The following is a 57,671-nucleotide window of genomic DNA, read 5'->3' as shown; positions in this document are numbered from 1 at the left end:
TTTAGTCTATTAGAACAAAAAGGATTTTTGAAGCGTAGTTGGAATAAGATAAATTTACCTTGTACATATGTTAGTTTATCAATTGAACGAATATCGAAATTCGATTTCTTACCTATTTTTTCAAAAATAAAAGGAAAAGAAATTTTATATAAATTATATGGGAGTACAGAGTGGCAAACGATTGATTACGTATTATTAAATATAAATAAACATAATGCATTTTTACCACAACCATCAAAGAGAAATGATATGGGGGCTCTTTTTAAACAATATGTTTTCGAAACATTAATGGAAATTGTACAATATGCAAAAGAACAAAATGAACAAGTTTACTTCATTGTAGATGCAAATTTGAGAAAATATTGGATAAAAGAGTTACAAAATAAAGAAATTAATATAGATATTTTACCTGATATTGTTCCAGAGGTCTTAAAGGTTCCAAATTTAAATATTATTAGAATAAATACAGGTTTTGATGTACCAAGTTACGGTGTAATAGAGCGGGATGATGCTCTAGATAGCATTGGCTTATATGCAGATCAAAAAGGGATGTATTATAGCACTGGTGAATATTCACTTAATTGTAGTGGGATTTTTCAGCGATATATACTTGAAATTTTACCATTGGGTGTAAAACCTGTAGAAAGGGATTATATCGCTAAAATGATACATTACATGTGCTGTAATTCTAGTATGCTTTCGAAAAAGAATGTACACATGACATATTCCGTACATATGGAAAAAGTAATGAAGACTTATATTACTGACATAGATGCAAGAGAGTTTAAAGAATTTGATGATGAATTGGATGTAGATGTAGTAAAGGTAGAAAAGAAAGATTCAATTACTCTACTTTAAATACTAGTAAACAAATCCTGCTCGTTATATCGATCAGGATTTGTCATTTTTTTATGTAAATAAGGATATCCTTTGTCAAGTATCTTTTCGTTTACATATTTACTTTATGTGCAGACAGGATTAATATGTTTTTTAGAAATACAAAAACTATATCATATGGAAAAAGATTTTTATTAATTGAAAAAATTTGAAAGGAATGGGGAATTGTGAAGAAATTAGATGTGCTCTTAATGCTATTGAGCGGCCTCTTTCCAATTGCAGGACTTACAAAGCAAATCCCTCTAGAACAATCTATATATATTGGAGGGCTTTTATTTTTTACTAGTTTCGGTAGTTATTTTGCTAAAAAGATGTATTCACGTATATGCAGCTGGATAGCGTATGCGCCATTTATAACATTACTGTTAGTTATTTGGCATCAGGATATTTCAACAAGTTCAATCATAACAAATGCAAAAATTGCTGCATGTGTCGCGTTAATTCCATGTTTATTCCGTTTTCGTACATATGGACTTACTTTGGGCTTATTCTCATTATGGGCCGCTTTACTATGGGATATAAAAGAAGTACAGTCGTTAGTCATACTTGAACGCATAACGAGTTTAATGACAAGCCATTATGTATATATATTACTATTAATTGGAGGACTTGTATTAGGAGGATTACTTGCGATGTTCATTCACCGCAAAGAGAAAGATAATAATAAAGAAAATATAAATCTACTTGGACCAAAAAAGAAACGCAAAAGATTATCAATTAAGATTAGACTTCCAAGATTGCCGAAATTAAAGATGAAACTATTTAAGTTTGGTGGGAAAGAATCTAAAAGTAAAATGGCAGAAAAGAACCATGAGTATAAGTACGAAGAACCAGTTGCAACATATGAAATGACAGAGCAAATAGATCCATACAAAGAAAATGCAGTTCAAGGTCAAACAAGGATGGAACGCCGAAGAAATAGGTATAATGCATAATGAAGTTTAATAACCCCGTAATGACTTATCTTAATATTGATAAATCATTACGGTTTTTTTATGTAATGAAATGAAGGTTGCTATTGCGGAGGGGAACAGCATATTTTATAGGTAGGAACCAAAATGAAATAAGGGGAGGATAAAATGCTTATCATTACATATATATCTGCTTGTATATTATTCTTAGTTAGCTTTTTACATGTATATTGGGCTTTCGGAGGTAATTGGGGGACAAATAGTGTTATTCCAACTAAATCAGGGGAAAAGGCGTTTACACCTCGCGCCGGAATGACATTGTTCATTGCATTATTATTAAGTATGGCAGCAATAATTTTGTTGCAACAAGCAAATATTGTTCATTTTGCAGTTCCTAATGTTATTATTCAAGTCGGTTCCTGGATTTGTATGATCGTCTTTTCTATTAGAGTAATTGGTGAATTTAACTATTTTGGTATCTTTAAACGCCAAAAAGATACGCACTTTGCAAGAATGGATACCGGTTTATATATTCCACTTTGTGCATTTTTATCTTTATCTTTTTTATTAGCAATAATTTTGTGAGTGAATAATAGTAGTTTCCGTTCTCAAAATATATGTAAACGTGAGAAATCTAAGAGTAAATAAAAAGGATGTAAGCGCCTTCTTGTCGAAAGGTAAATTATTATGAAAGGCGGTGACACTATGAAGTATGTAAAAGTTAGTATGAATGGTGGAAGTGAACATAAATTCTCAATGACTTTAGATCGGTTTGAAGAACTTATTACTACAGAGAATGGGATATTAGAAAATAAATTAGTATGTATTGAAAATGTAATGATTAATCCTACTAATATATCTTCTGTAGTTGAAAAAATTGGTGTACCGGCTAAGTTTATGGAAGCTTAAAATCGTTAGATAAAAAACATCCATTGAGGATGTTTTTTAATTTATAAATATGAAATTGTACAGTGAATATTTGAGTAGATTTTTTAGCAATGACTATGCATATATTAAGTACCTGAACATGGTGCTTAATACATGCACGAAATAATAAGTACAAGCATATATTATGTAGTAGGACAAGATCTTCGTGTCCTACTTAATACTCAGAAAAAACCTCTAATCACATAAGAGCAGCCAATTGCAGGGTGCTCTTATTTTTTATGAAAATCTACTATGAGCCTTATTTTATAGTAGGATGCAATAATAAAGGGCTATTTTGAAATAGTGTTTTTTAGCCTTTAATTTTAAATTTATCTTTAACGTTAATAAATATTAAAAATAATATGATAGCAGAAATTAAGTTAGATAAGTAGAAATTTTGATGAAACAGTAGTTCAAAGATGACATCGAAAGTAACGAATAAGGCAATAGCAGGTAGTATGCAAATAAATATAAATCTCCAATTTTTTAAGTAATGTTTATAATTTGTAAGTACTTTATCCATAAATATAGCTCCTATATTTTTGTTTTTATATAATTATACATTTAGATACAAGGATTTTCAAAGTAAAAATATTTAGCAATTCAAAAATATAAGGAGAGCTTTTGTTGAAAATCCAGATTGCTGTAGTAATCTGAATTTGACTTTAAAGAACTATACTAAAATGATACACTATAATCTACGTTATTTTTGAAATGAATAGAGGGATTTGTGTGATAGATAAAATTAAAAATGCTGTAGAGGATATGTACGAAGATGAGGCTAAAGGTTTACTTCAAAGTATTCTCATACAGTTAAACTTATTAAAAGAAAACTATAATGAAGATACAATTAAAAATTTGATGGATATTCCGAAACAATTAACAAGTAATCCTACTTATAAAAGGAATGTAAAAGAAAGTACGCACGTACATATTGCTTTTGATGATTCAACGGCTGGTTGCTTGAAATATATGTTAAGTCAAGAAGAATTATTTGAAGAGAGTGTTGTTGCTTTTTCGGAATTCTTTTCAATTGGACCGATATATAAGTTGCATACGAATGAGGGGCAACTAGCAAGACAGAAGTGGTTAATAAATAACTTAACTGCATATGATAGTTATTTTGAAGAAGAATATTTATTAAGATTTATAGCAACTATAGAAGAACTACATACTATTCCTGTTGAAACGCCTATTACAATTTGGAGGGCTGATAATGCACATGAACATGTAGGTCTAAGTTTTGTAATAGCACAATTAAAGGATAAGAAAAACATTCGAATAATTAATACGTCTGAAGCAAGCAGAGAAATATTAAAACAAGAGTATGATATTCGTGGAACGGGAGAATTACCACCTGAAAGTTTAGCTCTATTCCAAAAAAGTTTTATAAAGTTACCTTATTTAACTGAAGAGAAGCGCATGAAGTTTGAACATGAGTGGAATAGATTATCGGAAAGCATAGAATGTTTAAGAGTGTGGAAAGAAAATGAAGTGCATTCTGTACAGGAAGATTATTTTGATCAATTTATAATTGAATGCGCGAAAAGTGTGGGTGCTGATCGAGAGTTCCTCAAAGCTCCTAGAGTAATTGGTGAAGCACTTGGTCTTGTTGAACAATTGGTTGGAGATACTTTCTTAGAATATCGCTTGAAACAATTAATTAAACAAGAAGTATTTGAATTTGAAGGTTCGTTAGATGAAATGCGTTTTTATAGTGTGAAGTTAAGGAGATGATAAAAATATTCTATTTTTAAAAAACTCGTATTTTTAATAATACGAGTTTTTTAAGTTGAATTTGGGCTATACATAAGCTTCCCAGAGAGGGCATATCACATATGAATGATAAAGGTAATGAATGAAAAGAAGGTGATTTGTTAATATGTATAACCAACAAAATTATCCATATGATCAAGCGATGTATTATAATCCACATGACTACGGGTATGAACCTACAAATGAAGTGAGAGATATTGAACAAGAAGATTACAGACCAGATGATGCGGAGGATGCTCCAACGTCACCACCACCGTCACAAGCGCCATCGTTACCGTCTACATTTGCTTCTCCAGCACAACCAGGCAATATGAAATCATGGATGTGTAACTGTTTAGGAAGATGGGGCTATTTACGTTTACATCGTCCTGGACCTTTTGGAAGGGATTTATGGTTCTTTCCGACTGAAGTGAGAAGAAACGGAGTATCAGGTTACACTTGGCAAGGTGGTCGTCGTCGTAAAGTAAGTTATCGCTATCAACAAATTAGTAATTTTATGTGCTTCGCATAAAGAGAGGTGGGAGAGTAAAACGATTGTACTCTCTCACTTTTTTATTTTTCAATATACGAAGTAAGATTTTGATTAAAAATTTACAATTTTCACGTTTTTATTAGAGTATAATGCATATGTTGGTTGGTTTTCAAAAACAAATGAGAGTGAGGGAATACAATGTCAATGAAAAACAAAGTTGGGTTAAGCATAGAGGATGGCATTAATTTAGCTTCAGCTCAGTTTAAAGAAGATGCGTATGAAATTTATAAAGAATCGCGAAAAAAACAACCTATATTATTTGTAAACCAAGTTGAAATCGGTAAAGAATGGCTCATTACTAGATATGAAGATGCTCTGCCACTTTTAAAAGATAATCGTTTAAAAAAAGATTGGACAAATGTGTTTTCTCAAGATATAAAGAACATGTATCTTTCCGTTGATAATAGTGACCACTTAACAACACATATGCTAAATTCAGATCCACCTAACCACAGTCGTTTACGATCTTTAGTTCAAAAAGCTTTTACACCGAAGATGATTGCACAATTAGACGGAAGAATTCAGAGAATAGCAGATGATTTGATAAGTAATATAGAGCGAAAAGGTACATTAAATCTTGTGGATGATTATTCGTTTCCGTTACCAATTATTGTAATAAGTGAGATGCTCGGTATTCCAAAAGAAGATCAAGCGAAATTTAGAATTTGGTCTCATGCTGTTATTGCATCACCAGAAACACCTGAAGAAATAAAAGAGACCGAAAAACAACTATCTGAGTTTATTACATATCTTCAATATTTAGTTGATATTAAAAGAAAAGAGCCAAAAGAAGACTTGGTGAGTGCTTTAATACTTGCAGAGAGTGAAGGGCATAAACTTAGCGCTCGGGAACTATATTCAATGATAATGCTATTAATTGTCGCAGGACATGAGACGACAGTGAATTTAATTACAAATACGGTATTAGCACTTCTTGAAAATCCAAATCAATTACAGTTATTAAAAGATAATCCAAAACTAATTGATTCGGCTATTGAGGAAGGATTGCGTTATTATTCTCCAGTTGAGGTTACAACTGCAAGATGGGCAGCGGAACCTTTTCAAATTCACCATCAAACAATACAGAAAGGAGATATGGTTATTATTGCATTGGCTTCAGCGAACCGTGATGAAACAGTATTTGAAAATCCAGAAATATTTGATATTACACGGGAGAACAACCGTCACATTGCCTTTGGTCATGGTAGTCATTTCTGCTTAGGAGCTCCACTTGCGAGGTTAGAAGCAAAGATTGCTATTACTACTTTGTTTAATCGAATGCCTGAACTACAAATAAAAGGGAATCGTGAAGAAATTAAATGGCAAGGTAACTATTTAATGCGTTCTTTAGAGGAATTACCTTTAACTTTCTAGAATAGTTAAAAGGAGACATGCATACATCGAAAATGATTTACATAGAGTATGTATGTGTTATTTAAATTCGAAACGGAAGGGTGAAAACATCCCAATGATCAACTAATTCTATTTGTAAGAGATCTTCGTTAAAAAACGAAATATTCTTCTGAATAGGGTTAGTCTGTACATTTATAGAAAAGGGATGTATTTCGCTCTGCGAATATATAGTCTTTTTATATGATTTGTGCTGCCTCCTGTTCAGAACATGAAATAGGAGGCTTTTTTATGTCGACAAATGTAGTAACGAAACAAAACAATGGGGTATCACAAGTATTAAAAAATCGGTTTGTTCAAGGGATTTTAGCATCAGCATTATTTTTACAAATAGGAATATGGGTTCGAAACTTTGCGGTATTACTATATGTAATGGAAATGACAAAAGGTGATGCTTTTGCTATTTCGATGATTTCAGTTGCTGAATTCGCTCCAATTTTTATTTTTTCATTTATTGGCGGTACTTTTGCTGATAGGTGGAAGCCAAAGAAGACAATGATATGGTGTGAAACGTTAAGTTCCATTTCAGTATTCGCTGTATTAATTACGCTTATGTTTGGAACGTGGAAAATTGTGTTTTTTGTGACACTCATCTCTGCAATCCTTTCACAGTTTTCACAACCATCTGGAATGAAATTGTTTAAACAACATTTATCAACGGAACAAATTCAATTAGCAATGTCTATATATCAAACGATATTTGCAATATTTATGGTATTAGGACCAATACTAGGGACATTTATCTTTCATAGTTTTGGAATTTATATTTCAATCATCATAACAGGTATCTCGTTTTTACTTGCGGCAGTTGTATTGTTATTTCTTCCGAAAGATCTTGAAAACGACGTAGAAAAGAAGGATATCACTCTGTTGCAAGAGATGAAGGATGGTATTAAGTATGTCAAAAAGAAAAAAGCATTAACTTTGCTAGGGCTTTGTTTTATGGCTGCAGGACTAGGTATAGGATTAATTCAGCCATTAGGTATATTTATTGTGACTGAGCAGTTAGGATTATCAAAAGAGAGTTTACAGTGGCTACTAACAGTAAATGGTGCGGGAATGATTGTTGGCGGAGCATTAGCAATGGTATTTGCGAAAAATGTTGCTCCGCAAAAGATGTTAATTATCGGTATGCTTGGTCAAGCAATTGGTATTGGCATTATAGGATATTCTACAAATTTATGGGTGACACTTACAGCGCAGCTTTTTAGTGGTTTAGCTCTTCCTTGTATCCAAATTGGTATAAATACACTTATTATTCAAAATAGCGATACCGATTTTATAGGTCGTGTAAATGGTATTTTAAGTCCGCTTTTTACCGGTTCAATGGTAGTAACGATGAGTATAGCTGGCTCATTAAAAGAGATGTTTTCATTAAGTATGATGTATGAAGGAACGGCTTTACTTTTTATAATTGGATTATTGTTTATTTTACCTATATACAATTTAAAGCCAGTAATAGCGGTAGAAAGTGAAATAAGTGGTAAAGGAAGTGCCGTACAAAATGAATCCTAATCCAAATGTTAAATACCCTATTGAAGGAAATCAAAACGTTCAATTTATAAAAAATATAATAACAAAACCTAATATACTTGTTGGTGACTATTCTTATTATGATGCGAAAGATGGAGAAACATTTGAAGATCGAGTATTACATCATTATGAATTTCTTGGAGATCGCCTTATTATTGGAAAGTTTTGTTGTATTGCATCTGGAGTTAACTTTATTATGAACGGAGCCAATCATCGGATGGATGGATTTTCGGCATATCCATTTAATATATTTGGAAATGGGTGGGAGAAGTATACACCTAGTTTGTCTGATTTACCTTATAAAGGTGATACAGTTATAGGAAATGACGTTTGGATTGGTATGGATACAACAATTATGCCCGGAATAAAAATAGGGGATGGTGCAATCATTGCAGCTAAATCTGTTGTGACTAGAGACGTCGCACCATATACAATTGTTGGTGGAAACCCTACAAATAAAATAAAAGAGAGATTTTCAAATGAAATAATTCAAGAATTATTGCAAATTCAATGGTGGCATTTTGATATTGAAAAAATAACTGGAAATATTGATGCTATTGTACGCGGAGATATTGAACCATTAAGAAAGCTAAAAAGGGAATGAAAAATGGATGACAAATAGTATCATACCTCCGAATTTTGTTAATGATAATAGAACAAGGAGGTGTGATACTATGGCACAAGACGTTTTATGTGAAGTAAACAACTGTAAATTTTGGGCGAACGGTAATAAATGTAGTGCAGAGGCAATTTACGTAGTAAGTCATAAAGGTAAACATGCATCTACAACGGAAGAAACAGATTGCAAAACATTCGATCCAGAAGTGTAAATTTTTTAAGGGTAGCCAAATCGTGGTTGCCCTTTTATTAATGATAGTATTGATAATAAATATCATTTTCATTCATTGTTTTTAACTTTTCTTGTTATTTTTTCATATTTTCTTCATAAGTGATGTAATCCAACTCAATTCATGTTCAATTCGTGATTTACTAAATTCAATGACTTCAGTAATAAAGGGTGAGGTAACCTCTAGAGACTGAATAGCGGTAAGTTGATTATGTAGTACGTTTTGACGTACAGTCAAAATCTCTTTTCTAGCTTCATATTCAAGTTTTTCAAATAGCGCGATACGAACAAGAAATTCTGCATTATTTGTCGCAAGTTTTTCGGGAAACTCTCGTAACATTTCAGAAAAAATTTCTTCTCCTGTTTCTGTTATATCGTACATATTTCGGTTTGGTTTTCCAACTTGTTTATGTATTTTTTTCGTTATAGCACCCATATTTTCAAAGCGCCGAAGGGCAGGATAAAGCATGTTGTGATTTAACTCAAAATTCTCACCTAAACGATTTTGAACATTTTTTTTGATTTCATATCCATGTTTTGGTCCTGTCGTTAATTCTGCTAGCAGTAAAATGTCAACGTACATAAAAATCCCCCTTATATATTTCTCAAGTTCTCTAATGAAAAATCTCCTTTTGTATATGTTAAAATAACATATGATAGTTTATACAACTTTGAACTGCCGACCTATCACTTTTATTGTAAAAGAAAAGGGAGGAAAGAACTATGGCTTCACCTGAAAATGTTATTTTAGTTCATGAAATTTCAAAGCTGAAAACAAAAGAAGAATTATGGAATCCATATGAATGGTATCGTTTGATGAGGGATAATCACCCAGTTCATTATGATGAAGAGCAGGATGTATGGAATGTTTTTTTATATGATGATGTAAATCGTGTTTTATCAGATTATCGCTTATTTTCAAGTAGAAGGGAGCGCAGACAATTCTCAATCCCTCCTTTAGAAACTAGAATAAATATAAACTCTACAGATCCACCAGAACATCGCAATGTACGTTCCATTGTTTCTAAGGCATTTACTCCAAGAAGTTTAGAACAGTGGAAACCTCGAATACAGGCTATCGCAGATGAACTTGTACAACATATCGAAAAATGTAGTGAAGTTAATATCGTTGAACAGTTTGCTGCACCTTTACCTGTTACCGTTATTTCTGATTTATTAGGAGTCCCAACAACAGATCGTAAAAAAATTAAAGAATGGTCTGATATTTTATTTATGCCGTATAGTAAAGAAAAGTTTAATGATCTGGATGCCGAGAAAGGGATAGCATTAAATGAATTCAAAGCATACCTTTTACCGATTGTTCAGGAAAAGAGATATCATTTAACCGATGATATCATATCTGATTTAATTCGAGCTGAATATGAAGGCGAAAGATTAACCGATGAGGAAATTGTAACCTTTTCATTAGGTTTACTAGCGGCTGGGAATGAAACCACTACAAATTTAATTATTAATAGCTTTTATTGCTTTTTAGTAGATTCACCTGGAATTTATGAAGAGTTAAGAAAAGAACCTAACTTAATTTCAAAAGCGATTGAGGAAGTATTACGCTATCGCTTTCCTGTTACATTGGCCCGGAGGATTACAGAGGATACAAATATATTTGGTCCTTTAATGAAAAAGGATCAGATGATTGTTGCGTGGGTTAGTGCAGCGAATTTAGACGAGAAAAAATTTTCACAAGCCTCTCAATTTAATGTACATCGAACAGGAAATGAAAAGCATTTAACCTTTGGGAAAGGTCCTCACTTTTGCTTAGGAGCACCACTTGCACGTTTAGAGGCTGAGATTGCATTAACTACCTTTATAAATACTTTTGAAAAAATAGAGCTATCTCCATCTTTCTGTTTAGAAAAATGTATATTGGAAAATGAACAAACATTAAAATACTTACCTATTCGTTTGAAAGCTAAATAAAAATCTTAACAAGGTGCATACATTTGCATCTTGTTTTTTGTTTCTCAATTGTGAGTTTTCGGTAATTACCTTAATATGGAATTGTATAAAACGTAGAGGAGGATTCTTATGTTGACTTGTAATGGAAGTAAATCATTTCAAAAGTTTATTAAAGGTGTTACAGATCTTATGGAAAACGGTTTATTTGAAGAAGAAATAGTGTGTGGCATTGAAAAGTTACTAGAAGAACTTTTAGAAAAGAAAACATGGCTTCCGTTAGATAAACAGAAGGCCAATTTGACTCAATATGCACGACATTTATTGTATGAAGATCCGCTCAAACGTTTTGAAGTACTAGCTCTCGTATGGAAAGATGGACAATCTACACCTTTACATGATCATGACGGCACATGGGGAGTAGAAGGCGTTTTTTCAGGAAGGATTATGGTGCAGAACTTTATACAAACGAAACAACTTGGAAATTCACTTGTTTATTTAACACATACAGGAAATCTTTATTTGGGAGAAGGAGAAACAGATAAAGTAATTCCACCAGCGGATTGTCATATTCTTGAAATTAGCAAAAATGAAAGCGTTATTACGATTCATGTCTATGGAAAACGGTTAGAAAAGTTTAAAGTATATATCCCAACTGAAGAAAAAAATGTGTACATGTGTGAGACGAAATACATTAGTTATAATTCATAGTTTAAAATCCAAAGCTTTTTTAAAAAGAAAAGCTTTGGATTTTATTTTTAATTATTTCTTGACCTGAAACGCTTTTCATAAATTATAAATAAGAAGTACCTCACGAGGATTGTATGAAAACGATACCTAATAATTAATTAGAACTCGTGTATTTATAGAAAGTGGTGAAGAAATAATGAAATTAATTGCAATTGATTTAGATGGAACTCTTCTTTCGGGGAATAAAATGATAAGTAAAGAAAATGCAGAAGCAATTCGAACATGTCAAGAAGCTGGCCATGTTGTAGCAATTTGTACAGGACGTTCTATTGTTGACATTGAGCGATTATTGTTAGAAGTTGATTTAGAGTGTCCAATCATTGCGGAAAATGGTGCTCTTATATATAAAGATAAAAAAATGATGAAGAGATATCCAATTCAAAATATGCAGGCACTTGAAATTGTAGAATATCTTGAAGAGAATGGTTTATATTATCAGCTCTATACTGATAAAGGTGTGTATGTACCGGATTATGGAGTAGAGAGTGTACGTAATGAAATTGAGCATGTGAAGAATTCAAAAGAAAATTTCGACTTGAAAGAGTTAGAAACAATCGCAGCATTATATCTTGAGCATACAGCGTTTCATAGTGCGGAAAGTTGTAAACCAATTGTAGAAACAGATATACATGTGCATAAATTATTACCATTTTCTTATGAAATTGAGAAATTAAAAAAACTCAAAGAAACATTTCTTCATAATACAGATTTAGCAATTACATCTTCATATTGGCACAATTTAGAGATTAATCATCGAGATGCTCAAAAAGGGAATGGATTATATACTTTAGCAGAACATCTTAATATTCCGGTTGAAAACACTGTAGCGATAGGTGATGGGCTAAACGATGTTTCTATGATGGAAAAAGCGAACATATCAATTGCAATGGGGAATGCAGTAGAAGAAATAAAAGCAATGTGTAAATACGAAACGTTATCAAATGAAGAACATGGTGTGGCACATGCTTTATATAAATATGTAATGTAATTAAAAAAGAAAAAAGAATCCAAATGGATTCTTTTTTCTTTTTTATTAGGGGTAAGGTATTCTATGAGATTCATAGAAGCCTTATTACATTTTATTATATAGAATATATTGGAATAAATGTTTATATTTTTCATAAAAATTGTGAATATTTTATGAACTTTATACTTATTGCATGTTTATACCGCTATTAGTAACGTGTATGACTCTCAAGTGAAAATTCAGTGAATGTAAGGAGGAATTCAAGTTACTAGACAATAAGTGAGGAATCAACGAAATATATACTAATTAAAGGTATATTCAGTATATATATTCTTTTCTTATTTTAATTGAAAAATAAAATTTGTTCGAATAATTATTCTACAGCTATATACCTACACTAGCTTTCTTCGTATAATGGAGAAGTATGAATTTTAGATTTGTATTAATTTTACATATTGAGGTGAAAAAGGAATGAATTCGCGGCTAATGGAACTTATTGATGTGAGTACAATAGAAACCATGGCAGAACAATTTTATAAATTAACTAATATATCACATCAACTTCTTGATGCTGAAAAAGAATGTGTTTTTTCATTCGGAATGAATGAGATAAAAAAGAGTAAACTTCCAAAGATTGAAATCCCCATTTTCTTATACAATCAACATTTAGGATCTTTTGTTGTATGGTCCAAAAAAAGTGAAATTTTCAGTTGTCAAAAATACTTTGAAATGCTCTCAAGTTTAATTTTAGATAGCGCAATAAAAGTATTTCAAAGTAAAAATACAACGTTGCTTTCTCAGAAAGAGGAGGAACTACATACGATTTTACAAAACATGCCTGTTATGGTCGATGCGCTTGATTATAATGGAGATTTTGTTTTGTGGAATCGAGAATGCGAAATTGTAACAGGTTATACCGCTGAAGAAATAATTGGAAATCCCAATGCACTGCAATTATTGTATCCTGATCATAATTATCGCCATCAAATACAAAAGAAATTTTTAACTTGTGGAAAAAATTTCAGAGATTGGGAAATGCACTTAACATGTAAAAATGGTGAAATCAAAACAATAATGTGGTCGAATATATCAGAACAGTTTCCTGTAACAGGATATAGTTATTGGGCTGTTGGTGTAGATATTACACATTTAAAAGCGATAGAAGAGCAGTTAAAACAACAAACATCTGAACTGGAATTAATTTTTAAAGCTTTACCAGATTTATGTTTTTTAACAGAAGATGATGGCACAATTATAGATTACAAGGCAGGATCTCCTACAAAGTTTTACGTACCCGCAGAAGCTTTTATGGGAAAAAAGTTTTACGAAGTATTACCATCTTCAGTAGCACAGCAGTTTCAGGAAGCCATTAATCAAGTGAAGGAAAAAGGAACGAATGTAATTGTAGAATATCCACTCACACTTAATGGAAGTATTGATTTCTTTGAGGCTAGGTGCTTACCATTATTACATGATAAAATTATGATTATTGTACGCGACATTACAGAGCGAAAAAAGACAGAAGAATTGCTAAATAAATCAGATACGCTTGCAGCAATTGGTCAATTAGCAGCTGGCGTGGCTCATGAAGTAAGAAATCCTTTAACTGTAATTAAAGGTTTTATACAGTTATTTCAAATTAATAAAGAAGATCAAGAAAAATATTTTGATCTTATGCTCTCTGAAATTGAAAGGATAGAAGCAATCCTGCAAGAATTTCTGGCAATTGCTAAAACAGATGAGATAAATACAGAAAAGAAAAATATTTATCAAATTTTTAAAAATGTCGTATCGTTAATGAATACAAAAGCAATTATGACAAATATTCAAGTTGAACTATTTACGGATGACAAAGATATAGTTATTGAATGCTCAGAAAATCAATTGAAACAAGTATTTATTAATATTTTGCAAAATTCAATCGAAGCTATGCCAAATGGTGGGGGAATTTCAATTCACATAAAAGAAATAAATGATGATGGTGTCATCATTCATGTAATAGATGAAGGAATAGGAATACCTGAAGAAAGAATTAAGAGATTAGGTGAACCTTTTTATAGTACGAAAGAAAAAGGGACTGGTATTGGATTAATGTTAAGTTATAAAATTATTGAAAGTCATCAAGGGACAATTAGTATCATGAGCGAGGTTGGTGTCGGGACAACAGTAACTATTTACTTACCGAAAGTACTAAGTAAACAATCTCTTTCTAATTGTGACGACAAATGTATAGCAATACGCACTAGTAGTAATTCTTAAATCAATTAATACCCAATAACAAAGCGATTAGTGAAAACTAAGCTTTTTGTTATTGGGTATTTTTTATATTTAATTTAGTAAACTTTACCTTTTCTTTACCTTTGTTTTAATTTCTATTAAGTTTTAAACATTATATTGATATTTGTACAAAGCAATGTATAGAAATTGTACATTACTTTTAATATAGAAATGTGATTATTATTTGAAATATTGTAAGGAGGAGATTATGACAAGGTGAAAAAGCAAGAGAAGAAAAGTGGTAGAGTAGTACCTCTCCGGTTAAATATTTTATTCCTTTGTGTATTTTTATTATTTTCTGGCATTATTATTCAGTTAGGGAAAGTGCAAATTTTTGATGGAGAAACATATAAAAATGAAGTAGAGAAGAGAGAAAATGCAACCGTTGGTCTTTCTGTACCACGTGGGAAAATATTTGATCGTGAAGGAAATCCAGTAGTTGATAATAAGTCTTTACGTACGATTACATATACAAAGGTGAAAGGTGTAAAGCAAGAAGAAATATTAAAATCAGCAAGACAACTTGCAGACATTATTGAAATGCCGCAAGAAGATATAGACAAGTTAACGGAGACTGATAAGAAAGACTTTTGGATGCAATTAAATCCAGAACTTACTCAAGACTTAGTATCAAAAAAAGAAATAGATAAGTTCCGAGATAAAGATATTACCGGAAAAGAGCTAGACAAAAAAATAGAAGATTTAAAAAGGAAGCGCGTTACAGAAAAAAATCTTCAAGAACTAACGGCTAAAGATATAGAAGTGTTAGCTATTAAAAGTAAAATGACCTCAGGTTTTCAAATGGCACCTCAAATTATTAAAAAGGACGTTAGTGAACAGGAATATGCGGTGATTAGTGAAAATTTAGCGAACCTTCCAGGGGTAGACGCATCAGTTGATTGGGAGAGAATCTATGTAAATGATGGATTATTCCGTTCTGTCCTTGGTAACGTTTCAAATGCTGATGAAGGATTGCCACGTGAACGATTAGATTATTATTTAGTGCGTGATTATAGCCGAAATGATAGAGTTGGCAAAAGTTATATCGAACAGCAATACGAAGATGTACTTCATGGTACAAAAAAAGAAGTAAGAAGCATTGCTGATAAACAAGGAAATACTATTAGAACGGAAACGGTTTCGGAAGGGAAAAGCGGTAAAAATTTAACTTTAACAATAGATATGGAATTGCAAAAAAAAGTAGAGGAGAGCATAGAAAAAATATTAAAACAATATAAAGGATCAGAATCAATGTTAGACCGTGCTTTCGTAGTAATGATGAATCCGAAAAATGGCCAAGTATTATCGATGGCTGGGAAAAGGCTTGTAGAAAAAGACGGGAAAATGGAAGTTGAAGATTATGCTTTAGGCACGCTGACAAGTTCATATGAGCTTGGATCAACGGTTAAAGGTGCGACAGTGTTAACAGGGTTTGAAACAAATGCAATAACTCCTGGAACACATTTTTATGATGCACCTATGAAATTTAAAGGAACTAAGGAAAAGAAGTCTTGGAAAAATTTTGGTGATATAGACGATCTAAGAGCGTTACAAGTTTCTTCAAACGTTTATATGTTTAATATAGCATTAAAAATTGCTGGCGTGGGTTATGTGAAAAATAGTTCACTAGATATTAAACAAGAATATTTTGATAAAATGAGGTATTATTTCAGGCAATTTGGACTAGGTGTACAAACTGGTATTGATTTACCAAATGAAACTGCAGGGCAAATTGGAAGAAAAGATAATCAGCCTGGTTTCTTATTAGATTATTCTATTGGACAATATGATACGTATACACCACTTCAGCTTGCACAATATATTTCTACTATCGCAAATGGAGGGTATCGAATGAAGCCACAAATTGTTCAAGAGATTAGAGAACAAACCGTTCAAAAAGATGAGGTTGGTAAAGTAGTACAATTAATAGAACCCGTTGTTTTAAATAGAATCGATATGAAACAAGAATATATTAATCAAGTAAAAGAAGGATTTAGAAAAGTATTTCAAGAAGGAGATGGAACGGGAGTAAGAGCGTTCCAAAAAGCACCATATAAACCAGCTGGTAAAACAGGGACCGCACAAACTGTATATGGTGGAGAAAATAAAATTGGGCGAAATGCGAAAGGCGATCGTAGAGAATGTTATAACTTAACATTAGCTGGATATGCGCCATATGATGATCCAGAAGTAGCATTTTCTGTTGTAGTACCGTGGGTTGAAAATGATAAATCGGGCATTAACTCCGATATTGGAAAAGAAGTTTTAGATGCTTATTTTGATTTGAAAAATAAGCGATTAACTGGTGAAGCGCCAAAAACAGATGTCTCTAAAGAGAAGTAAAATGTACGAAACGTCTCTAGCATTCCTGTAAACTAGAGGCGTTTTTATCTGGGAATAGATTAGAAATGAGGTATATATGAAGCTGTTTATTCTAAAATATTGAGGAACATATGTAGCTACATATTCATTATAATAGGGGTTATTTTTATTAATAAGTCCTTTTTATTTTGTATGGTAGAAGGAATTTCGATGCAACCTACTTTGAATGAAAAAGATTATATACTTGTTAATAAGGTAAACGTCTGTTTATCGTCTTTTCATCATGGAGATGTTGTCATTATAAAAAAAGAAGACGAGCCTACTTACTATGTGAAACGAATTATTGGATTATCGGGGGATAACATACAACTAAAAGAGGATGAGGTATTTATTAACGGTAAAAAGCGTGATGAGTCGTATATACATTTAGATATGTCACAAGTATCCAATCGTTTTTCAAATTTTAGAGAAATAAAAGTTCCTACGCATAAATTATTTGTGTTAGGTGATAATCGTAATCATAGTAAAGATAGTAGGAATACACTTGGACTTATTGATGAATCAAATATAATAGGTAAAGTAGAAATGGTATTTTATCCATTTGATCATATAAAATGGATAAAATAATTCTATTAACGATTCACATTTTATAAAATAAATCATATATTGATAGCATAGGACAAGCAAAAACGCTTGTTCTAACCTCACAGAACACTCCTTATCACGGTTAGGCATCTACATAGGTAGATGCTTTTTTTATGTTGATGACTGAAAATTATTTATCAATATAATGTAGCAAGCATATTAGGACTATTAAGGGAAGATTACTTGTACAAATAACAGTATGCTTAATTAAAACAATGAAATGTAAGGAGTGAGGAATAAGTGCTAAATATTTTAGTGGTTAATTTTCCAGCAGAGGGACATGTAAACCCTACATTAAATTTAGTAAAAGCCTTTACTGAACGAGGGGATAACGTACATTATATTACAACGGCAAACTTTAAGGATAGAATTGAAGATTTAGGAGCTACTGTACATACTCATCCGGATCTATTAAAAGAGATTTCTATTGATGCTGAAACCTCATCTGGGTTAAATGCTTTCTTTCATATGCATGTTCAGACTTCTTTATATATATTAGAAATTACGAAACAATTATGTGAAAGTATAAATTTTGATTTCGTAATGTATGATATATTTGGCGCAGGAGAGTTAGTAAAGGAGTATTTACAAGTTCCAGGTGTAGTGTCCTCACCTATATTTTTAATTCCGCCAGAATTTTTGAAGACATTACCTTTTCATCCAAATGCAGATATGCCATTCCAACCAGAGGAAATCTCTGAAAAATTACTAAATCAGATGGAACATAAATTTGGAGTAAAACCAAAGAATAATCTTCAATTTATGAATAATAAAGGTGATGTTTGTCTCGTATACACAAGTCGTTATTTCCAACCTAATAGCGAATCGTTCGGAGAAAATAACATTTTTATTGGACCGAGTATTTCGAAGCGTAAAACAAATATAAAATTTCCACTGGAATCACTTAAAGAAAAGAAAGTTATTTACATTTCAATGGGAACACTGCTTGAAGGACTCGAACCATTCTTTAATACTTGTATTGATACTTTTTCAGATTTTGATGGGATAGTTGTAATGGCAATTGGTGATAGAAATGATATTTCAAAAATAAAGCAAACGCCAGATAATTTTATAATTGCTCCATACGTACCTCAATCAGAAATATTAAATGAAGCAGATGTTTTTATTACACATGGCGGTATGAATAGCGTACACGATGCCATTCATTATAATGTCCCATTTGTAATAATACCGCATGATAAAGATCAGCCTATGATAGCGCAAAGATTAACTGAACTGGAAGCAGCACATAGACTATTGAAAGAACATGTTAATGTGTACACTTTAAAAGAGGCCGTAACAGATGTACTTTCAAATGAAAAGTATAAACATGGTATAAGAAAACTTAATGATAGCTTTTTAGAATGTGGTGGTTCAAAAGAAGCCATTGCAGTTATTGAATCTCTTTTAAATAAAGTAAAACTTTAATTGGTGGGGCTTTACTGCCTGCAAATAGCGGGATAAATAGTCGTAACTGTATACAAGCATAGAGGGTCTCACCTTTATGCTTGTGTATTCTTATCCAGCAAATTGTACAGCAGTATTTGCATGTAAAAAAGCAGTATCAAAAACGGGAACAGTAAGATCATTTTGGGAGATGAGTAAAGGTATTTCAGTGCAGCCTAATAATATACCTTCAGCGCCGTTTTGAATTAATGATTTTGTAATTTGTAATAACCTTTTTTTAGATGTTTCTGAAATGATCCCTCTACTTAATTCATCTAATATGACATGGTGGATAAAAGTTCTTTCCTCGTCATTTGGGATAATTGTCTCAATGTTATATTTCGCTAATCGTGATTTATAGAAATCTTGCTCCATCGTTTGTTTTGTTCCTAATAGTCCGATACGTTTTATATTCTGTTCTACCATTTCTTTAGCACTTACATCACCAATGTGAAGAAGCGGGATAGATATTGCTTGTTCTACCTCCTCGGCAAATAGATGTACAGTATTTGAACACATTAATAAACATTCAGCCCCAGATTTTTCAACTTTCTTTGCAACTGTAACTAGTTCATTTTTCACTTCTTCATATTGATAGTTTTGTAATAAAGTAGTTACTTCACCAAAGTCCATACTATATAAAATTAGCTTCGCATTTTGATCGTATTGAGAGAGTGTAAGTGTATTAATATGTTTATAGTATAATGATGTAGATTCCCAACTTAATCCTCCAATCAAACCAATAACTTTCATAATGCATTCCTCCCGAAACGATTTTGAATTCATTATTTCACAATTCCGATAAGAATACAATGATTTAAATGCGCTATTTAATAAAAAATAAAAATAGTAAGAAAAGTGTTGAAATTTACATTCTTTAGTGCCATAATACGAATTACAAATTAATACTTATCCAGAGAGGTGGAGGGAACGGCCCTAAGAAACCTCAGCAACCCCTATGCAATTTTATAGGAAGGTGCTAATTCCGCAGAGGACACGATGTGTTTTTTGAAAGATAAGAGGATTCTTGAAAGTGAAAGAAAATGACCTCTTATGTAAGAGGTCATTTTTTTGTTGTATAGAAAGGGAGTGTCGATGCATAATTCATTTTTAAATTAAATATAGAGTAATAAAAGTTGACTAATATGAGAGGGGAATTGTCATGAATAAATTATCAACAAAGTTAGTAGTAGCAATCGGTATTGGAGCAGCATTATACGGGATATTAGGACTTTGGGGATTTTCTATTGCACCGAATACATTTATTAAACCAGCATTAGCTATATTAACTGTTTTTGGAGCATTATTTGGTCCAGTGGCAGGACTGTTAATCGGACTTATCGGTCATACCGTAACAGATACGATTGCTGGATGGGGTATTTGGTGGGGATGGGTTATTAGTTCAGGTATTATTGGTTTTTCAATGGGGCTTATTCAAAAAAGAGTTGGTTTTAGTGTGAAAAACGGGTCGTTTAACAAGGGAGATATTTCTTATTTAGCAATTACTGGGCTAGTTGGTATTGTCATTGCTATTATATTTGCTGGGGCATTCGATATTATTGTGATGGGAGAACCATTTGACAAAATTGTTATACAAGTATTAGGAGCAACAATTTCCGATGTCATCGTTTTCTTAGTACTTGGATTGCCACTTACAATTGGTTTGGCGAAATCCAATAAGAAACATACACATTTAAAAATTGAAAAGTAGGGATGTTAACATGCAACCAATTATTTCGTTTGAACAATTCACCTTTCAATATGGGCATGCTGCGCAGCCTACTTTAAGTGATATTACCTTTCATATATACCCTGGGGAAAAAGTGCTAATTGCTGGACGAAGTGGTTCAGGAAAGTCGACATTGGCTCATTGTATAAATGGGCTAATCCCATTTTCTTACGAAGGGAATAGCACAGGTAACGTTTTAATTGCCGGTAAAGACCCAAGGGAAGGAAGTATTTTTGAACAAAGTAAACAGGTAGGAACAATTTTACAAGATCAAGATGCTCAATTTATTGGTCTGACAGTAGAAGAAGATGTAGCTTTTTATTTAGAAAATGAATGTGTAAAGCAAGATAACATGAAAAAGATTGTTTCGGACTCATTAAGAAAGGTGAAGATGCATACGTTTCATAAACAAAGTCCACATGAATTATCAGGAGGTCAAAAGCAAACAGTTTCTCTTGCTGGTTTATTAACAACAAATGCGGATATATTATTGTTCGATGAACCATTAGCGAACTTAGATCCACTAAGCGCCATACATACGATAGAACTTATGAAAGATATACATGAGCAGTATAATAAAACGATTGTTATTATCGAACATAGGATAGAAGAAATTTTAAAACTGGATTTAGACAAAGTTATATTAATTGATGAAGGTAAAGTCATTGCGATGGGAACACCAAAAGAAATCTTAGCGTCAAATATATTACCACGTATTGGCTTAAGAGAGCCTATTTACATCGAAGCATTAAAGAGATTACATTTTGATCGTAATAATGACGTAATATATCCAATGGAAAACCTTCAAAAAGAAAAGGTAAGCAACGTTATAAAAGAGTGGATGGAGAAACAAGTCATATTAGAAAGGAATGCTAAAAACAAGGAATTACTTAAAGTGGAGAATTTATCATTTTCATACCCTAATAAACAAAAAGTATTAGAAAATGTAAACCTTTTAATATATGAAGGAGAAATTGTGGCACTGTTAGGACATAATGGAGCAGGGAAATCAACATTAGCTCATAGTCTTATAGGTATAAACAAAATGAAAAATGGGAAAATTTCGTTAAAAGGTGAAGATATTAGTTCTTGGTCTATTCGTAAACGTGGGGAAATCATATCTTACGTGATGCAAAATCCAAATCATATGATTACACAGTCTACTGTTTTTGAAGAAGTTTCATTTACATTAACATTACATAATTTTTCTAAGGAAGAAATTAAGAATAAAGTAGAAGGGATTTTAAAAATTTGTGGTTTATATCCATTTCGTAATTGGCCAATTCAAGCACTAAGCTATGGGCAAAAAAAGAGACTAACAATCGCATCTGTATTAACAACAAATCCTAAGCTTATCATATTAGATGAACCGACAGCGGGACAAGATTATTATCATTATAAACAATTTATGTCGTTTATTAAAAACCTAGCTAAAAAGGGAATTTCATTTGTTTTTATCACTCACGATATGAATCTCGCGCTAGAATATACAGACCGTGCAGTAGTTCTACATGAAGGGAAAATTATTGCGGATAATACAGTGTTTGATGTATTAGGCAATCAAGAAACGTTACAAAGAGCCAACTTAAGAGAGAGTTCTTTAACCAAGCTTGTTAAATTTAGTGGGATTGCATGTCCAGAAAAATTTATGGAGCTTTATTTAGACAGTAATAGGAGGGAGGAAGGTGCATAGTACATATTTTCATCGTATGGATGGGATAGTGAAATTGTTTTTATTTATTTTTTGTATGACGCTTACTTTTTTGTTTTTTGATTTTCGGGTGTTGCTAATATTATTTATTATTGGGTGTATCGGACTCAGCATTGCTAAAATTCCATTTCGTAAAATTTTAATTGTTTTTAGTGTCATATTTACATTTAGTTTATTAAACTCTGTCATGATTTTATTTATTACACCAACTCATGGATCTGAATTAACTGAATCATATACCGCGTTTTTACATGTTGGATATGCAACGATTACATATGAAACATTATTTTATGCAGCTACACTTTCATTAAAGTATTTTACGTTATTACCATTTACACTTCTTTTTATTTACACGACAGATCCAAGCGAATTTGTAAGTAGCTTAAGTAAACTTGGTATTCATTATAAGATTACATATGCAATAAATATTGCACTACGTTATATTCCTGACATCCAGTCTGAGTATAAAATTATTAAACACGCGCAAGAAGCGAGAGGAGTGGCTTTTGAAAAAGGAGAAGCAAGTTTATGGGTTCGTATGAAGAACCGTGTTTTAATTTTCTGGCCACTAATCATTCATTCTCTAGAAAGAATAGATACAGTTTCAAATGCAATGGATTTAAGAGGATTTGGAAAGAAGGATAAACGTACATGGTTTTATACAAGTAAGGCGAAACGTGAAGATTTCCTTGCTTTATTTGCCGGTATTTTCATATTTATTGTTGCGGTATATTTAAAATTAAACGTATTTCAAAACTTTTGGTATCCATTTTAAAGCACTCTTTAAACGAGTGCTTTTACTTATTTTTATGTAGACATGCTCAAAAAAGGGATATATACATAATGTATAATACGAACCAGTTAAAATGATCAACTACCTATTAGTTTTCAAACCAAAAGGAGGAGAAAATATGAGTTACGGTGGTTCTTGTGGTTTTGGTGGAGGTTTCGCTTTACTAGTTGTGTTATTCATTCTATTAATAATTGTAGGATGCAGCTGCTGGGGCGGAGGATACTAATTTTTAATTAGTCTTCACAAATGTAAACTAAAAAAACATTGAAGATACTTATGTATCGAAACAAATAAAAAAGGAGCAACTATGCTCCTTTTTTATTTGTCTTAATGCGTATTCTTACTATATTTCGGGAACGTAATCGTTAAAGTCGTTCCTTTACTAACGATACTTCGGATTTTTAAACTTCCATGCATCGTCTCAATAATCTTAACAGCAACCATCGTACCTAAACCGGTTCCTTTTGTTTTTGTACTAAAATACGGTTCACCGAATCGATGGATTTGCTCCTGTGACATTCCAACTCCGCTATCTTCAATTCGTATTTCAACTTTACTATTATTGATAGATGAGGAAATATTTAAGGTACCACCATTAGGCATTGCTTCAATACTGTTTTTTATTAAGTTTAAAAAACATTGTTGAAAGTGTTGTTTATTACCAACAATGGTTGCCTCAGAAAAATCCTGTGTAATATGTATCGTATTCATATTACACAATGGCAATATCATATTAATAACTCGATTTAACTCTTGTTTTACTGAAATTTGATCTAATTTTTCTGGAGAAGGTTTGGCAAACGTTAAGTAATCATCGATAATTTCTTGGGCACGATTTAACTCTTCAAGTATATGTTTAATATATTCGTCTCTTGACTCAGGAGTTAAATTTGGTGTTTTTAAAAGCTGTGTAAATCCTTTTACAACCGTTAAGGGATTCCTTACTTCGTGCGATATACTTGCAGCGAGTTGGCTAACAATCTCCATTTTTTCCATTTTAATTAATTTTGAGCGCATTAATACAGCATCTTTTATAACTTCATTTATATAAACAATAAATAACATTAAAGTAGTCGGTAATACCATGAAATAAATAATATACAAATTATTCACTTCAAAATCTGATAAAGTTAATACAATTAAAGTTGTAAATATTGCTAGGAAAAAGGTTAAAAACATGGAAAAAGCTACTTTAAGTTTTCTATTATATGTATTAAATTTTGAAGATGCGAGTGCTGTAACGATGAACATTATTCCGTAAACAACGACTGTTAGCATGTTAAAGCCATAAAATAAAAATCTTGTAATTAATAAAATTGTAAACAATATGATACCGACAGGGAATCCACCATAAAGCGTACCTATTATGACCGGAATTTGTCTTAAATCATGAATACAACTTTCATCCATATAGATAGGGTATCGCATACATAAAATAAGCGGGATACTAGAACAAAGGGTAATCAGTAATATTTTGTATTTTTTCAAATAATGCCTGCTATCATATATGAAATAAAAAACAAATATACTACATAAAATGTATAGAAGATTATTTAATACGTTTTGATTAATATAAACAAAGTCCATAATATTTGCCTCGTTATTCTGAATTTACTTAACATATGTATTATACATAATAACATATGTTAAGGTGAATAAACCTTGTTAATACAAGATTTGTTTGGCTTTTTGTTATAAAATACAAACATTTTGAAAACGTTAGCTATCCAAAGATACTTTTACTAAAATTTTTTACTCCTTCTTCCTGCATGTTCGGTAAAACATGAGAATAAATCCTAAGAGTTAATGAATACACGGAGATTTCAAAGAGTTGTAGACAAGTTTTCCAATTGGGATACAGCTGAAGAATTGTGTAAGGCAGCGAGGGATAAAAAAGAAATAATTCCAGTAAGGGTTTATTTGGGAGGTGGTTTTAAAACTGATGTTGTCGAGTACATGCGGTAGTAAAAGGGAGATGGACATATGAAAAAAGTAGAAATTGATGTTAGTAGCAACAAACTTTTAATAGTTTAGGATGGAAATGTAACAGTAGTCAATCCACCAATGAGCGGATTTGGTGAGCAAGTCGCGGTTTAGATAAACGGTAAGGTTGATCATGTAGATACTAAGTTTACTGAAAAGATAAAATGATTATTTTTAGAAAGATACCCAGACGGATTTAGTCGAGAAGCTAGTCAAAATCGCGTAGATGTGAAGTGAAAATCGTAAAAAAAAGAGTCATGAGCGGAAAGGCTCATAGCTCTTTGTATAAGGGTAATGGTTTTATAGGTAAATATTATTATTAAATTCTAAAAAATTCAATGTTAGTAAATTAATTGGTATGTGATTTGGGTTTTATAGAAAGAGATCAGCTAACAACAGCTAGCTGATCTGCAGGTTCTGTAAGACAAAACAGAAAAGAATATTAACAGAATATAGAGGTTTATCCTGGTTGTTTGAACGTAGTTAAAGAAAGAATATCACATACTATCAATTTTAATAAAAACTATCTGTGGCTTTCACTTCTTTATTTTATTCACAAATAGTTCCAGTAGCTATTCCGGTTGGAGCGACACCTACTGGGACATTAGTGATAACAGTATTCGTAGCAATATCAATAACGGAAACAGTATTACTAGCTTGATTTGTAACATATGCTCGAGTGCCATCAGGTATGATAGTTACTTGATCAGGGGATAAACCAACAGAAATTGTATCGATCACAGTATTTGTCGCCACATTTATTACCGATACATTATTGCTAACTTTATTTACAACGTAAATAAGGTTTCCACCCGGTGTAATATCTATGCCAACAGGTTCAGTACCTACGTTAATTGTATTAATAACTGCATTGGTAGCGGTGTTAATAACAGAAACCGTATTGCTGTTTTGATTCGTGACATACGCACGAGTACCATCTAGTGTAAACACGATTATTCTAGGACGAATACCAACAGGGATGGTAGCAATAACTGTATTGGTAGCAGTATTAATGACAGAAATTGTGTTGCTTAATTCGTTTGCAACATATGCAAGGGCACCATTTGGGGAAACAGTAATCCCTTGTGGAGCGATGCCAACAGGAATGGTATTAATAACTGTGTTTGTTGCCGCATTAATGACAGAAACCGTATTATTACCATGATTTCCAACATAAACAGTTGTGTTATTTGGAGAAACAGCTACACCTATTGGATTAGTTCCAACAGGAATGGTAGCGATAACAGTATTAGTAGCAGTATCAATAACGGAAACAGTATTAGAAAAAATATTAGTAACATAAGCACGAGCTCCATTTGGTGAAACTGTTACTTCAAGTGGTGCATTACCTACAGTAATTGTATCAACTACTATATTTGTTCCGGTGTTAATTACAGATACTGTATCATTTGTAGGGTCATCTATGAGTCCTGCATTTGTAGCATATACTAGGAAATTACATGCAGGTCCGGTTGGCCCAGTAGGTCCGGTCGGTCCAGTAGGTCCCGGTGGTCCTTCCGGCCCTTGGATTCCTTGCACTCCTTGAGGTCCAGTGGCTCCTGGTGGTCCTTCCGGCCCTTGAATACCTGACACACCTTGAGGTCCAGTGGTTCCCGGTGGTCCTTCCGGCCCTTGAATACCTGGCACACCCTGAGGTCCAGTGGATCCTTCCGGCCCTTCCGGTCCTTGAATTCCTTGTACACCTTGAGGTCCAGTGGGTCCCGGTGGTCCGGGAATTCCCATTCCGGTCCCTGAACCAGTAGGTCCCGGTGGTCCCGGTGGCCCTTGAATCCCTTGTACGCCTTGAAGTCCTTGAGGTCCCGGTGGTCCTTCCGGCCCCTGAATACCTGGCACGCCTTGAGGTCCAGTGGATCCTTCCGGCCCTTCCGGTCCCTGAATACCTGGCACACCTTGAGGTCCCGGTGGTCCTTCCGGCCCTTCCGGCCCCTGAATACCTGGCACGCCTTGAGTACCCTGAGCTCCTCTAGGTCCAGGAAATCCTCTAGGTCCAGTGGCTCCAGTCGGCCCGGGTGTTCCGATGTTACTTAATAGCGAACTATTCAAGATTCCTTGTAAAATTAAGTTGAAAGTTTGTTGTAATAAGGGGTCCGATATATTTGAACAACTTATAAGTGAAGACAAGCTTTGGAATAGAAATTGGAATAATGCTGAGATTTGAGTGAGAGATGCGGTAGGTAAAGAATTAATTAATTGGTTTATAGTTCTTATAACTAAATTTCTATTTGGTGTATTTGGTTGTATTGCTATTAATAAATCATTTAATGCCTGTAATGCTGATTGGAGTATTTGTATAGTTGTTGGATTTGGTGTTGTGAAAAAAGAAAGGATGGCTTGATTTAATTGATTTATTATTTGCAATAATTCTTGTTGTTGAGAATTCGAGAAAAAAACAGGTGTACAGCAATTACTTTGATCACAAGGGGATATAGAAATAAAGCAGGGTTGCTGAAATTTATCACACGAATTTTGGGAATTTGATTTTCGATTATATCTCATAAATACCTCCTTTTAAAAAATGAATATTAAGTAATTTTTGATAAATTATTAGCAACTGAGTTTGTAGGTATATGTTTAATGTGAAATGTTTTTTCCTTCAAAGTATATGCCAATAAAATGGAGGTGTTCATATGGGATATATAATCAATACTTGGTTGTTAGGAGGATGTTGTAATCATAGGAAAGGAAATGAAGGTTACAAAGTTTATAGACAAGCGATTGTATTTAAAAAAAGCGTTATTGTAATAAAATTTGAAGTTTATTAAAAAGAAGGAATGAAGGAAGATGTAAAAGATTTTGAAAGATCCATAAAAAAGAATTCGGTAAAACTCTGAATTCTTCTACACGTATTTTTATTTGTTAATCCATTTAGAAATAATAGGATAATGAAAGTCTTTTTCTTGTAGCACATATAAAATTCCTTTTATAGGTCCAAAAATTAACAAGAGAAACAGTATTAGATATAAAGGAGCTACCCCGAAAATAAACAAAGCGTTATTTGAAGCCAAGTCTAAATTAGACCAAAATAGCATTAAGATTCTTATTATGAAAAGATTCCAAATTACTGTGATTATCCAAATGAATAGTTGGTAAAAAACAGCTTCAAGGATATTTTTTCGAATGTTTTGTGATTTGCATACAAAATAGAAAACCAAAGGTATATAAAAAATTGTGACACTAAAGAAAATAAGAATAAAAAAAGATAATAATGTAAGAAAATGCATAATTAATTTTATGTTCTTTTCTTGAGTTAGGATTATTAAGGTCCTCCTATATTTATGAGATTTGTTGTGCCTATTAAAATATGTACTGTTGGTAATTATAACATGAAAATGGATTGTAATAGAATAATACATTAAAAAGAACAAGTAATAAATTAAACAAAAGCTTTATTTTATTATAGATAAATAGGTGACTCAGCAATTGTGCTAGCCGAGTCACCTAGTACTATGGAACCAAATAATGTTCTTTTTCTATATGTAGTTATGTGGAGTTCTTAGAGGCTAGCCCAATAGACAGTTAAGGGATAAATAAAATCATTTTAGAGAGTTTTACATTTTATTATGTTAATGCTACAACAGCAAGAGTTAAGCCCAACGTATTTAATGTATTAGAATATGGTCCTACATTAACAGTAAGGGTACTTGTTATACCTGAAGGTGTAGTGAAAATAGCGGGTGCTGATACAGAAGTGAATCCTGCAGTATATCCCAGAGAAGTACCAGAGCCAATGATTGGATTATTATTAAGATACATAGTGATACCTGCCGAATTACCTCCTGGTTGAATGATAACTTGCACTTCATAGATTGCCAAATAGGTTCTTCCACCTTCAAGTAAAACAGTTGTTGGTGGTGTGAATGAGATTGCCGTACCATTAGAATTTACCACGGTATCTAGTGGAATCGCAGAATTTACAGAGACTATTGATGGGGTAGTTTGAACAACATTTAAACTGTTAGCCGTGGGGGATGGACAAGTGCAAGGTTTGTGAATGTTAGAGTTATTATCATTTTGGTAATTCACAAATAATCAAGCCCCTTTGCGTAAGATAATTTTTTATCCTATATAAAACGTAGCTTTTTTGTATCTAAGTGATTTTTAATAAGTTTTTAAAGATAAGTCGAATATTGTTGGTCAGTTAACTTTTAAAAGTATTTGATACTCTGGAATTTAAAAGTGCATCTGATAAATATATATGAATGTTTTTTAAGGACATTACTGTAAGTTAGGAAACATAATAAAATAGTTATTTTGTTAAATAAAAAAACATGCACAAAAATTGTGCATGTTTAAAAAAGTTATGTCTTGTCTATGTAAATATATACTTAACTAATATATACCGTGTGTATGTTTGAACAAAATGGTTATTTATTAACAAATATAAAGAGCGCTTTTTAAGATGCTCCATGACCAAGATGTGTATCGAGAAGGATACTAAAAGATTAATAATGAGATGATCATGATTATTGTATGTACATTTCTAATGAATGTGAAGTCTTTAAATGCAATCAAAAAGAGCACGCATATAAGCATGCTCTTGGACAAGAAAGGTAGATTTCTATGAGTGGATATCTCCATACAATACTATATGCTTGTCCAGTTAAAAGGTGAAAAGTTTTAATGAAATCTTTATTTTATTAATTTGTAGGTTGATACAGTTCCCCAAACGAAAAGAACCAAGTAAAAAAGTCTTTGTAGTAGACCTGCAGGTAAGGGGAAAAGAAAAACAAGTGAGATAATGATTGTTATTACTATTAAGTTTAGTAAACAGAAATATGTCCATTTTCTAGTTTTTTTAAGATTCTTTGCAAAAATAAATAGTCCTGGAAATATAGTAAGCATACCTATCCAAACTAGAATAGAATGTCCAATTAGGTTTACATCTGCAGGAATTAATCCTGAGACTATAGTGGAAACTCCTATTATAATTATAAAAAATGTTGCTATTTTATTAATTTTTGTTTTTTCTAGATGTTGTGAAATATATAGTACTCCAATACAAAATGTTATTCCATTAAGAATAAAGAGTAAATTCATCCAAAAGTGATTAGGGGAGCATATTTCATAAGGAGCTATTTCGTAGGTGAATTCTCCACAGGTTGTTACACCTAGATCACTCATTGCATGATGCAAATAGTTATAAGATGCTGTAGAAGTGAAAATAAAGAAAGGTTCAATTAAAAAGTATAGGCAAGTTGCAATCCAACTAAATAAGCCAATCCTATTTGATATATACATTAGATGCCTCCTTTGATTTTGTTCATAAAGATGCTTAAAGAAGAAGTAATATTATTTGTACATTGATGGAAAGGATATTTGAACTAAAAAATGTTATAAAAATTTCATTTTGTAGAAATAAAGAAACTAAAAAAGAGCACCATGCATCAGTGCCCTTTCGGATAGGAGGTAACACTTTGAGTTGGATACTTAAAAAGTATATGGCATAGAAGAGAAATACGACCTAAAATTTATTATCAACTCAATACAAAAGAGCAGTTAACGAAGGTTAACCGCTCAGTCCTCAGAGAAAGGAAAAAGAACATTACAGATGTCAATGTGAATTCAAGCTGTATCAGCCCATTTATAGTATCGGACATAATTAAAAATTTTATTCGGATAAACTAAAAAAAGACAGCTAGCAAAAGCTAACTATCCTGATGAATAAGTAGAACGAAATGGTCATTCGTATTCAACCTTGGTGTACTTATATTGTTAACACTTTTTAGAAATTTATTCAATAAAAGAGCAGTTAGCCCAGCCTAACTGCTCCATACAGAGGTAATAATCTAGATGCATAGATATTATATGCCAAATTATTTATTTTATTCGAGACAGATTAAAGAATTTGTCCTTATTAGTGAAATATAGTTAAAGAATCTCTTTAAGAAACAGAAGCAGTAACCAAATAAAAGAGCAGCTAGCAAGAGCTAACTGCTCAACCCTCGACCAAGAGAGCTAGAGTGGGAAGAATTTAAAGCTGACTTTTTACAGTCCTATATAGTATCGGTGAAATATAGAATTTTATTCGTGTGAAACATAAAAAGAGCAGCTAGTAAAAACTAGCTACTCAGCCTTCGGGTATGAAGGGAAATCAGAAACTGTATATACATTATTAACGGAATATTGGGTTTTATTCAGGAGTTAGAGGAAAATGAATAAATTTAGACTGTTCCAACTTGGTTTTGGTCTGCAACATCAGAATCAAATGTGTTTGTTGCACTAACACCGTTAAATGTATTGAGAACAAAAGCAACGTTAGATGAACCTGAACCATTATAAGCTTTTGTATTTTCTTTTGGAGAAACGTTATAAAAATCACCTAAGTTGAAAGAACCGTTACTATTTTGCACAACCATATTTCCGACAATAGATGGCATAGCTTTCACCTTCTTTCCTAGGAAGCATTTAAATTAGTATATGGTGTATGCGTCTAGTAGTTCATTTGAAACTGAGAATTTTGAAATGAAGTTTGATTGAAAACCTAATAAAATAATCCTTTTGAAATTATATAGGTACAATTCACATCTGAGCGGCTTTTTGAATGTAAGAAGGTATTAAATTAATGAGAATGTCTAAAAATGGAAAAACTGTTTCATAAGAAGGAGTGAGAGGATTGGATAATTTATAGAAAAAGAAACTAAAAAAAGCAATTGCTCGTCGGACAAAGGTTATACAAAAATATAAGAAAGACAGAATAGATAAAGCTCGGAGGAATCTTTTTATACAGACAAGTATAATGAAATAAATATAGTCCGGATAGAAAACTAGAGGACACCAATTCATTAAAGCAGCAATTCAAGTTGTTTTAATGAATTGGTGTCCTTTTTATTTTGGAAGGGGGAGATAGGAAAATATGAGGGCACTACAAGACTAATTACGTGAGTGGAAAAAGCAATTGAATCAAACAAGAAAGAAAAAAAGATATAGAGTTCAAGTAGTTGTGAGATAAATTGAAAATAGAAATTGATAAGTAAAAAGATAAATAATTAAACATGCGGATGTATTGAATGCAAATGAAATAAAAATTAAATAGGTATATTTTTAATTTTTAAGTTAAGTATAGAGAAGAAATGAATTATCTAGATATTAAGAAAGGATGGATTTTTACAATGAGTTCAAATGAATCAAATTTCAGTTTTACCAGTAACAAAGATATTGTAAAGTACCTTAATGTAAGAAAAGACCCTGTTGATTTAAGAGACAAAATGTTTCGGAGTTACTTGTTTAGTAATGAGGCGGATTTGCCAACGCAAGTCGATCTTCGTCCTAAAATGTCAGGTATAGTAAATCAATGGAATATAGGTTCTTGTACGGCAAATGCAATTGTTTCAGGGTTACGAGAATATCTATTATTACAATCAGGTCGTCCATTTACTTGCTTATCTCGTTTGTTTTTATATTATCATGAACGAGAAATAGAAGGACATATTCAGGAAGATAGTGGAGCGAATGTTCGTGATGGTATGGGGGTTCTTAAAAATATTGGGGTATGCCCTGAAGAGGATTTTCCTTATACCGAGAATTTTAGAGATAAGCCATCACCAAAGGCTGAATCAGATGCTGCACTTTATAAAATTGGAACCTACCATCGTATTCAAGATTTATCGGGATTAAAGGCTGCACTTGCTCATGGATTAGTTGCTGTACTTGGATTTGCTGTACCAAAATCTTTTATGTCAGAAGAAGTGAAAAAGACTGGTATAGTTCCAGTATCAGGAACAGATGATGTAATTGTTGAAGATGGTCAACCAGCGGGACATGCTGTGTGTGCTGTTGGATATGACGATGATAAGCAAACGGTTATTATTCGCAACAGCTGGGGAGAAGACTGGGGAGATAAAGGATATTGTTATTTCCCATATGAATTATTTAAAAATGGAATTGTGCAAGATATGTGGACAGGTCGTTAATTAGAAAAGCGATGGAAGTATGGAAACTACAAAACATGTTATGCATGCAAGTGGTGTAGAGGTATCAATGATTCCAGATGAGCTATTCTGTGCTATTCGTTATTGAGATAACGATGGTTTTGGAGAGCCAATTAGTGGTCTAGAATCAGGTAATCCAATTGAATTAGAGGGAGTCTACATTGATAAAAATCATGTATATCCTTCAATTGGAAATCCTGATGATCCAGTTTTGTATTTTACCCATCATCCAGTAGGTTTTGTTATCTACAACGGAAAAGGGTATGAGTAATATTTTTGTACAAGCTGGAATTTTAAAGTGAACGAAAAACAAATATAGTCCGGCTAGAAAACTAGAGGACACCAGTTCATTAAAGCAGTCATTTAAGCTGTTTTAGGAATAGGTGTCCTTTTTATTTTGAAAAGGGAGATGGGGGGAATAAAGGTGCTAAAGGATTAATTACACGAGTGGAAAAAGCAATCAAAACAAGCAAAGAAGAAAAATAAGAAAAAGGGAAAAGAGAAATTTAGCGCTCGTGAAATTGAAGAGTTAATGGGAGTTCATGGACCACGTTATGAAAGAAGACGTGGAACAATAAGACAAAAATAAATTAAAAATAAAAAGAAGTGATCTTACATGACTAAACAGTTATCTTTTTTAACAAAAATCGATAGAACAGCAACACAATTGGTGAGAGTACGGTTTCCTCCCTTTTCCTTGCTACCGACAATGATGTGTTATGTTAACTTCATATGAATTGGTTATACATCGTTATTCCTTCGTTTCTCGCTCTATTCTATATATTTGCATACCAAGTATGTGTATATCATATATTAATACAAGTAATCATATATACCCAATCTGTATGATATATATAGATCAATACTTTAAGTAGTACAGCACTCTATTATAGTGAGAAAGGAACATCAGATTTATGAATAACCTCAACGTTCTTTGTGAACAATTTGCTAAAATACTTAATGGAAAAAGCAATATAAATCAAGGTGTTTGTTCTGTCTCCTTGCACCGTAATATCAAAGTGTTTGTTCAAGGACGACCAAGCACCTCAGTGATACCGGTCGGGATATCTTTTGAATCGTTAGATCAAAATGGTAACGCATTGAACTTTGGAGAAATTGCTATTTTACAAGAAGAAATTCCTTTATTTATGCAATCAATTGTTCAACAGGGGATTATTGTTAGTGCTTTACATAATCATTGGTTATATATGAAACCATTGATTATGTATATTCATATCCAATCTGTTGAACCACCATTAAGTTTTGCGAAAAAATTGGCAAATTCTTTTTCATTTTTAAGTAGTTATCCAATTACTGATAATGAGAGTTAATGTTAAATAAATCATATTTAGCCACTTCTTATCTTGATAATTATGTAAGTAAGCTGTCCATATGGACAGCTTATTTTATTTTTCCGCATAGCGTAGGTTATTTTACAAAATGTTGGTGGTATCCCATGCCCATCAACCTAAGATTATATAGGTTTAATTTCAAGTGAAATTATTTCATTCTTCTAAAGATCCAGTGTAAGTTCTTTAAAGATTTGCATCTCAAATAAACCAAGAGACCTTATAAATCATAATTATTTTTAACACAAAACAATTCTTTAAAATTATCAATTTTTAAATTTCGAATGGGAATTTTTCATTCTAATACCTCTTTTATTTATATAATTAAACTTTTAACGTTACTCTACAATTTTTAAAAACATGTAAATAATCTAATCCATCTTGTATCAATTACCAAAATCATCAAAAACCTACCGTTCCATCTAAAACCAGTTACAGACCTTTGTCCTACAAAAATCGGATAATACCAAAACTGCTTACCATTATTAAGCCATATATAGGTGTTTCGAAATAAACAGAATGAAATTGCTCCTGGATCAACAGCAAATGGTGAAGCTACTGATTGTTGAAGAATAAATGATGGGGGAGGAGATGTTGGGGCTTGTGAACTTTGACCTGGTCTACCTGGAGAACTAGGGATTTGAAGACCAGGGAATTGACGATCGAAGTATTGATCATAATTTATATAAGGATAATAAATTGAATCATTATATATTAAAAGTCACCTCTTTATTTTATAATTTCCTAAATTATTAATATGTAATAGAAGGCGTATTGCGAAATGAAAGACAATTGCCAAACGGTTATGTAAGAGATGCCGTTGTATATAGTATTATCGCAAGCGAATGGCCGGTTATAAAAGAACAACTATTACAAAAACTAGCAGTATATAAATAAGGAATTATGGTCAAACATATATAACCGAGATACTCTCATTTATTCGATTTGGGGGTATCTCAATTTTGTTAGCTTGATAGCGATGGGGTAGAGCCCCATCGCTATCAAGCTAAGAGAAGACAACTACCCTAAAAATGAAATTTTGTGCTAACTTGAAATAAAAAAGCTCATTTTTCTTTTTGGGTAAATCTGTTTTCTTAACATGTATGGGGACCCATATATGTTGTTATAGAATCTATATTTGTATATTCTGGAAGAAATATAAAGGAAAACGTATTAGTGTTTTTGTATTCAGGGATATATTTCTAATCAAACGAGTTTAGGAATTGGATGTGTCATTTTGTATTATGAATAACTATAGAATAGTATGGTAAAGAGACATGTAATTTCAGATCATTCAATAATTATAATGATAAGGAGCATATTAGTGAAAAAACTTACTTTTAAGGATTTGAATTCACCGGAAACCATGCGTAATCCCATTATGTTCTATAAAAACCTCATCAAGCAACAAGAGCGTTTTTTTCAAATTGATGACTTTTATGGCATGGGAGGGACATGGGTCGCATTACACTATGATGATGTGATTACTATTCTGAAAGATGCTCGTTTTATCAAAGATTTACGGAAATTCACATCACCCCATGATAAGCAACACCCAAATTCGGAAAATACAGCTGCGAGTAAACTGTTTGACTGGTTGATGAATATGCCAAATATGCTTACGGTAGATCCACCTGATCATACTCGCCTACGTCGTCTAGTCTCTAAAGCCTTTACACCACGTATGATAGAGGATCTTCGTCCCCGTATTCAGCAAATTGCCGACGAATTGTTAGTTGCTGTACAGGAAAAAGGAAAGATGGAAATTATTTCAGATTTTGCTTACCCGCTACCCATTATTATTATTTCAGAGATGCTCGGGATTCCCGTCACTGATCGAAACCAGTTCCGTGAATGGACACAAATACTCATGAACGCCTCTGTGAATCCTAGTCAAGGAACTGCAGTTACAACAACACTTGAAAAGTTTATTCAATACATCGAGGTATTGCTTAACGAAAAGCGTCTAAATCCTGATGCTGATTTGATAAGCAAGCTCGTTCAAACAAAAGAGCAAGAAGACAAGTTGAGTAATAACGAGCTTCTCTCGACAATTTGGCTGCTTATTATCGCTGGACATGAAACTACAGTTAATCTAATCAGTAATGGTGTACTGGCATTACTTCAACATCCCGAACAAATGAATTTACTAAGGGAAAATCCTTCCCTGATTTCTTCCACTGTTGACGAACTATTACGCTATTCCGGCCCGGTTATGTTTATTAGCCGTCTTGCTAGTGAAGATATGACAATACATGGAAAAAGGATTCGCAAAGGTGATTTAGTTCTACTCTCTCTAACTGCTGCAAATATTGATCCACAGAAATTTACTTATCCGGAAACATTGAATATTTCACGAGAAGAGAATAATCATTTAGCCTTTGGGGCTGGTATACATCACTGTTTGGGGGCTCCATTAGCACGTTTAGAAGGACAAATTGCATTAGGTACTTTGCTACAGCGGCTTCCTAACCTTCGCCTAGCAATCAAACCGGATCAATTAAATTATAATCATAGTAAAATTCGTTCTCTTGTTAATCTGCCAGTTGTTTTCTGACCTATAATTACAATGGGCTTAAGCTGTTGTTTTTATTGGATAAAATTGTTATTTTAAAATTTTATAGTACTTCCAGAATGAAGTTTTTGCTAACTTGCAATAAAACTTTATTCTAGAGTAATTCTAAATTCTTAAGTTGATGGATGTAGGGTCCCACCACATCGCCATCAAGCTAAGATTAAGTAAAATTCCGTTCAACTAGATTTGTCGGTTTTCTAAAAGATTGATATCAGTTATCTAAAAATCTGCATACAAAATTAACCTTTATAAGGTGAATTTTGTGCAAGTTATTGAAGAATATGTGGAGATAGATATTGCTGTAGTTCTTCAGCGAACAAATGAAACTTATCTTGAATCGATAGATTCATACAAAACGCCATACTTTCTGTATTTTTTACAAAAGAATAATGCTTTCTATAAGTTATAGGTATAAATTCATCAAAGGTTTATAGTAATGTAAATTGACCCCTATAGTGTGTTGCAATTTAATAAGTTCAGATAAGTTTTTTTTAGTTGTGACTGCATTGTATAATGAAAAAGTGTGGCTTTTTGACTTTTGGTGCACGGAGAATTGTTATTATTTTCCGTCGATAAAAGTTTATGTCAGAGCTACCAAGGAGAGATCATACGATGTCCGAGAAGATGCATGCTGACGAATTGAAAATTGAAGAGCGACTTGTGCGTCGTTTGCTTGTCGATCAGTTCCCCCGCTGGGCAGAGTTACCCCTTCGTAAGGTGGAGCCAGTTGGAACGGTAAATGCCGTTTTCCGACTTGGCGACGAATATTCCATTCGGCTAGCGAGAAGGGAAGGACCGACGACACCAGGAGGAAGCGAGTTCTTATGGCTACCCAAAATCGCGCCATTAGTCCCGCTTGAAATCCCTGTACCTATCGCTCAGGGGCGCCCAAATAACGAATACCCATGGTTTTGGGAGATACATTCGTGGCTGAAGGGTGAAACGGTGCCGATAGAGGCGCTTGAAGAGATTCAGGCAGCACGCGATCTCGCAGAGTTTGTCCTAGCGTTGCAACAAGTCGATCCAACGGGAGGGCCGTTAGGACGCGGCATTCCTTTGGCCCAACGGGACAAGGACTTCCGATATTGGCTAGCACGATTTAATGGCGATCCCGCGGTGTCTGCTGTATGGGAGTCGGCTCTTTCTGCCCCTCCATGGAACGGTCCTCCTGTTTGGCATCACGGCGATCTAGATGTACGTAACTGGCTCGTACGTGATAAGCGTATTAGTGGTGTGATTGATTGGGGGACAATGGGAATAGGTGACCCTGCGTGTGATGTAATGGTCGCGTGGAAGTTGCACTCGCCAGAGGCGCGCGATGTGTTCCTTGATGCTACTCGTACGGACGGTGCTACATTGGCAAGGGCCCGCGGATGGGTCGTATCACAGGCAGTTGCAATCCTTGCCTACTACACGCCGCAAAACAATCCAACTTTGTACAATGAGGCGAAATCCTGGCTAGACCTAGTGCTAGCTCAAAAGTAATTCAGTAATTTTAAGAAAGAAACATATCTCAGTTATTCAACGGGCTTATTCAGAAAGCGAGAGAACCATAAAAATCGTTATCCTTTCAAGTATTTTACTGAAAGAATAACGATTTTTTCATTTTGGGGGAATTTTGTCTCCTTAACTTGATGGGCAAGTGGTTCTACCCTATATTGTAACAAAATGATATTAGGAAGTTTATCTAATTAAAAATCCCACTTGTAGTGGATTTTTGATGAGGTTGCTTAAATTTCTTCTAATAGTTGCTCGATTTTTTCAGCATTAATAGACCAGTTTAAATCTTTTTTAATCAAACCATCTTTTTTAAGCTGACTCAGAATAGCACTGGTCGTTTCTCGTGTAGAACCAATCATGTTTGCAATGTCAGCATGTGTCAATTTCATATTGATGGTTTGCCATTCGTTTATTCTTCTGCCAGTTTTTTCACTTAACTTCAATAATAAGTATATTAGACGGTATTTAACATCACTAAGAGCAATTTTCTCGCTTAAGCTATAAACTTCTTTTAAACGGTTTGAAAGTATATTTATAAATTTCAATGCAATTTTGGGGTTCCTTTCAATAAATCCCTCAAAATCATTCCTTGCAATTATACATAAATAAGTATCTGTCATTGCTTCAGCATAAACCTGGTCATTTGTTAAAGATAAGGTAGATGTTTCTCCAAAAATATTACCACTTGTTAAAATATCAACAGTAAACTGTTTTCCATGATGATTCATACGAAATAAGCGTACTTGACCTTTCTTTAAAAAAAATAATGCTTCAATTGGCTTATCTGGAGATAATATAATCGTTCCTTTTTTAACAGGTTTCATCTCACTTAATTCTTCAACGGTCTTAAGATCGTCCATTGGTAATTCTTCTAATAGACTAATTTGTGAAAGAAGTAATAAGTTATCCACTTGAAATCATTCCTTTCACTATTTTTATTTTCATTATACCGTTCTTTGTAATTTTTACTGTAATCTAAATTACTGCATAAAAGTAATTAATTAGTATAGTACCAGGTAGGGGTGGTTTTGTGGAGCCAGTTTTATATACAATGGATGGGTGCTTAAGCTGTTTTAAAGCAAAACAACATCTAATTCAAAGTAATATTTATTTTATAGAAAAAAACTATTTAATGATCTAAATGCTGCATTAGAAATAAGGGGTTTACTAGGAGAAGTTAATGCCAACGTATTTGTAGATGGAACCTTCATTTTAAAGGGACGTGAAATTTTAAGGGTAAAAAAATAGGGATAATCCAAATAAATGAAAAACATACATATTTTTGAGGGATAATTAATTACTATAAAAAATAAATCGAGTTATAGCGAAATTTTCGTTTATATATGGTTTGGCATAATGGGAAAAGAATCGCTAATCGTCCGTTAATTAATCTCACGTTCAACAACAAGCTATCTAATAAGATACTTCAATTTTTATCAACTCTAATTTAAAATATAAACCATGTACTTATAGTACATGGTTTATATTTTAAATTAGCACAGTAATAAGAACTAGCATGTGTATTTTCGTTGCAAAATATTGAATAGTTACCTTTTAAGATGTTTGTTTTTTGAACAGATTTTAAACGCAATTGCAACTATTATAGAGAAAAACAAATGAGTTCCTAAGGTCATTAATTGCTGAAGAGCAAAAGCATTTAAAAGGTTTGTTCCCATCCCCATCATTATAGGCATGATTACAAGAGGACCCACTATCCAAATTCCAACCCCAAAAACAATTGTGAGAAGTGAGAACAAGACGATTTTTAATAACGGATGTTAACAATCCGAATGTAATGCCAAAAATAATACTTATCATCATATGAATAATCCAGCCACTAAGTAAGCTGCTGCTTCCCATTATCCCTGCAATCATGGCTATCTTACCCATCATTTGCATGATTATTCCAAAAATAATCCCACCAATGATGCCACCTATAATTCCAATTTTAATTGTTTTATTAACCGAAATTTGCACGTATATCACTCCTTTTTTGTTTGCATTGTTATCGTAACAGAGTGAAAAAACAATTCTGTAATGCTAATTACAAAAATCAGAATTAGGCAATTTCCTATCCTCTATTGAATTCAAACTAGTTGTTAGTTAAGCTTAAAAATTAACTGGTTATTAAAAAATCATTAAAAAGAGCAAGCATACAGCTTGCTCTTTTCTTATAAATAGATTTATTTAGACTTTAGATTTTTACCTATATATTGAACAATCTTTCTAAGCTCTGTCGATGTTGGACGACCAAATGGACTGGTTTGCCTCTGCTGATATAGTAGTTGTCCATTTTCATCCACAAGAAAGTACGCAGGTTCTCCATGAGTACCGTGGTCTTCATAAGGTGCATCATCACCATGATAGAAAACATCGTAAGCTTTTAAAGCAACCAGGGATTCATCTGATAAAATTGGGAACGATAAGTCGTTCTCCAATGCCATCTTCTTTAAATTTTCTAACTTGTCAGTAGACACAGTAATAAGATGTACATTTTTCCCTTCAAAGAAACCTTTACTCTCTTCAAGATCCTTCAGATCATGGACGCAAACTGGGCACCAAGCTCCTCTAAAAAAAATAATTAATTTCCAACCCTTAGATTCTTTAAGATAGGTTTCTAAAGAAAATTCCTGTCCAGTTATTTCAGGGAGTGTAAAGTTTGGAACCTTTTTACCTAATGTAAAAATAGTCATTTTGTCTCCTCCTTTTCATAAATGAATGATTCCTAAATCTTCTAATGCTAAATTACACACATTATATTATCTTAATTAGCACTTAAAATATGTAAGCATCATTACATTGCTTGAGAATATCAAAAATCACACAAATTCCAGCTGTTCATAATAATTAATGGGGGCAATCCCCCTTCTATAAAGATAACCAGAATTTAGAAATCATATTTCTAGTAGAAAATAGCTATTCTAAGTAGGAAATTCATAATTATAAGGAGGGATTTGATTATGACAGTAATTACTAAGCTTAAGCAAACTATTTCTGGATTAAAAAGTGCTCAAGCATGTTTAGAAGGATTTGCTCTTGATACTGACAATCAGCAAGCAAAACAACTGTATCAAAATGCTGCTCAGCAAGCGCAGACAATTATTGATTCTTTAGAACCACGTGTTCAGGAGGTTCAACAAGATGAGCCTCAATATAAGCAATAAAAAGCTGTCATCTTCAGATTTTTTCCAGAGGTCTTATTATAGTTAGATTTATATATCTGATGGGGTTCGCTGTATGCCCATCAAGTTAAGAAATTTGTTGTTCCTCAAAACGAAAAAATCGATCTAACTCCTCATATATAGCTGTAAAACAATAAAATTTTCGTTTTGGGGGCATTTACTTTTTTTAAGTTGATAACGATGTGGTGCTACCCCATCGCCATCAACTTAAAAAATTGATTTTCCTCCAAAACGAAAAAAATGAGTTGAATTCTCATAAATAACTGTAAAAAGGTAAATTTCTCGTAATGGAGATGTCTCAAAATCTTAGCTTGATAGGTATGTGGTGGTATCCCTATACAGTTACTCATAAATTTCGTACTGTGTAACTCAAAGGAAAAAGTTAAATGAAATTACTGATAGCAAGGGATTCAGTGATAGACTCAGTTACACACAATATAAGATATGGGTAAGTGGTGTGATATAGTAAATGAAAATATATCAATATAAAATGAGTTGCAAGTGATGTGATATAAACTTAAAGAATAGGAAGATCGTTATCAGCAGTACGGGTTTTACAAATAAACCTATTAAACGAAAAGCTTTAAATATAGAGCGCACAACTTTCATGAAGATGCCCCCTAAATCAAATAATATATCAAGTATGTATCGTTATAAGTTACTCTATCACTTTGCATGTTCTTCCATTTTCTTATCAAGTGCTTTAGCATAAGCATCTTTAGTTTCCTGATTTAATTCATAAATTGCCTTATCCCACTGTTCACCTTCTACACCTGACATATGTGGAGTGCTTTTAAGTATAGCTAATTCAATCTCTTTTCCATCTTCTTTATTAGCGTCTAGTATTATCTTTGTTCCTTTTCTTGCATCTGTTACGCCTTCTAACACAAGTTTGTTAATGTCCTTGTACTTATCAGGTACTTTTATATTCTCCATACGGTCTAAAGCTTCATCCATAGCGTCTGCTGTTTTGAATACCTCTTTATATCCTTAACATTGAATTCATTTATAAACAGTATATTAAGAAGGAATGTGTGAATCATCTAAACAAAAAAGTGCTAACAAGTTTGCAAACGAACTTGCTAACACTCATACAAAATAGACATAAATTATCGCTGATATGTCTTCCTTAATAATAGCCATAATCAATTAGAACATACTAATATGAAATGCCCATACAATCATTCTTGATATACATGATAATAGTATAAACTCTATATTTCTTTTAATAATTTAGGGTTATATCTTTTCTGCATTAGACGCTTTTAACCACGCTTCATAGAATTCTATAACTGATGCATACCGTTCTGCTCGATTGGCATTTACAGCGCGATACGCTACCTCATATAATTCCTTACTTGCTTCCCATTTTATAAAAGAACGATCTTTTTCACCGCCTAAAAGTGAGAAAGCCATTGCTCCCATATTAAATACATTTGTTCTTTCATCGATTGTTGCGTTTAGTTCAAATTCCTCTGGTGACATAAAACGGGAGGAACCCCATAGCCGGCCCATTTTATTTATGTAAGGTTTCTTACTGTATAAATCTATATCACAAATTTTTGTCTCGTTTGTATTAAAATTATATAAAATACTACCGTCATAAAAATCTATTGCTACATAGTTTTTCTTTTCTACATAAGTATGGAAAGAAAAAATGGAATGTAAGGAATGAATTCGTTCTATAGCAGATAAATGTCTAAATTTATAAAATGGAGAGTTTGGATTTTTATATTTCTCAGTAGGGGGGAAACTCCAATGCGAATGAAGACATTCACCATCAAACCAATCGAAAATTAATACATATCCAGATTGAACTGGAAAATGATCAATTAGTCTTATGAGCGATTCATGCTTTAAATCTTCATAGATAGTAACTGAATTTTTTAGCCTTTTAATAGCATCACCCGTTGTTCCTTCATATGCAATTGTTTGTGCTCCTGCGTATTTGATAAATTTCTTATGCCCATCTTTTTCTACACCAAAACTTATATTCCCTGAATCTTGCTGGTCAAAAACTGCAAATACGGTCCCTAATTTAATAAGCCAATCAAAATTATGATATTCTCTTAATTGGAATGTTACGTTATTTAACTGAATTTCGACGGAATTATCTTTCATAGATTACCTCACATTTAATATAATTAACTTGTACATTCCACTATTCGACATATTTTATGGAAATCCTATGCTAACAAAATAAAATTTTATAAATATAATGATAAACACTTATAGAGAGGTGAGTATAATGGATCAACAAATTGTTATTAAACCGTATCAAAAAGACTGGGTTGAAGAGTATATAAAAGAAGAAGAGAAATTCTGTTCCTTGTTAGGACAAGAAATAATCGCTGTTGAACATATAGGGAGCACAGCAGTAGAAGGATTAGGAGCTAAACCTCTTATTGATATGATGATTGGCGTAACAGACTTACAAATTACTGAAAACTGGATTGAAGTTCTATCGGAAATTGGATATGAGTTTGTCCCAAAAGAAGCAACGAATTGGCGTTTTTTTAGAAAGGGAAAATGGAGAGCAGGTACTCATCATTTGCATATTTATAATAGTGACGAGTGGAGAAACAATATTTTATTTCGCGACTTTCTAATATGCCATAAATGGGCACGTAAAGAATATAGAGAATTAAAAGAGAGGCTTGCTATTACATATGCTTTTGATCGTGTTTCATATACAAAGGCAAAAGCGCCGTTTATTCAAAACATAATAAAGTTAGCTGAAAAAAATCAATAATAGTTGCCAGTGATATTGAAATTCTCATTTTATTTTAATCTTTCTCTCATTTTATTTTCTTTTTTATTTGATAGACTGCTTGTTACAAAGCCTTTATTAGTAAGGAGATTAAATAAAATGGAGAAGATATTAAGAAATAAATATTTCCATGTGTGTGTTAAAATTATAGGTATTACTATTATTATTTGTAGTGTAGAGATGCTATTTATTAATGTTATGTACGGCAATGTTCTGAATGTAAAATGGTTAAATAAAAAATTAGGCTCTTTTGGTGAATATGGGGCTATTATGGCTGCTTCATTATGGTTTTTACGCCATATATGGGTGTTTTTAAAGAAGAAAAATATACAAGGATTTAAAAAAGTTAAAGAAGTGTATCTATTTGCAAAAAAGTTTCATGTATTAATTGGATACGCTATAATAGCTGTTGCAATTACTCATGGTGTTTACTTTTTTATAAAAGGGAGTCGTCATATTTTACTCATATACAGTGGCATATTTTCTCTATTAGCCTTAATTGTACTAGGGATTGTTGGGTTTTATTTACAACAAATAAATAAGAAAGAAAAATTTATGATGTATAGAAAAGTGCATCAAATCATTGCAATTATATTTGGAATAGGATTATTTATTCATTTAATTGTCTAGGAGGAACTACCGTTGCAACACATTTTAATTATTGAGGATGAGGAAAGTTTAGCAGATTTTCTAGAATTAGAACTAAAATATGAAGGGTATAAAGTAGATATACAACTAGATGGAAGAAAAGGGTTAAGCGCAGCACTTGAAAAGAATTACGATCTCATTTTGCTTGATTTAATGCTGCCTGGATTAAATGGACTAGAGGTATGTCGTCGACTAAGAGCGACTAAAAATACACCTATTATTATGCTGACTGCTCGTGATAGTATTATGGACCGTGTGACAGGTTTAGATAGTGGAGCGGATGATTATCTTCCGAAACCATTTGCAATTGAAGAACTGTTAGCACGTATGAGAGTGATATTTAGAAGAGAAGAACATATTGAAAACAAGCAGGCTTCATTTCTTACATTCAAAGATTTGCAGCTTCAGATTGAATCTCGAACTATAACTAAAGGAAATGAAGAAATTGAACTTACAAATAAAGAATTCGAGTTATTGCTTATGTTTATGAAAAATATTAATCGCGTACTTACTCGTGATGTTTTATTGGACCAAGTATGGGGATATGATGCAATTGTTGAGACAAATATCGTTGATGTATATGTTCGTTATTTGCGAAACAAGTTACATAGTGTAGATAAGGAGGAGTATATCCAAACAGTCCGTGGTGCGGGATATATAATGAAATGATAAAAAATATTATGTTTCGAATTCGAAATCTACCTATAAAGTGGAAACTAACACTTTGGTCCACTACACTAGTATTTATTTTATTCATCTTATATAGTGCTTTGCAGTTTATTGTAATCAATAAGTGGACTATAGATTATGAACAGAAACAAATAAATAGGCAAGTGACGGAAATAGCGGCATATTTCCAAGATAAAAATGATACCCTTTCGAGTAAAACATTTGAAAACAGTAAAGATTTTCTAAACAATATGATTGATAAGCATCAAATGATTCGTATTATTGACATGGATGGGGAGCCGATTATTACTGTTTCACGAGATTTTAATGAAACGTGGATAAAGCCGAAACAGGTTATAAAAGATGAGTCATTTATAAAAAGGCATTTAGAAGATCGAATATTAGTTAAGCGCATACCAATTAAAACGAAAGAGTTTACTGGCACTATTGAACTTACGAAAAACCTAGAGACATTTGATTATTTATTAAAAGTTATTTTAGTGGTAATGCTTATTGCTGGAATATTTGGATTGATATTTAGTTTTTTAGGTGGGATTCTTATAACGAAGAAACTATTATCAAGTGTTCAAAATATAACAGATACGATGAAACGTATTAAAAAGAATGGACTAAATGAACGGGTTCCAGTACGAGAAAATAATGATGAGCTTGCAAAATTATCATTTCTCTTTAACGAGATGATGGATGAAGTAGAAACTTCTTTTGCACAACAGAAACAGTTTGTCGAAGACGCATCTCATGAACTAAGAACACCGTTAACAATTATTCATGGTCACTTAGCGATGTTAAACCGATGGGGGAAAAATGATCCAGCAGTATTAGATAAATCTCTTCAATCTAGTTTAAAGGAAGTAGATCGTTTAAATAAATTAGTTTCAGAATTGCTAGAACTATCAAGGGCTGAATCTGAACAAATGTATCCAATAGCAGCTGAGCCAGTCCATGTAAATAGCGTATTAAAACATGTTACACAAAACTTTATAGTAATTCAAAGTGATTTTCAATTTGATATGAAATTCGGGGATGACGAGGCTTATGTTTCAATGCCATCATCTTACTTAGAACAAATTATTATTATCATAATGGATAATGCAGTTAAGTATACAAAAGAGGTTAATAAATATATTTGCATAGAATCCAGTTTACAATCAGGGAAAGTTACAATTCGTGTAATAGATCATGGAACGGGAATACCTGAATCCGATTTACCATTTGTTCTTAATCGGTTTTACCGAGTTGACAAAGCGAGAAGTCGAAAACAAGGTGGAAACGGACTAGGTTTGTCTATTGCAAAACGACTTGTAGAAAAATATAACGGAGCTATTAAAATAGAGAGTAAAGAAAATGAAGGAACAATTGTTACGATTACATTACCATGTATAATAAAATAAGCCTTCAAAGAAGGGGTGCTTCTTGCATTCCTTCTTTTTTTACGATCAAATCATTTTGTTTATTTCGAAATTTCTAGTACATTAAAATTATTAAGGGGGAATAATAATGAAAGCTATCGTACATCAATATAAAACTGGATTTGACGGTGTAGAATATAAAATATCACCTGAGAGAGCACTTAATGATGGGGAAGTTAAAGTGAAGTTAAAATCAGCAGGCTTAAATCATCGGGATTTATTTATTATGAATAATAGAAAAGAAATGCAATTACCTTTAATCTTAGGATCAGATGGTGCAGGTATTGTTACGGAAATTGGAAACGGTGTTTCTGATAACATATTACATACAGAAGTTATTATTAATCCTAGTATTGGATGGGAACATGCTACTGAAGTACCGGAGTTACCGGAAGTGCTAGGTGGACCGAAAGATGGAACGTTTGCTGAATATGTAATTGTACCAGCAGAAAATGTAGTAGAAAAGCCATCATATCTTACTTGGGAAGAATCAGGTGTTTTATCTTTATCTGCATTAACTGCATATAGGGCGCTTTTTACAAAAGGGAGATTGAAGTGCGGCGAACACGTTTTAATTCCGGGAATAGGCGGTGGTGTTGCTACATTTGCCATGTTATTCGCGAAAGCAATTGGCGCAAAAGTGAGTGTTACTTCAAGGGTAGAGAATAAAAGGGAACTTGCTGCAAAATATGGTGCAGATATTTCTTTTCATAGTGCCGGAAATTGGGAAGAGAGCTTACAAGGTGAAAAAGTAGATTTAATAATAGATAGTATAGGTCCAGCAACTTTTTTGAAATATTTTGATGTATTAAAACCAAATGGAAGAATCGTGAATTTTGGTGCAAGCTCAGGAGATAAAATTGAATTACCATTACGCGCGCTATTTTACAATCAAATTGATATTATGGGAACATCCATGGGTAGCCGTGAGGAATTTAATGAGATGATAAAGTTTATAGAAAAACATCAAATTAAACCAATTATTGATAAAGTTTACTCGTTAGAAGAAGCAATTCGAGCACTAAGCCGTATGGAACATGGAGAACAATTTGGAAATATTGTACTTCAAATGAATTAAAAAATATGATTTTGCAATTAGTATATTTAAATGAACATGTTATGTATTTCAAATATGAAAAAAATACGAACCGCCTTATTATAAAGGCTTACCGGCTTTATACATAAATAGCGTATAAAATTTGTTTAATAATTGTCACATGAGTAATAGTAAAATGAGAATTAGATGAAAAAAGTTTAAGCCTATTTTCATAATGGTATTGTATACTGTGTAAATCAAGAACACTTGTATGTAAGGAGAGAGTTTAATGAATTACACAGTATTTCAGTGGTTTAATAATTTTGCTGATTCATCCAAACTATTAGATACGTTAATGATTGCTATTACAAATAGCGCTGCATACGTAGCCATTTTATTTATGCTTATCTTATGGTTTAATAATGGAAAGAAAGAAAAGGCAATTAGAAAACAATATACAGTTTTATATACGACGCTTTCGGTTATTATTGCATTATTAGTAAATGTTCTTATACACGCGGTATATTACCATCCGCGTCCGTTCGTATCACATGATGTACATCAATTAGTACCACATGCAGCAGATTCATCATTCGTTAGTGATCATTCTGTACTTGTATTTTCAATCGCCTTCGTATTTATTCTTAGAGGAGAAAAACTGAAATATATCGCGCTATTATGGGCAGTACTAGTCGGTATATCACGTATGTACGTAGGTGTTCATTATCCTTTAGATATACTTGGTGCAGCATTCTTAACACTTATTACGAGTGCTTTAGTAATGCAAAGTACACGTATGTTTGAACCAATAGCGAAACTTGTATTCAAAATGTATGCATTAGTAGCGAGACGAATTCCTTTCTTAGCGAAATATAACCATATCGCATAATTTTCCTATAAAAAGTTCCCCTTTGGACATCCAGAGGGGAATTTTTTTATAGGAAATACGAAAAGAGTTTAGAGTGCTCTGTAATCAAGTTGTACTAATTAATATTCTGAAATTTCACGCACCGTATTTTAAATATATAAAATAATAACACAAAATAACAACAGTTAGTTTTGCATTGTTTTAAAGGAATTAAAAAGAAAACTTCGAAACATATAGTATCGTAAACAAAAACTACAAATTTTAAAACGGATCTTCGTACGAACCCATTCCAAAAGAGAGGAGATAAGTATGCAAAAACTCCAAACGAATAAAGGCGCTCGATATATGATGATTGCTTTTATTGTTTTGTTTCTTATTATGATTTTGCGTATATTCTATATTCAGGCAGTAGGAGTCGTGCATAATGTGAATGTAAAGGATCTCGCGAATGAACAACATAATAAAAAAGGTGTTTTAGAAGCGAATCGTGGCACTATCTATGATCAAACCGGAAAGGTGTTAGTACAAGATTCTACAACGTATCGAGTTGTTGTGAATTTAAAAGGAAAAGATAAAGTGAAAAATAAAGATGAAACCGCACAACAATTAGCCGATGCGCTTGAAATTGATAAAGAAGAAGTATTAAAAAACTTTCATGAAGGGCGTACGCAAGTTGAAATTGGGAAAATTGGTCGGAACTTATCTAGGGAAAAGAAGGAAAAAATTAATGATTTAAAAATACCAGGTGTATCTTTTATGTCGGAAAAAGCAAGAGTGTATCCGAATGAAGACTTTGCATCCTATATACTTGGTTTTGCTAGACCAGATGATAAAGGGAATACGGAAGGGAAGTTTGGGCTTGAAAAGAGTTTGGATAAATATTTGCACTCTACAAACGGAAATATAGAATATGTGGGTACACGAAGGGGAATTCCGCTTACAAATGATATAGGTAAAGTAGAACCAGCTAAAAATGGGAATAACGTATATTTAACGCTTGATAAACAAATTAATAGTTTTTTAGAAGAAGCGATGAACAAAGCGCAAGAACATTATGATCCTTCTATGTTAATTGGCATTATTGCTGATCCAAAAACAGGAAAGGTTTTAGCGATGTCTAGTAAACCTAGTTACAATCCTAATGTAGGTGATATCGAATACTTTTTAAATGACCCGATTGCAAATGCATATGAACCAGGTTCAACAATGAAAGTTTTTACATTAGCAGCTGCCATTAATGAAGGTGTATATAACGGAAAAGAATATTTTCAATCTGGAAAATATTCCGTTGGTTCATCTGATATAAAAGACCATAATGGTGGATTTGGATGGGGATCAATTACATTTGATGAAGGATTTGAAAGGTCATCAAACGTAGCTTTTTCTATTTTAGAAGATCAGTTACTGAAACCAAATAAATTTAAGCAATATATGAATAAATTTGGATTCAATCAAAAAACAGGGATAGATTTACCTGGAGAAAGGAAAAATACTTTATTATTAAATACACAAATTCAACAGGTTACAACTTCTTTCGGTCAAGGTTCTACAGTAACTCCGATTCAATTAATCCAAGCGGCTACTGCTATAGCAAATGACGGGAAAATGATGCAACCATATATCGTTGATAAAGTTGTAAATCCAACAAACAAAGAAGTTATTATGGAAAATCAACCGAAAGAAATTGGGAATCCGATAAAAAAAGAAACAGCGGACAAGGTTAGAAGCTTAATGGAGCGTGTTATAACATCTTCAAAAGGAACTGGTACAATGTATAAAGTGGATGGTTATCCAATTGGAGGTAAGACAGGAACAGCACAAATCCCGAATCCTGAAAATGGCCGATATATGGAAGGGAAAGAGAATTACATTTTCTCCTTTTTAGGAATGGCTCCAATTGACGATCCGGAGTTAATCGTATACTTAGCTATTAAGCAGCCAAAGTTAAAAGGAGATGAGTATGGAGCTCAGCCTCTTGCTGAAATATTTAAACCTGTTATAAAAAACAGCCTTGAATATTTAAAGGTGAAACCGTATACAGAAAAACAAATAGCTGATGCAGCGAAACAATCTGAATTAAAAGTACAAAATTATGTAAATCAATCGATGGATACAATAGAGAAAAGTGTAGAAAAAGAGAAGCTACAGCCGGTAATTTTAGGAGAAGGAAAAATAATAAAACAATATCCACAGTCTGGCGAGGTAATGAGTGAAGGTGATCGTATATTTTTACTAGGGAATAACGCACAAATGCCAAATGTAAAAGGGTGGTCCATGCGTGATGTTATGCATTTCTCTAAACTTTTGAAATTAGATTTGAAAACTTCTGGTACGGGTTATGTAACGAGTCAAAGTATTGAAAAAGGACAAGATTTACAAGAAGGAGATACACTAGAACTAGAATTAGAACCGCCGTTACAACCGTTAACAGAGGCGAATACGAATTAATCCAGGCATTTGGAAAGAGCTATATGCAAATAGCTCTTTCTTTAGAGTTGCGAGTAATTTCACGCACCGTAATTTTTAGAAAAAATAATAAATAAAAGAACTAACAGTGACACGTTATTAAATATCTGATTATTGTTTATTTACAGTTAAATTTATATGTGATAATATGGAAAAAATAAATGCAGTGAAGAGAAGAGTAAATAAAATGAATTTTTCACAGAGAGCTCCATGTAGCTGAAAAGGAGTAAAAATTCTTTATTGAACCAAGCCTCTGAGCAGCACATCGGAACCTATTATTAGGGGATGGTGTGACGGGAGCTCCCGTTATAGAGCTATGGTATAAGCATGAATTAGAATGCAGTACCTGATAAGGTTAGTATGGTGACATATTAACAAACTAGGGTGGCACCGCGATGATAAATCTCGTCCCTAAGATTAAAAGTCTTGGGGGTGGGATTTTTTTATTGTTGTAAAACAATTTTGAAAGCGGGGGCCAAAAATGAAAAATTTACTTAAAGATTGGAAATATCCTTTATTACTATTGTCCGGAGTTGGTATTGCGAATTTAGGGGCATGGATTTACTTAATAGCACTGAATGTACTTGTCTATAATATGGGTGGCTCAGCCTTAGCTGTTGCTACTTTATATGTAATAAAACCATTAGCCACTTTATTTACAAACGCTTGGTCTGGGAGTATGATTGATCGTTTAAATAAACGGAATTTAATGATTCACCTCGATATATATCGTGCGTTATTTATCGCTATTTTACCTTTACTTCCGTCACTTTGGATTGTTTATGTATTCGTATTCTTTATAAGTATGGCCAGTGCAATTTATGAGCCAACTGCTATGACGTATATGACGAAATTAATTCCAGTAGAGCAAAGACAACGTTTCAACTCATTACGTACTTTAATAGGATCTGGTGCATCATTAATTGGACCAGCAGTAGCGGGGGGATTATTAATTGCAGGTACACCAGAGTTTGCTATATATATGAATGCTATAGCATTTCTCTTATCAGGATTCATTACATTACTTTTACCGAATCTTGATAAGAAAGAAGATTCGGATACAACTAGTAATACATTATCACTTACAGTATTAAAAAAAGATTGGAACACTGTTATAAATTTTAGTAGAAAACATGTGTATGTCGTATGTGTGTATTTCTTATTTCAAAGTATGTTCGTATTAGCAACTGCTACTGATTCACTTGAACTATCGTTTGCGAAAGAGGTATTACTACTAACAGATAGTGAATACGGTTTTCTAGTTAGTATAGCTGGTGCAGGATTTATTTTAGGTGCCATAACAAATACAATTTTATCAAAGAAATTAGCACCTTCATTTCTAATTGGAATAGGATCATTATTCATCGCAATTGGTTATATAATTTATGCTTTTTCAAATGTATTTTTAATAGCTGCTATTGGATTCTTTATTTTATCTTTCTCTATGGCATATGCAAATACAGGATTTTATACATTTTACCAAAATAACGTTCCCGTTCATATAATGGGACGGATCGGGAGTATATATGGACTTGTTATTGCGTTAGTAACAATCTTTATTACAATATTATCTGGTGTTGCGACTCAGTTCATTTCTATACAACTTGTAGTTATTGTAGGTTCATTGATCATGTTATTTATTACTATCATCTTGTGTGTGTTTACTTTATTCCCATCACAATCTAAGTTGTATTCTACTGAATCAATAAAGTGAAACTTTAATCAGGGGGGGCATCCTCCGCTGATTATTAGCCCTCACCAATCGGGCTTTTACGGGCAGCAGGGCCCCCACCTCATTTCTTTGCTTCTACTGAATTTTGAGATGGGGGTCTTACTGCTCATAAATAACGGGATAACTTCGAAATGAACTTTGTGTTCTCATTAACAATTTATCGTATTTAATAAGAGGGTTCTTTCCTCTTTATATGGAAAAATTAATATGAGGAAAGAACAATACCGAAAGATAAGGGTGGTTGTCGTGATAAAAACAAAAGATGAAATTGATAAAATTGTAAAAGAAATACAAAAGAAAATAGATTTCTCTGGAGTAGTTTTAGTAAAAAAAGAAAAAGATTTAGTCTATGAAACAGCATTGGGTTACGCAAACCAAAGTGAATGTATAAACAATACGATACAAACAAGATTTGGCATTGCCTCAGGATGTAAAATCTTCACTGCAATTGGCATCTGTCAACTTGTTGAAAAAGGTGTTATTTCTTTTCATACAAAATTAAAAGATTGTCTAGAGATAAAATTTCCAAACTTCGATGAAGATATTACAATACATCAACTACTAACGCATAGTGCTGGTATACCAGATTATTTTGATGAAAGTATTATGGATAACTTCGAAGACCTTTGGAAACAAACACCTATGTATCTATTAAAGAGCGTAAAAGACTTTTTACCATTATTTCAAAACAATAATATGATGTTTGCACCTGGAAATAAGTTTCACTACAACAACGCAGGTTTTATTATACTTGGATTAATAATAGAAGAACAGACGGGACTTAAATTCACGGAGTATATAGAAACAAACATTTTTAATCCTGTTGGTATGAATGATTCTGGCTATTTTTCGTTAGATAGATTACCAAGACATACAGCTCTAGGATATATAAAGGACGAAACCAACCAAAATTGGAGAACAAACATCTACTCTATACCAATAAAAGGAGGAGCTGATGGAGGTGCATATGTTACTGCACCAGACATGCTGAAATTTTGGGCGGCACTATTTAATAATGAAATTTTAGGAAAGGAATATACAAGGTTACTTTTAACTCCCCACATTCAAGTAAATGATAAACAATCTTACGGATATGGAATATGGATTGAAACACGAGAAAACAAGGTATTCAAATATCATGTAATGGGATATGATCCAGGCGTCAGTTTTCGCTCGGCCATATATCCAGAATTAGGAATCGCTTTAGTTATTCCATCGAATAAAGGGGCAGGACCCGAAAAATTAATGACAGAAATAGAAAGAGCTTTTTAATTATATGGATATAAAAGAAGAGATACGAAAATAATTTAAACGGGTTCATGCTTGTTTCTGTTTTGAAAAATATTTTAGTTAACGAGGAACCCTATATTCATTTAATAAGGGTTTTTTGTAATTCCGCACAATTATATATAAATATATGGATTTTTAAATAAAAAAACATTACTATATAGTTGTAAATTTTAATTATTACTTCATATGAAAGGATGTGTTAACAATTTGTATATGATCAACGGTAGTTTGTTTATTATTTTAGGGGTTATTTGTTATTTAATTGTACGTGGAATATTAATTGGTACCAAAAATAAAAAATATGTGATTTGGTGGAAAGAACTAGTAAGTTTTTTATTCGTGGTCTACATTTGTATGGTTGTTGCAGTAACTTTATTCCCTTTACCAATCGGTTTTCCTTCTAATATTGAAAATCTGAATCGCTCGGTCAATATAATACCATTTGCATCAATTATTAAAGACATCAATCAAATTGGTAGTGCTTATGATGGAGATGCCCTATTTATGATTGGTCTAATTGTAAGAAATGTAGGCGGGAATATTTTATTATTAATGCCTTTAGGATTTTTAGCACCTATCCTATGGGATAAATATAAGAAATTCAAAAATACAATTTTATTAGGATTTTCTATATCAGCTAGTATTGAATTGCTACAATTAATTGAGTCGTTATTTAGTGGAGTGGGACGTATTACTGATATTGATGATGTGATCTGTAATGTTCTAGGTTCTATTTTTGGATATTGTATTTATAATATCTTTTTAAAAGCCATTAATAAATTTAACATTCGAGTGTTGGGTAAAACTAATTCTAAAGGTATGGAATTAGTTGATAAATAGGAGTTTAAACGAGTTATTAAAGGCGTACGAGTAAAAAGTACGTCTTTTTATTTTTATAAATAATGCTTAAGGCTGATGAGAAGGGGAGAATATAAGCTTTAAAGATAAACAAGTTTATAGGAGGATTCTAAATGGATATTTTACTTGTTGTTCTTATTATTGTTTTGATGCAAAGTAAAGAACGAAAAGTGAAAATAAACCGTATTTGGCTCATTTCGGCTTTGTTGTGGTTTGTAACAATCCAGTCCATTATTCATATGGGACAAATAACATCCCTTGTTTAACATTGCTAAGAACGGTAATACTAATTAACATTGAACTTTTACAACAAGGGATGATAATATGATATACATTTACACAGATTTTGGTGGAACACATACTACCTCACTAGCTGCAGCATATCATTTAAATAAACTACCAACGGATCGTAAGTTAACGAAAGAAGAAATTTTGAATGTAGATTACTTTAATAAATTGAAAACAGAAGATATGGGAAAAATTATTTTTCATGGAATCGATGAACATGGTCATCCTGTATATACGATTGGATGTGGCGCATCAAAAGTTGTTGTACCAGCGATGAAGCATTTAGGAGAAATCTTGCAAAAACATTATCAAAGCCATGAAAAGATTATATTTTCTAATACATCACCAACAGTGCCTTTACCGATGACTTTCGGTGGGCTGTTTTCTAGAAGGTTCCATATTGATTTTATTGGCGTACCGTTACTCGTATGGGGAGCAAAAATTTGCTGTGATAATATACAAAGGCTTGTTAGTTATACAAAAGAAGCTGGACGATTAACAAATGATTATGTAGTAATTTTAGATAATGAAACTTTTAAATAGTATATGATAAGAAGAAAATCGAGCAAATTCCTTGATTTTCTTTTTTATTTGTGAAATAGACAAGAAATAGTCACATTTAATATGCATCTACTATAGCCAAAACAATAAAGTCCTGTTACTATTACAGGGATATTCTCTTTTCATAACATAAATATATAGAAAAATTAGAAAAGAGGAATTGAATTAAGGGAGGAACAACATGAATCGTGTTGCTTGGATTACTGATAGTACAACTGCGAGTTTTAAAACAGAAGGAGATAACTTTGTTATCCCAATTGAAGTTATTATTGATGGTGTGTCGTACAAAGATTGTGAAGAAGGTGTGCGTGAGCGCGTTTATAATGCTTTGAACGAAGGTAAAACTGTCACTACATCACAGCCTAACATAGGGGAAATGGTAGAGTTATTTTCGAAATGCAAAGAAGAATATGAAGAAGGATTTGCAGTTGCTATTAGCGGAAAAGTAAGTGGAACCTATCAAAATATGAAGTTAGCTGCAGAAATGGCAGGTTTTCCATTAACGGTATTAGACAGTGAAACAACAAGTTATCCAATGGATGAACTAATTAGAAAAGCGAAATCGTTATACAATGATGGTATGACTTTACAAGATATACACAAAACATTAGTAGAGGAAAAAAGAAGACCTTTCCACGTATTCCCGAAAAGTTTAAAAGGCCTTTATGCAAGTGGGCGTGTAAAGGGAGTTCAATTTTTACTTGGAAGTTTATTAAGTGTCAACTTAATATTAGAAGTAAAAGGTGGAGAGCTTTTACTTGAAAAGAAAGTTCGTAAAATCCAAAAATGTCGAGAATATATTAAAAATGAACTTGAAAAAGAATTACCAAAAGTACTTCACATGTTCCATGCTAACGATAAAGCTGGAGCTGAAGAATGGATTGCAGATATTAGACAAGCATTCCCTGAAATGGATTTCAAATTATATCCATTACCAATTTCATTTGCGGTTCATGCAGGTGAAGGTACAATTGCAATTAGTTATTAAAGTAAAACCCGTGAATAGTTCACGGGTTTTTTATTTATAAATGGTGCACGCCATCATCAAGTTGAATTTTTATAGCACTCTAGAACGAAATTTGTGTTAACTTGAAACAAAAATCTTATTTTATCGTTTTGGGGAGCAACCA

Annotated in this window: 54 protein-coding genes, 5 pseudogenes, 1 riboswitch and 1 other annotated feature (1 of these 61 running past the window's edge); of the genes and pseudogenes, 43 read left to right on the top strand and 16 right to left on the bottom strand. The window is 32.6% G+C overall.

The features are described from left to right. From ACZDYH_RS23115 to ACZDYH_RS23100, 4 genes are all read left to right on the top strand, one after another. Positions 1 to 858 carry the 3' portion of an RNaseH domain-containing protein gene (locus ACZDYH_RS23115; RefSeq protein WP_025710282.1) on the top strand. It extends 825 nt beyond the left edge of the window, so only the last 858 of its 1,683 coding nucleotides appear in the window; the start codon falls outside the window, past its left edge; it ends in the stop codon at positions 856 to 858. Between the two features lie 206 nt (positions 859 to 1,064). Next, positions 1,065 to 1,832, top strand: coding sequence for a DUF3959 family protein (locus ACZDYH_RS23110; RefSeq protein WP_006926091.1), 768 nt, complete (start codon positions 1,065 to 1,067; stop codon positions 1,830 to 1,832). A gap of 144 nt (positions 1,833 to 1,976) precedes the next feature. Continuing rightward, positions 1,977 to 2,393 (top strand): DUF3995 domain-containing protein, encoded by a 417-nt coding sequence (locus tag ACZDYH_RS23105; protein WP_000905571.1) that lies wholly within the window; start codon positions 1,977 to 1,979, stop codon positions 2,391 to 2,393. A 120-nt stretch (positions 2,394 to 2,513) separates the two neighbouring features. After that, positions 2,514 to 2,717: a hypothetical protein gene (locus ACZDYH_RS23100; RefSeq protein WP_000878369.1), complete on the top strand. Its 204-nt coding sequence runs from the start codon at positions 2,514 to 2,516 to the stop codon at positions 2,715 to 2,717. Between the two features lie 328 nt (positions 2,718 to 3,045). Here ACZDYH_RS23100 and ACZDYH_RS23095 read toward each other — a convergent pair whose 3' ends face one another. After that, complete coding sequence (locus tag ACZDYH_RS23095) at positions 3,046 to 3,258, bottom strand: hypothetical protein (RefSeq protein ID WP_000362067.1); 213 nt, start codon at positions 3,256 to 3,258, stop codon at positions 3,046 to 3,048. Between the two features lie 209 nt (positions 3,259 to 3,467). On the opposite strand from ACZDYH_RS23095, the gene ACZDYH_RS23090 reads away from it, so the two are divergent. The 6 genes from ACZDYH_RS23090 (at position 3,468) to ACZDYH_RS23065 (ending at position 8,816) form a co-directional block, all read left to right on the top strand. After that, on the top strand, positions 3,468 to 4,472 hold the full coding sequence (locus ACZDYH_RS23090) for a DUF1835 domain-containing protein (protein ID WP_474887259.1): 1,005 nt from the start codon (positions 3,468 to 3,470) through the stop codon (positions 4,470 to 4,472). 145 nt (positions 4,473 to 4,617) lie between these two features. Then, entirely contained in the window at positions 4,618 to 5,022 is a 405-nt protein-coding gene (locus ACZDYH_RS23085) for a hypothetical protein (protein ID WP_000282680.1), read from the top strand. A 159-nt stretch (positions 5,023 to 5,181) separates the two neighbouring features. Further along, positions 5,182 to 6,417, top strand: a complete 1,236-nt coding sequence (locus ACZDYH_RS23080; RefSeq protein ID WP_000062124.1) for a cytochrome P450 family protein — start codon at positions 5,182 to 5,184, stop codon at positions 6,415 to 6,417. Positions 6,418 to 6,684: 267 nt separating this feature from the next. After that, positions 6,685 to 7,968 carry an MFS transporter gene (locus tag ACZDYH_RS23075; RefSeq protein WP_000106396.1) on the top strand — a complete coding sequence of 428 codons (1,284 nt, stop codon included), beginning with the start codon at positions 6,685 to 6,687 and terminating at the stop codon, positions 7,966 to 7,968. Further along, positions 7,958 to 8,590, top strand: coding sequence for a Vat family streptogramin A O-acetyltransferase (locus tag ACZDYH_RS23070; RefSeq protein ID WP_474887336.1), 633 nt, complete (start codon positions 7,958 to 7,960; stop codon positions 8,588 to 8,590). Before ACZDYH_RS23075 ends, ACZDYH_RS23070 begins: the two co-directional genes overlap by 11 nt. Before the next feature lie 70 nt (positions 8,591 to 8,660). Continuing rightward, entirely contained in the window at positions 8,661 to 8,816 is a 156-nt protein-coding gene (locus tag ACZDYH_RS23065; protein WP_000046095.1) for a DUF1540 domain-containing protein, read from the top strand. A 102-nt stretch (positions 8,817 to 8,918) separates the two neighbouring features. Here the strand turns inward: ACZDYH_RS23065 and ACZDYH_RS23060 are convergent, their stop codons facing one another. Beyond that, complete coding sequence (locus tag ACZDYH_RS23060) at positions 8,919 to 9,416, bottom strand: PadR family transcriptional regulator (protein WP_000289121.1); 498 nt, start codon at positions 9,414 to 9,416, stop codon at positions 8,919 to 8,921. A 140-nt stretch (positions 9,417 to 9,556) separates the two neighbouring features. On the opposite strand from ACZDYH_RS23060, the gene ACZDYH_RS23055 reads away from it, so the two are divergent. From ACZDYH_RS23055 to ACZDYH_RS23025, 7 genes are all read left to right on the top strand, one after another. Next, on the top strand, positions 9,557 to 10,771 hold the full coding sequence (locus ACZDYH_RS23055; protein WP_000168013.1) for a cytochrome P450: 1,215 nt from the start codon (positions 9,557 to 9,559) through the stop codon (positions 10,769 to 10,771). Positions 10,772 to 10,879: 108 nt separating this feature from the next. Continuing rightward, positions 10,880 to 11,458: a cysteine dioxygenase family protein gene (locus ACZDYH_RS23050; RefSeq protein WP_000954437.1), complete on the top strand. Its 579-nt coding sequence runs from the start codon at positions 10,880 to 10,882 to the stop codon at positions 11,456 to 11,458. Between the two features lie 175 nt (positions 11,459 to 11,633). Then, entirely contained in the window at positions 11,634 to 12,485 is an 852-nt protein-coding gene (locus ACZDYH_RS23045; RefSeq protein WP_000766385.1) for a Cof-type HAD-IIB family hydrolase, read from the top strand. Between the two features lie 450 nt (positions 12,486 to 12,935). Further along, positions 12,936 to 14,723, top strand: a complete 1,788-nt coding sequence (locus ACZDYH_RS23040) for a PAS domain-containing sensor histidine kinase (RefSeq protein WP_016122581.1) — start codon at positions 12,936 to 12,938, stop codon at positions 14,721 to 14,723. A gap of 234 nt (positions 14,724 to 14,957) precedes the next feature. After that, positions 14,958 to 17,084, top strand: coding sequence for a peptidoglycan D,D-transpeptidase FtsI family protein (locus ACZDYH_RS23035; RefSeq protein WP_474887254.1), 2,127 nt, complete (start codon positions 14,958 to 14,960; stop codon positions 17,082 to 17,084). Between the two features lie 96 nt (positions 17,085 to 17,180). Further along, positions 17,181 to 17,690, top strand: a complete 510-nt coding sequence (gene lepB, locus ACZDYH_RS23030) for a signal peptidase I (protein WP_033687650.1) — start codon at positions 17,181 to 17,183, stop codon at positions 17,688 to 17,690. 258 nt (positions 17,691 to 17,948) lie between these two features. Next, positions 17,949 to 19,136 carry a macrolide family glycosyltransferase gene (locus ACZDYH_RS23025; RefSeq protein WP_006915255.1) on the top strand — a complete coding sequence of 396 codons (1,188 nt, stop codon included), beginning with the start codon at positions 17,949 to 17,951 and terminating at the stop codon, positions 19,134 to 19,136. Positions 19,137 to 19,226: 90 nt separating this feature from the next. Here ACZDYH_RS23025 and ACZDYH_RS23020 read toward each other — a convergent pair whose 3' ends face one another. Beyond that, entirely contained in the window at positions 19,227 to 19,907 is a 681-nt protein-coding gene (locus ACZDYH_RS23020; RefSeq protein ID WP_000864374.1) for an aspartate/glutamate racemase family protein, read from the bottom strand. A 153-nt stretch (positions 19,908 to 20,060) separates the two neighbouring features. Beyond that, positions 20,061 to 20,176, top strand: a riboswitch (SAM riboswitch). A gap of 140 nt (positions 20,177 to 20,316) precedes the next feature. Here ACZDYH_RS23020 and ACZDYH_RS23015 point away from each other — a divergent pair. From ACZDYH_RS23015 to ACZDYH_RS23000, 4 genes are all read left to right on the top strand, one after another. After that, positions 20,317 to 20,865 carry an ECF-type riboflavin transporter substrate-binding protein gene (locus tag ACZDYH_RS23015; RefSeq protein WP_001038210.1) on the top strand — a complete coding sequence of 183 codons (549 nt, stop codon included), beginning with the start codon at positions 20,317 to 20,319 and terminating at the stop codon, positions 20,863 to 20,865. A gap of 10 nt (positions 20,866 to 20,875) precedes the next feature. Next, positions 20,876 to 22,576 carry an ABC transporter ATP-binding protein gene (locus ACZDYH_RS23010; protein ID WP_049107914.1) on the top strand — a complete coding sequence of 567 codons (1,701 nt, stop codon included), beginning with the start codon at positions 20,876 to 20,878 and terminating at the stop codon, positions 22,574 to 22,576. Then, on the top strand, positions 22,569 to 23,369 hold the full coding sequence (locus ACZDYH_RS23005) for an energy-coupling factor transporter transmembrane component T family protein (RefSeq protein WP_006915341.1): 801 nt from the start codon (positions 22,569 to 22,571) through the stop codon (positions 23,367 to 23,369). Before ACZDYH_RS23010 ends, ACZDYH_RS23005 begins: the two co-directional genes overlap by 8 nt. A 136-nt stretch (positions 23,370 to 23,505) precedes the next feature. Then, a complete protein-coding gene (locus tag ACZDYH_RS23000) occupies positions 23,506 to 23,613 on the top strand; it encodes a YjcZ family sporulation protein (protein WP_000120182.1) in 108 nt (35 codons plus the stop codon). A gap of 101 nt (positions 23,614 to 23,714) precedes the next feature. Here ACZDYH_RS23000 and ACZDYH_RS22995 read toward each other — a convergent pair whose 3' ends face one another. Continuing rightward, positions 23,715 to 24,974, bottom strand: coding sequence for a LytS/YhcK type 5TM receptor domain-containing protein (locus tag ACZDYH_RS22995; RefSeq protein ID WP_474887251.1), 1,260 nt, complete (start codon positions 24,972 to 24,974; stop codon positions 23,715 to 23,717). Between the two features lie 136 nt (positions 24,975 to 25,110). Next, a pseudogene (locus tag ACZDYH_RS22990) lies at positions 25,111 to 25,197 on the bottom strand (tyrosine-type recombinase/integrase); the annotation flags it as partial. Positions 25,198 to 25,370: 173 nt separating this feature from the next. On the opposite strand from ACZDYH_RS22990, the pseudogene ACZDYH_RS22985 reads away from it, so the two are divergent. After that, positions 25,371 to 25,484, top strand: a pseudogene (locus ACZDYH_RS22985) (DUF3954 domain-containing protein). A gap of 435 nt (positions 25,485 to 25,919) precedes the next feature. On the opposite strand, the gene ACZDYH_RS22980 reads toward ACZDYH_RS22985, so the two are convergent. Beyond that, on the bottom strand, positions 25,920 to 27,887 hold the full coding sequence (locus ACZDYH_RS22980; RefSeq protein WP_474887250.1) for a YVTN family beta-propeller repeat protein: 1,968 nt from the start codon (positions 27,885 to 27,887) through the stop codon (positions 25,920 to 25,922). Positions 27,888 to 28,018: 131 nt separating this feature from the next. Here ACZDYH_RS22980 and ACZDYH_RS22975 point away from each other — a divergent pair, with 131 nt between their 5' ends. Next, positions 28,019 to 28,153, top strand: a complete 135-nt coding sequence (locus ACZDYH_RS22975; protein ID WP_264299199.1) for a hypothetical protein — start codon at positions 28,019 to 28,021, stop codon at positions 28,151 to 28,153. Between the two features lie 87 nt (positions 28,154 to 28,240). Here the strand turns inward: ACZDYH_RS22975 and ACZDYH_RS22970 are convergent, their stop codons facing one another. From ACZDYH_RS22970 to ACZDYH_RS22955, 4 genes are all read right to left on the bottom strand, one after another. Further along, complete coding sequence (locus tag ACZDYH_RS22970; RefSeq protein ID WP_097966432.1) at positions 28,241 to 28,648, bottom strand: magnetosome magnetite crystal formation protein family; 408 nt, start codon at positions 28,646 to 28,648, stop codon at positions 28,241 to 28,243. Positions 28,649 to 28,949: 301 nt separating this feature from the next. After that, a complete protein-coding gene (locus tag ACZDYH_RS22965; RefSeq protein ID WP_043924670.1) occupies positions 28,950 to 29,414 on the bottom strand; it encodes a hypothetical protein in 465 nt (154 codons plus the stop codon). 606 nt (positions 29,415 to 30,020) lie between these two features. Next, positions 30,021 to 30,629: a DUF998 domain-containing protein gene (locus ACZDYH_RS22960; RefSeq protein WP_474887248.1), complete on the bottom strand. Its 609-nt coding sequence runs from the start codon at positions 30,627 to 30,629 to the stop codon at positions 30,021 to 30,023. Positions 30,630 to 31,552: 923 nt separating this feature from the next. Then, the gene (locus tag ACZDYH_RS22955) at positions 31,553 to 31,768 is read right to left on the bottom strand and encodes a spore germination protein (protein ID WP_001139345.1); all 216 of its coding nucleotides are present in this window, start codon (positions 31,766 to 31,768) and stop codon (positions 31,553 to 31,555) included. A 227-nt stretch (positions 31,769 to 31,995) separates the two neighbouring features. Between ACZDYH_RS22955 and ACZDYH_RS22950 the strand changes: the two are divergent. The 3 genes and pseudogenes from ACZDYH_RS22950 to ACZDYH_RS22940 all read left to right on the top strand — a co-directional run bounded on the left by ACZDYH_RS22950 (position 31,996) and on the right by ACZDYH_RS22940 (position 34,650). After that, positions 31,996 to 32,136 (top strand): annotated as a pseudogene (locus ACZDYH_RS22950) (DUF3983 domain-containing protein). Between the two features lie 364 nt (positions 32,137 to 32,500). After that, entirely contained in the window at positions 32,501 to 33,301 is an 801-nt protein-coding gene (locus tag ACZDYH_RS22945; protein ID WP_000097509.1) for a C1 family peptidase, read from the top strand. Positions 33,302 to 34,233: 932 nt separating this feature from the next. Continuing rightward, the gene (locus ACZDYH_RS22940) at positions 34,234 to 34,650 is read left to right on the top strand and encodes a DUF1259 domain-containing protein (RefSeq protein WP_033692076.1); all 417 of its coding nucleotides are present in this window, start codon (positions 34,234 to 34,236) and stop codon (positions 34,648 to 34,650) included. A 370-nt stretch (positions 34,651 to 35,020) separates the two neighbouring features. Here the strand turns inward: ACZDYH_RS22940 and ACZDYH_RS22935 are convergent, their stop codons facing one another. After that, positions 35,021 to 35,383: a transporter gene (locus ACZDYH_RS22935; RefSeq protein WP_081631309.1), complete on the bottom strand. Its 363-nt coding sequence runs from the start codon at positions 35,381 to 35,383 to the stop codon at positions 35,021 to 35,023. 44 nt (positions 35,384 to 35,427) lie between these two features. Between ACZDYH_RS22935 and ACZDYH_RS22930 the strand changes: the two are divergent. From ACZDYH_RS22930 to ACZDYH_RS22920, 3 genes and pseudogenes are all read left to right on the top strand, one after another. Then, a pseudogene (locus tag ACZDYH_RS22930) lies at positions 35,428 to 35,565 on the top strand (GNAT family N-acetyltransferase); the annotation flags it as partial. A gap of 427 nt (positions 35,566 to 35,992) precedes the next feature. Next, positions 35,993 to 37,225, top strand: coding sequence for a cytochrome P450 family protein (locus tag ACZDYH_RS22925; protein ID WP_006919365.1), 1,233 nt, complete (start codon positions 35,993 to 35,995; stop codon positions 37,223 to 37,225). 600 nt (positions 37,226 to 37,825) lie between these two features. Then, the gene (locus ACZDYH_RS22920) at positions 37,826 to 38,728 is read left to right on the top strand and encodes an aminoglycoside phosphotransferase family protein (RefSeq protein WP_306663795.1); all 903 of its coding nucleotides are present in this window, start codon (positions 37,826 to 37,828) and stop codon (positions 38,726 to 38,728) included. A 245-nt stretch (positions 38,729 to 38,973) separates the two neighbouring features. Here ACZDYH_RS22920 and ACZDYH_RS22915 read toward each other — a convergent pair whose 3' ends face one another. The 3 genes from ACZDYH_RS22915 to ACZDYH_RS22905 form a co-directional block, all read right to left on the bottom strand. Beyond that, positions 38,974 to 39,654: a Crp/Fnr family transcriptional regulator gene (locus ACZDYH_RS22915; RefSeq protein WP_006919362.1), complete on the bottom strand. Its 681-nt coding sequence runs from the start codon at positions 39,652 to 39,654 to the stop codon at positions 38,974 to 38,976. 670 nt (positions 39,655 to 40,324) lie between these two features. Beyond that, positions 40,325 to 40,720, bottom strand: a complete 396-nt coding sequence (locus ACZDYH_RS22910; protein ID WP_255478125.1) for a hypothetical protein — start codon at positions 40,718 to 40,720, stop codon at positions 40,325 to 40,327. A 206-nt stretch (positions 40,721 to 40,926) separates the two neighbouring features. Then, positions 40,927 to 41,436 (bottom strand): peroxiredoxin family protein, encoded by a 510-nt coding sequence (locus tag ACZDYH_RS22905; protein ID WP_474887243.1) that lies wholly within the window; start codon positions 41,434 to 41,436, stop codon positions 40,927 to 40,929. Positions 41,437 to 41,703: 267 nt separating this feature from the next. On the opposite strand from ACZDYH_RS22905, the gene ACZDYH_RS22900 reads away from it, so the two are divergent. Beyond that, a complete protein-coding gene (locus ACZDYH_RS22900) occupies positions 41,704 to 41,907 on the top strand; it encodes a DUF1657 domain-containing protein (RefSeq protein WP_006919911.1) in 204 nt (67 codons plus the stop codon). 684 nt (positions 41,908 to 42,591) lie between these two features. Here the strand turns inward: ACZDYH_RS22900 and ACZDYH_RS22895 are convergent. Beyond that, a pseudogene (locus ACZDYH_RS22895) lies at positions 42,592 to 42,912 on the bottom strand (hypothetical protein); the annotation flags it as partial. A 252-nt stretch (positions 42,913 to 43,164) separates the two neighbouring features. After that, positions 43,165 to 44,046 carry a protein kinase domain-containing protein gene (locus tag ACZDYH_RS22890; protein ID WP_474887241.1) on the bottom strand — a complete coding sequence of 294 codons (882 nt, stop codon included), beginning with the start codon at positions 44,044 to 44,046 and terminating at the stop codon, positions 43,165 to 43,167. A 127-nt stretch (positions 44,047 to 44,173) separates the two neighbouring features. On the opposite strand from ACZDYH_RS22890, the gene ACZDYH_RS22885 reads away from it, so the two are divergent. From ACZDYH_RS22885 to ACZDYH_RS22825, 13 genes are all read left to right on the top strand, one after another. After that, on the top strand, positions 44,174 to 44,677 hold the full coding sequence (locus ACZDYH_RS22885; RefSeq protein ID WP_197323757.1) for a GrpB family protein: 504 nt from the start codon (positions 44,174 to 44,176) through the stop codon (positions 44,675 to 44,677). 117 nt (positions 44,678 to 44,794) lie between these two features. Beyond that, positions 44,795 to 45,325: a hypothetical protein gene (locus ACZDYH_RS22880; protein ID WP_006916278.1), complete on the top strand. Its 531-nt coding sequence runs from the start codon at positions 44,795 to 44,797 to the stop codon at positions 45,323 to 45,325. A gap of 12 nt (positions 45,326 to 45,337) precedes the next feature. Continuing rightward, positions 45,338 to 46,012 carry a response regulator transcription factor gene (locus ACZDYH_RS22875; protein WP_197323759.1) on the top strand — a complete coding sequence of 225 codons (675 nt, stop codon included), beginning with the start codon at positions 45,338 to 45,340 and terminating at the stop codon, positions 46,010 to 46,012. Then, a complete protein-coding gene (locus tag ACZDYH_RS22870) occupies positions 46,009 to 47,424 on the top strand; it encodes a HAMP domain-containing sensor histidine kinase (RefSeq protein WP_049107999.1) in 1,416 nt (471 codons plus the stop codon). Before ACZDYH_RS22875 ends, ACZDYH_RS22870 begins: the two co-directional genes overlap by 4 nt. Positions 47,425 to 47,530: 106 nt before the next feature. Next, positions 47,531 to 48,520, top strand: coding sequence for a zinc-binding dehydrogenase (locus ACZDYH_RS22865; protein WP_006916270.1), 990 nt, complete (start codon positions 47,531 to 47,533; stop codon positions 48,518 to 48,520). A gap of 247 nt (positions 48,521 to 48,767) precedes the next feature. Next, the gene (locus ACZDYH_RS22860) at positions 48,768 to 49,367 is read left to right on the top strand and encodes an undecaprenyl-diphosphatase (RefSeq protein WP_474887238.1); all 600 of its coding nucleotides are present in this window, start codon (positions 48,768 to 48,770) and stop codon (positions 49,365 to 49,367) included. 288 nt (positions 49,368 to 49,655) lie between these two features. Next, positions 49,656 to 51,794, top strand: coding sequence for a penicillin-binding protein (locus ACZDYH_RS22855; RefSeq protein WP_197323761.1), 2,139 nt, complete (start codon positions 49,656 to 49,658; stop codon positions 51,792 to 51,794). A gap of 175 nt (positions 51,795 to 51,969) precedes the next feature. Then, positions 51,970 to 52,228 (top strand) — a binding site (T-box leader). Positions 52,229 to 52,293: 65 nt separating this feature from the next. Further along, positions 52,294 to 53,526, top strand: coding sequence for an MFS transporter (locus ACZDYH_RS22850; RefSeq protein ID WP_474887236.1), 1,233 nt, complete (start codon positions 52,294 to 52,296; stop codon positions 53,524 to 53,526). A 264-nt stretch (positions 53,527 to 53,790) separates the two neighbouring features. Continuing rightward, positions 53,791 to 54,816 carry a serine hydrolase domain-containing protein gene (locus tag ACZDYH_RS22845; protein ID WP_000598050.1) on the top strand — a complete coding sequence of 342 codons (1,026 nt, stop codon included), beginning with the start codon at positions 53,791 to 53,793 and terminating at the stop codon, positions 54,814 to 54,816. 225 nt (positions 54,817 to 55,041) lie between these two features. After that, positions 55,042 to 55,674, top strand: coding sequence for a VanZ family protein (locus tag ACZDYH_RS22840; RefSeq protein WP_000281844.1), 633 nt, complete (start codon positions 55,042 to 55,044; stop codon positions 55,672 to 55,674). Positions 55,675 to 55,805: 131 nt separating this feature from the next. Beyond that, positions 55,806 to 55,958: a hypothetical protein gene (locus ACZDYH_RS22835; protein WP_006929664.1), complete on the top strand. Its 153-nt coding sequence runs from the start codon at positions 55,806 to 55,808 to the stop codon at positions 55,956 to 55,958. Positions 55,959 to 56,016: 58 nt separating this feature from the next. Then, positions 56,017 to 56,523 (top strand): DUF3189 family protein, encoded by a 507-nt coding sequence (locus ACZDYH_RS22830; RefSeq protein ID WP_000639421.1) that lies wholly within the window; start codon positions 56,017 to 56,019, stop codon positions 56,521 to 56,523. 199 nt (positions 56,524 to 56,722) lie between these two features. Beyond that, positions 56,723 to 57,529: a DegV family protein gene (locus tag ACZDYH_RS22825; protein WP_001082413.1), complete on the top strand. Its 807-nt coding sequence runs from the start codon at positions 56,723 to 56,725 to the stop codon at positions 57,527 to 57,529. Positions 57,530 to 57,671 lie beyond the last annotated feature (142 nt).

The sequence above is a fragment of the Bacillus sp. EB V-12 genome, from assembly GCF_056158125.1.
This window is presented reverse-complemented; position numbering and strand designations above follow the sequence as displayed.

Bases quoted from the DNA above. Each gene is read 5' to 3' on its own strand.
- ACZDYH_RS23105 (WP_000905571.1), top strand. From the start codon at position 1,977: ATGCTTATCATTACATATATATCTGCTTGTATATTATTCTTAGTTAGC.
- ACZDYH_RS23100 (WP_000878369.1), top strand. From the start codon at position 2,514: ATGAAGTATGTAAAAGTTAGTATGAATGGTGGAAGTGAACATAAATTC.
- ACZDYH_RS23095 (WP_000362067.1), bottom strand. From the start codon at position 3,258: ATGGATAAAGTACTTACAAATTATAAACATTACTTAAAAAATTGGAGA.
- ACZDYH_RS23085 (WP_000282680.1), top strand. From the start codon at position 4,618: ATGTATAACCAACAAAATTATCCATATGATCAAGCGATGTATTATAAT.
- ACZDYH_RS23080 (WP_000062124.1), top strand. From the start codon at position 5,182: ATGTCAATGAAAAACAAAGTTGGGTTAAGCATAGAGGATGGCATTAAT.
- ACZDYH_RS23075 (WP_000106396.1), top strand. From the start codon at position 6,685: ATGTCGACAAATGTAGTAACGAAACAAAACAATGGGGTATCACAAGTA.
- ACZDYH_RS23070 (WP_474887336.1), top strand. From the start codon at position 7,958: ATGAATCCTAATCCAAATGTTAAATACCCTATTGAAGGAAATCAAAAC.
- ACZDYH_RS23065 (WP_000046095.1), top strand. From the start codon at position 8,661: ATGGCACAAGACGTTTTATGTGAAGTAAACAACTGTAAATTTTGGGCG.
- ACZDYH_RS23060 (WP_000289121.1), bottom strand. From the start codon at position 9,416: ATGTACGTTGACATTTTACTGCTAGCAGAATTAACGACAGGACCAAAA.
- ACZDYH_RS23055 (WP_000168013.1), top strand. From the start codon at position 9,557: ATGGCTTCACCTGAAAATGTTATTTTAGTTCATGAAATTTCAAAGCTG.
- ACZDYH_RS23050 (WP_000954437.1), top strand. From the start codon at position 10,880: ATGTTGACTTGTAATGGAAGTAAATCATTTCAAAAGTTTATTAAAGGT.
- ACZDYH_RS23045 (WP_000766385.1), top strand. From the start codon at position 11,634: ATGAAATTAATTGCAATTGATTTAGATGGAACTCTTCTTTCGGGGAAT.
- ACZDYH_RS23040 (WP_016122581.1), top strand. From the start codon at position 12,936: ATGAATTCGCGGCTAATGGAACTTATTGATGTGAGTACAATAGAAACC.
- ACZDYH_RS23020 (WP_000864374.1), bottom strand. From the start codon at position 19,907: ATGAAAGTTATTGGTTTGATTGGAGGATTAAGTTGGGAATCTACATCA.
- ACZDYH_RS23015 (WP_001038210.1), top strand. From the start codon at position 20,317: ATGAATAAATTATCAACAAAGTTAGTAGTAGCAATCGGTATTGGAGCA.
- ACZDYH_RS23010 (WP_049107914.1), top strand. From the start codon at position 20,876: ATGCAACCAATTATTTCGTTTGAACAATTCACCTTTCAATATGGGCAT.
- ACZDYH_RS23000 (WP_000120182.1), top strand. From the start codon at position 23,506: ATGAGTTACGGTGGTTCTTGTGGTTTTGGTGGAGGTTTCGCTTTACTA.
- ACZDYH_RS22995 (WP_474887251.1), bottom strand. From the start codon at position 24,974: ATGGACTTTGTTTATATTAATCAAAACGTATTAAATAATCTTCTATAC.
- ACZDYH_RS22980 (WP_474887250.1), bottom strand. From the start codon at position 27,887: ATGAGATATAATCGAAAATCAAATTCCCAAAATTCGTGTGATAAATTT.
- ACZDYH_RS22975 (WP_264299199.1), top strand. From the start codon at position 28,019: ATGGGATATATAATCAATACTTGGTTGTTAGGAGGATGTTGTAATCAT.
- ACZDYH_RS22960 (WP_474887248.1), bottom strand. From the start codon at position 30,629: ATGTATATATCAAATAGGATTGGCTTATTTAGTTGGATTGCAACTTGC.
- ACZDYH_RS22955 (WP_001139345.1), bottom strand. From the start codon at position 31,768: ATGCCATCTATTGTCGGAAATATGGTTGTGCAAAATAGTAACGGTTCT.
- ACZDYH_RS22945 (WP_000097509.1), top strand. From the start codon at position 32,501: ATGAGTTCAAATGAATCAAATTTCAGTTTTACCAGTAACAAAGATATT.
- ACZDYH_RS22940 (WP_033692076.1), top strand. From the start codon at position 34,234: ATGAATAACCTCAACGTTCTTTGTGAACAATTTGCTAAAATACTTAAT.
- ACZDYH_RS22920 (WP_306663795.1), top strand. From the start codon at position 37,826: ATGTCAGAGCTACCAAGGAGAGATCATACGATGTCCGAGAAGATGCAT.
- ACZDYH_RS22905 (WP_474887243.1), bottom strand. From the start codon at position 41,436: ATGACTATTTTTACATTAGGTAAAAAGGTTCCAAACTTTACACTCCCT.
- ACZDYH_RS22900 (WP_006919911.1), top strand. From the start codon at position 41,704: ATGACAGTAATTACTAAGCTTAAGCAAACTATTTCTGGATTAAAAAGT.
- ACZDYH_RS22890 (WP_474887241.1), bottom strand. From the start codon at position 44,046: ATGAAAGATAATTCCGTCGAAATTCAGTTAAATAACGTAACATTCCAA.
- ACZDYH_RS22885 (WP_197323757.1), top strand. From the start codon at position 44,174: ATGGATCAACAAATTGTTATTAAACCGTATCAAAAAGACTGGGTTGAA.
- ACZDYH_RS22880 (WP_006916278.1), top strand. From the start codon at position 44,795: ATGGAGAAGATATTAAGAAATAAATATTTCCATGTGTGTGTTAAAATT.
- ACZDYH_RS22870 (WP_049107999.1), top strand. From the start codon at position 46,009: ATGATAAAAAATATTATGTTTCGAATTCGAAATCTACCTATAAAGTGG.
- ACZDYH_RS22865 (WP_006916270.1), top strand. From the start codon at position 47,531: ATGAAAGCTATCGTACATCAATATAAAACTGGATTTGACGGTGTAGAA.
- ACZDYH_RS22860 (WP_474887238.1), top strand. From the start codon at position 48,768: ATGAATTACACAGTATTTCAGTGGTTTAATAATTTTGCTGATTCATCC.
- ACZDYH_RS22855 (WP_197323761.1), top strand. From the start codon at position 49,656: ATGCAAAAACTCCAAACGAATAAAGGCGCTCGATATATGATGATTGCT.
- ACZDYH_RS22850 (WP_474887236.1), top strand. From the start codon at position 52,294: ATGAAAAATTTACTTAAAGATTGGAAATATCCTTTATTACTATTGTCC.
- ACZDYH_RS22835 (WP_006929664.1), top strand. From the start codon at position 55,806: ATGGATATTTTACTTGTTGTTCTTATTATTGTTTTGATGCAAAGTAAA.
- ACZDYH_RS22830 (WP_000639421.1), top strand. From the start codon at position 56,017: ATGATATACATTTACACAGATTTTGGTGGAACACATACTACCTCACTA.
- ACZDYH_RS22825 (WP_001082413.1), top strand. From the start codon at position 56,723: ATGAATCGTGTTGCTTGGATTACTGATAGTACAACTGCGAGTTTTAAA.